Source organism: Paraburkholderia sp. RL18-085-BIA-A (assembly GCF_046027075.1).
GTDB lineage: Bacteria > Pseudomonadota > Gammaproteobacteria > Burkholderiales > Burkholderiaceae > Paraburkholderia.
In genome coordinates this window covers 1-43,157 of the sequence record NZ_JARESU010000074.1, presented here as the reverse complement: position 1 = coordinate 43,157, position 43,157 = coordinate 1, and the positions used below count along the sequence as shown (strand labels likewise).

The window sequence follows — 43,157 nt, the reverse complement described above, 5'->3', positions numbered from 1 at the left end:
CCCGTAAAAATTCGTATAGCGGTACGTCATTTCAGGACGCCCATCAATCCGGATACCGACAGCTTCGACGGAATGCTCACCAAAAATGCACATGGTCCGGCTGAACATTGAGTTCTACAACTTCGCAGCCCAGCCTCTGTGCCGACCGGACCTTGCAGCACACGGAACCGATACTTCGGCACCCACACAATGTGGTATTGAAAATGCCATATGACATGCGATGCTCTCTTGAACCTGCTCATGCATGTTTTCCTTTTTATGCGTTGTGGGGACAACACACAGAAAGGTACCTGCATGGGCAGGTGCTCTAACAGGCATAGCCACTTAGGCGATGACCACGCCCACGGGCGTGGACTTTGATTTGTCGTTAAATAACTTTGTCGGCTGCTGCAGTGACAGTCCAACCCGGCCATGTGGCGAAGCGTTCTTTGAGTGCGGCACGGTGACATGCCGCGCTCATCTGATGTCTGGGCAACTCGAAGTGCTGCCGGATCGGGCCGAAACATGAGAGAAACGCCTGCGTGGGACGCGCATCCCGAAAGCCGCACATCTGGCGTTCGCGCCTGCGGGTCGGCTGGTGACTGTTCTCCGCACGGTTGCTCACGCGTGCAGCCGCTTTGACAAAAACGTGCTTCGCATGAGCGAGCTCGGGAATGTCAGCCTTCGCCGTCGGATAGCTGCGCAGCTGGTCGGTAACGATCTTGCGCGGCACTGGGTTGAACCAAGCAGCCGCCGAAAGAAGCGCTTTCCCGCGGCCTTGTCGCGCCGCTTTTGCACCAGCACGTCGAGTTCGGCACCATGCTCGTCGACCGCTCGCCACAACAGATACGGCTCGCCGCGCGGCGTCACGAACATCTCATCCAAATGCCCTGTGCTGCCCGGCATGCGCCGCGCCGCTTTGGCGCACCGGCGCAAATCCAGCGCCGAACTTGTCGCACCAGCAACGGATCGTTTCGTACGTGATCACGACACAACGCTCGAGCAACAACTCCTCGACGTCGCGCAGGCTCAGGCTGAACCGGAAATACCAGCGAACCGCGCAGCTGAGCACGACGGCAGGGAAGCGGTGGCCGTGATAAAGCGATTTTGTCTTCTTCATCACTTCATTCTACCGTCGCCTCCCCATCAACCCGACAGAGCCCGTACCATTCCTGGCTGTCCAGATAACGCTTCTGCACCCTCGCTGCTCGCTCCGCCCGTTCTTCGCCTTCGGGCCGTCTGCCCACTCCAATGATGACCTGTACCGGAACTCCCCGGAACGTTCCATATGTGTATTACCACATTGACGTAATAGCCGTCCTTCGCCCCGCCAACTATGCTTGAACAGACTCGCGATGGAAAAGAACCGTTCACTCAATTGTTCAATGAATCAAGTCGATTGGCCGACGTCCCCTCGAATGGAGAACACGCATGATCACGCTTAAGCATGCCGTAAAAATCGCCGCACCCCGTGATGTCGTCTTTCGTGCGTTCACGGAAATTGCAGAACTCGCCAACTGGCATCTAGGTACGATCGACGGTGAGGTCGAGGCAGGCAAGACGTTCCACCTGGAGCGTCGTCCTGATTTGCGCTTCGGTTGGCGAACGGACCGGATTGACGCGGGCAACAAGATCGTTCAGACCTGCGTTGACGGCCCAGGCTTTTCGCGCGGCAAAACGCTCACCATCGATTTCTCGGACGAACCCGACGCGCGGACGTTGATACAACTGAACGACTCGGGATGGCATGAACAAGACAAACATCTTCCGCTTTGCAATACGCATTGGGGCGAAGCCTTGGGTCGTTTGCGTGATTACCTGGAAAGTAAAAGGTTCTAGCCGACTGGCAATCAAGGCGACGTTCCCCTGAACGCATTGTTCGATTAGGACCACGGGAAGTTGCCGACACAGGTTCGGCAAATCACGATTTTTACTCGAGGCATGGCACTGGGAGAGTTCAGGATGAATATTTCACCTCGACGTGTGATCGTCGGAATCAGCGGCGCAACAGGAATCATTTATGGAGTGCGGGCACTGGAAGTGCTTCGCAAGCTCGACATAGAAACCCATCTTGTCGTCTCCCGTGCGGCCGAGATGACGCGAGCGTACGAAACCGAGCTTACCCGCGAACAGTTGCATTCACTGGCCTACCGCGTTTATGGCATCAACGACATTGGCGCATCGATTTCGAGCGGATCTTTTCGAACGATGGGCATGCTTGTCGCGCCTTGCTCGGTCAAAACGCTCGCAGAAATAGCGAACGGAATGACGACAACGTTGCTGAGCCGGGCGGCGGACGTTGTTCTGAAGGAGCGCAGGCGTCTTGTGCTAATGGTTCGGGAGGCCCCGCTTCATGCGGGGCATATCAGGAACATGCTGACTGCGACTGAATTAGGCGCAACGATTCATCCGCCGGTTACCGCTTTCTACACAAAGCCCGAATCCATAGACGATATTGTGAACCATACAGTCGGTCGTGCGCTTGATGCTCTGGGTCTGGAGATGCCGGGCTTGCCTCGATGGAAGGAGCCGATGACTTAAGCAGCCTGCGTCTACCCGACGTAAAGATCAAGCGTCAGTCTGCGCAATATCGGAATAGCCAATTTTCTATTATTGAGGTAAAGAAATCATGGTATGCAAAGATCTTCGCAGCTTTCTCGAGCTACTTGAAAGCGAGAATCAGTTACTGAGAATTAGCGAGCCTGTGTTGCCAGAGCCCGATATCGGTGCCGCCGCGTCTGCCGTGAACAGGGGGTTTGGGGATACTGCGCCAGCCCTTTTGTTCGAGAACATCAAGGGGTTCGAGTCGGCGAAGCTGGCTCTCAATGTGCACGGGTCATGGTGCAATATGGCGCTAATGATGGGGCTGCCGAAGGATACGCCGCTGAAAGCGCTATTCCAAGAGTTTTGCCGGAGGTACCAGAATTTCTCAAAAGGTACGATTGAAGAAAAGAAAACTGCCCCGTGGCAAGAAGTGACGATTACGGAGAACATCAATCTGTTCGAATTGATGCCGCATTTCCGGCTGAATCCGGGCGACGGGGGACTTTATATCAACAAGGCATCGGTCGTCTCGCGTCACCCCGACCATCCGGACAGCTTCGACCAACAGAACGTCGGAATGTATCGCCTGCAAGTCAAGGGCCCCGCGCAACTTAGCGGTCAATTCGTCCCGGAACACGACATCGCCTTGCATTTTCAGGCCGCCGAACGTGAAAACAAGCCGTTGCCGATTGCGATTGCGGTTGGAAACGATCCGATGCTCAGTATCGTGGCATCCATGCCGCTGCTCTACGATCAGGACGAGTACCAGATGGCCAGCGCATTGAACGAGGAACCTTATCCCGTGGTGACTCTGGAAAATGGCCTGCAGGTTCCGTGGGGGGCTGAGTTCATCCTTGAAGGGCATGTGCTCCCCGGTGTGCGGGAGCCGGATGGGCCCTATGGAGAATTTACCGGTCACTTGTCCGGCCTTCGAAACATGGTTTCGATTGAAATCACTAAAGTGTCTCATCGCAAGAATCCGGTGTACGAGTACACCGCGATCGGTATGCCCTGGACCGAAATCGATTACATGTTCCTGAACACGTGTCCGCCGCTGTATGTGCAGCTAAAGGATAAATTCCCCGAGATTGAGGCCGTCAACGCTCTTTACACCCATGGGCTGGTGGTGATCGTCTCGACCAGGATACGGGTCGGCGGTTTCGGCAAGGCTGTCGGTATGTCCGTATTGACCACTCCGCACGGCCTTGGCTACGCAAAGGTTGTGATTGTCGTGGACGATTTCGTCGATCCGTTCAATCTTCCCCAGGTCATGTGGGCAATATCCACAAAGGTCAATCCGAAATACGACGTCGTCGTTATACCGGAGTTGTCGGTGCTTCCACTGGATCCCGGATCCGAGCCGCCTGGCATGACGCATAAGATGATCATCGATGCGAGTACGCCCGCTCGTCCTGAGAAGCATGGTGAATATTCGATGCAGGTCATGGATCCTCCGGAGGCAAAAGACTGGTTGCCGAAACTGCAGGCGCTCATGCAGCAGCACTGAACCCGATCAATTTATTTAAAGGAAATGCTATGGACACCAGTACGGCTCCTATCTGCCCTCGCTGTGAATCCAGCTCGACGTTGGTTCGATTCGAATCTCCGGTCGCGGGCGTATGGACACTGTTCGGCTGTAACGCATGTCTGTTCACATGGCGTTCGACGGAACCGGCGACAATAACCGACCCTAAACTTTATCCCGCGCGGTTCAAGGTGAAGCTTGAGCATCTGAAAGACATTCCTGTCATGCCGGCTATCGTAAGTCCCGGCAGCTAAGGCAGCGGAAGGGCGGGTTTTCAGGCACCCCCCGCGGCCATTGGCTCGCACACTTCACCAGGGCGGCAAGCGTATTCTCCCGATCCCCACGCGATTGCGCATGCACTGCCTTTTTATTGAACTGCCCTCGCCGCATAACCGTCGGCATCACGGGCGCAACCGGAATAGTGTCAGGAATCGTGAAGATCACATCTATTGAGGCCATTCCTTATACTCTGCCAACCGTTCGTCCTCACAAACTTGCGATGGCGACCATCACCGATCACACGCTCGTTCTGGTGCGTATCCGTGATGATGAGGGACGGGAGGGTCTCGGCGAGGCAGCGATCATCCCGCACTATGGTGCGGAAACACAGCACGGCATCTGCCAGGTGATCAGGGAGAACCTTGCTCCAAATCTCGTTGGACAGGATCCGATGGCGCTCGGGGCACTGCTGAAGCGTATGGACCAGTTAATCAAACGCAATTCCTACGCAAAGGGTGCCATCGAGATGGCGTGCGTGGATTTGGCGGCGAAGGCGGCCGGTCTTCCCGCCGACGCCTTATTCGGTGGCCGCGCGCGTGATCGAATCCCGGTGCTCTGGGTGCTCGGGACGGGTGACGCTCGCAAGGACACTGAGGAGGCGGAGCAGAAGCTGGCTCAAGGCCGGCATAACCTCTTCCTCGTCAAGATCGGCCACGGTGATCCTCTGGAAGACGTAGCCCGTGCGGTCGCAGTTAAGCGGGCGCTCGGCGACAAGGCGAGCATAAGGGTCGATGTCAACCAAGCATGGGACGAAACAACAGCCGCACGTGCGATCGCCGGACTCGAGGCTGGCGGTATCGACGCGGTTGAGCAGCCGTTGCCCGCTGCGAATATTGAAGGCATGCGGCGACTCACGGAGCGTTTCACCGTAACCATCATGGCCGACGAACCCATCGAGACGATTGAAGACGCGTTCGCTTTCGCGCGCATCGGCGCCGCCGACGCTTTCTCGCTCAAGGTCAGCAAGCATGGTGGTCTGACCAACACGCGGAAGGTGGCAGCGATCGCAGAAGCCGCCGGCCTTTCGCTTTTCGGCGGCACCATGTTGGAAAGCGGGATCGGGACGGCGGCCTCAGCCCAGCTCTTCTCCACGCTCCCGACCCTACGCTGGGGTTGTCAGCTGTTTGGACCGCTGTTGTTCAAGGACGATATCGCCGCGAACAGCCCTGAGTATCGCGACTTCGATCTCGTCGTCCCGAATGGGCCCGGGTTCGGCGTCGTGCTCGACGAGGACAAGCTCGCTTTTTATCGGCGGGACGCTGCGCGTCGGGAACGCAGATTCTGACTCCCGGTAACCAAATCCGTATTATGAAACAGGTTAACGTCATGCCCTATCTCATCGTCACATACGACAAACGATCACGCCGTGCCGTTCCTCTTCGTCACGCGATTTTCCGTGGAGCCAACTATGTATAGCCCACGACAAAAACAGATCCTGGCAGAAGTCACGCAAGGGCTGGGACTGCCCGAACTGGCGACGGACGCGGTTCAAGTCGAGCAGTCTCCAGGTTACATCGATTCCGTCGTCGAAACGGCGGATGTTGCAGTCACCCTGATGGGGGCTATTGGCAGCGCGGTGGCGTTGATCGGCGAGCGTCGCGGCCTTGGCCCGCAGCAGGTGCGGGTGGACCGCCGCCATGCCGCGCTGCTGTTCAACGAGGTCGCGTACTTCTTCCAAAGCGGCTGGCAGGTCGACCTCAGCGCCGTGTTCACGCCGGTGAACGGTTTCTTTCATACCCGCGATGACCGGGAGATTGTCTTCAACGGCGCCTACCAACACTTGCGCGACGGCATCCTCCGCTACCTGGATTGCCCAAGTGACCATAACGCCATCGCCAAACGCGTGGCGCAGCACGATGCCCAAGCACTAGAGGAGGAACTCTCCGGGCTCGGCCTCTGCGCCGCCGTCAAGCGCAGCACCAAGGAATGGCTTGCGCACCCCCAAGGCCAAGCGCTGGCGGGCGTGCCGCCGATCGAACTCGACAGGCTCGCCGACGGTGCGCCTGTCCCGTTTGAGCCCGCGGCGTTTCGGCCATTGGAAGGGCTTCGCGTCCTCGATTTTACGCATGTCATCGCCGGACCGACGATCAGCAGGCTGCTGGCTGAACATGGCGCCGACGTCATTCACTGCCGCTATCCGTATCAGGACCACATTCTCGGTTTCGACATCGACACGTCTTTTGGCAAGAAGAACACGTATATGGACCTGCGCTCTGACGTCGACCGGACGCGCACGCTTGAGCTGGTGCGTGAATGCGACGTGTTCGTGGCGGGGTATCGCTGGGGCTCCTTCGCCCGGCGCGGCTTCGGTCCTGAAGAGCTGCGGAAGATCAATCCGCGTCTGATCTATGTCGAAGCCAATGCCTATGGCTTCCAGGGTCCCTGGGCCGAGCGCAGAGGCTGGGAGCAGCTCGCACAAGCCACGACCGGGCTCGCGGAATTGCACAGCGCCGGGCGGGAGGCATCGGCCCTGGTCCCGGCCTATTTCAACGACTACGGTTCCGGCTGCCTTGGCGCGCTTGGTGTCCTGGCGGCGCTGCTGCGACGCGCCGAGGAAGGCGGCAGTTGGCTGGTGCGCGTGGCGTTGGCGAAGACCGCCATGCTTGGAACGCGGTTTGCCGACAACCGCGAACCGGCCGTACCGATCGTCGATAGTGAACTGGATCACTATCTGGTCGATCAGGACTCGCCGCTCGGCTTGCTGACGCGGGTCGGACCTGCGGTCGGATTGAATATCTCGCCAGCTTATGTTGACCATGCCGGCAGCTTCCCGGGCTCCTCGACGCTCGACATCGGTTGGGCCCCTCATTTGCTGGTGCCCCACCCTGTGCCGCATCGGCCGACCTCGATCTTCCGTCTCGGCCTCGCCCGGCGGCGCGGCTCGCAGACACTTTGAACCGCTTGGCCGGCGACATCTTGATAGCGAAGTTCTCACGCCTCGACTTCACGGCTTGCACGACGCAACTCTGAGTCTAGCTATCGGCGGGACGCTGAGCATCGGGACCGCAGATCCTGACTCCTGGTAACCGCATCCGGCTTTCAACAAAGGAAAACGTCATGCCCTATCTCATCGTCACATACGACAAACCAGATCATGGCCGTCTGCGACAGCAAACGCGACCGGAACATCTGACGTTTCTGGAATCGAACAAGGCCAGGCTACTCGCTTGCGGCGCCAAACTCGACGACCTCGGCGCGTCTGCAAGTGGCGGCATATATATTCTCGATTCTGAAGATCGTCATGAAGCGGAGAGCTTTATCGCCGATGACCCATTCACCAAGGCGGGCCTGTTCGAGCGCGTCGAGATCTCGCGTTGGCGTAAGGCCTATTTCAATTTCGTCAACTGTCTTCCCCGCCGCAAAGACGGCACCGTAATATAACTCGAGAGCTAGGTTGAGTGTCTGATATGGAAACAAATATGTTCGACCACAATGACGCGGCTACTATTCCCGCAAGCGGCCTGATCTACGCCTTGCAAACCAAGCCACCGTCGCTCCTCGAGCTCGCCCCAGATGGCACTCATGTGAAAACCCTGATCGCCAATCTTGGGGGGAGACCTGATAGCGTACAGGTCGATGCAACGCGCGGCCTGATCTACTTTTCGATGATGGGCAAGCCCCGTCTACTTGACTCAAGAGAAGATTTTTCGGCGGCTGACGGGTCCATCGCGTGCTGCAATCTTGACGGATCTAACCGCCGGCTGCTAGTGGGGAATGGCGATATTGTCACAGCAAAGCAGGTGGTGCTCGATGCCGAGGGCGGTTTGCTCTACTGGTGTGATCGTGAAGGCATGCGGGTGATGCGTTCTCGAACGGATGGTGAAGAAGTCACGACGCTGGTCCGGACCGGTCTGATACCGGAAGATCAGAAAGATGAAACCTTGCATTGTGTCGGTGTCGCGATCGATCGTGAAAGCGGCTACATCTACTGGACGCAGAAGGGGCCTAGTGACGGCGGCAGAGGTCGCATCTTCCGTGCCGATCTGGAGCTACCTGCTGGGGCTTCCCCGGATGATCGAAGCGACATTGAGCTTCTTATGGACAATCTGCCTGAGCCGATCGATCTCGATATCGATCATGGTGCGCAGATACTCTATTGGACGGATCGCGGAAATCTGACTGATGGAAACACGCTGAACCGGGCGTGCATCCGGGATTCGGGGCTCAGCGAGCCCCGCGTTGTCGCACGCGGACTGCAAGAGGGAATTGGCCTCTCTCTCGATCTAAAGGCGCGGCGCGCCTTCGTCAGCGATCTCGGCGGGACCGTTCGTGTCATCGATCTGGATGAAGGTGGACATGACGAGATCCTATTTCATCGAGGTCGTCTGACCGGAATTACGTTTGTGAGACCTGAATCCGCTTAACCTGCCATACCTTGACCTAACGTGGCGGCGCGGTCCACAAATTATGGACTCCGTATAAACTCGTGAAACTGACTCTTCGAATTGATTTCGAATCCTTCAATTGCCAACTTCTAGATAGCGCGACCGACCACGGCTTCGTGACCCGAATATCTGCAGGGCCGAGTGAGGCTTAGAACGAGGACGCTTGCCGCGTTGTCGGCTAGATCGGAACTTTCATAGTGGAGGTGGACCCCAAATGTTCCTGAACATCAACGACCTGACTGTGCATCTTCAACTTGATGGCCCCATCGATGCACCACCTCTTCTGTTGGTGCACTCGTTGGGCACATCAAATGCCGTTTGGGACGCGCAGGTGGCAGCTCTGCGGCGGTCCTTCTATGTCATTCGCTTCGACCTACGCGGCCATGGCCTGACTACCACCACGCCCGGTCCCTACGATATCGCCATGCTCGCGCGTGACGCGCTTGCCGTGCTGGACTCGCTTGGCATTGCGAGCGCCCATGTGGCTGGCATTTCCATCGGCGGCCTCATCGCCCAGAGCCTCACCGTCCAGGCACCAGCGCGTGTCCGTTCGCTTATCCTCGTCGACACCGCGCTAGTTTTCCAGCCGCTTGAAAACTATCGAGATCGCGCGGCCCGCGCGCGCGCCGATGGCATCGCCCCGCTTGCCGACGGCGTCATCGCTCGCTGGGTTACTCCAGCTTTTCTCGAGGCGCCGGAAACGACAGGGCTGCGCACGATGCTGCTACGCACCCCGCCCGAAGGTTACGCGGCCTGTGCCGAAGCGATCGGCGCCGCTGACTTCACCGAAACAAGCCGCTCAATTCGCGCCCGCACCCTGGTGATCGTCGGTGCCGAGGACGAGGCAACGCCGCCCTCCAGCGCCGAGGCCTTGCGCGACGCTATCCCGGGCGCCGACCTGGTTGTGCTGCCGAACGCTGCACACATACCAACCGTGGAGCAGCCGGTGGCGGTGCTGGCGGCGATGACCCGCTTCCTCGCTGCGACGCTGCCCCGCCTGTGAGACCCTTCACTGATTGACTAGGAGAATACGATGCTGTTCCAAGTGACGATGACGGTGCACATTCCCGCCGATGCCAACCCGACCGAGATCACTAAGCTCAAGGCGACCGAGAAAGCCCGTTGTCACGAACTCATGAGTGACGGGCGATGGCGTCACATCTGGCGTGTGGTCGGGCAATACAAGAATGTCAGCATCTTCGACGTTGCTGACCACGATACGCTCCACGACATCCTGACGGGGCTGCCGCTGTACCCCTTCATGGAAATCGAGGTGGTACCGTTGTGCCGCCATCCGTCGTCGATCCGGGAGAACGACTCTTGAAGCCCCCCCGCTTCCAGGCTGTGTAGCTCCTCCAGGCTGCGTCAGGCCGATCCGGCACGGTTGTAGGCCTGTGGCGAATATCCAGGAGGAGCCGCCCCATGCCTGACCATAACCATGGCAGAACCGGCGACGGCAGGCGTCCCTCAGAGCCGCGCGAGGGTCTCGGCCGGGTACCGAGGTGCGATGGCCCTGTCGCATGAATGCAATGCAAAGGGCTGGTCATCGCACCTCGGGGATCACTTTGCCGAGGCCAACGCATTCATCTCCGCGTGTTTGAGCTTGCCGCCCTGGATGATCGCGACCATCGGTATGCCGATCCTCAGACCACCACGCTCGTCGACACCGTTCACATTCTGCGGATTGTTGTCGCGCGGCAGGGCCTTGACACCCTTGTCATACGCCGCGCGAATCGCCGTCGCGTCGGTGGTCGTGCCCACGGCCTTCATCGCGAGCGCGGTCGCATAGACCGCGGTGTAATTCAGCGAGACTTCCTGGCTCGGATCGCGTCCGTTATGGGTCTTGCGAAAACGCGCGACAAAGGACTTCGCACCCGGCGACTCGACGTCGACGAGCGGCAGGACACCAATCGCCCCGTCGAGCGCGGCATAGCCGTTGGCACACACGCCCCGGATAATCGCAATCGGCAACGGCTTGTTTTGATGTTCAACGGCCTGAAAATGCAACGCGATGTCGTGTTCCGGGAGGAATTGCCCGCTAAGTCGCGCGAGAAGTTCGTCGGCGGCGTTCGTGACGAACTCGCAGAGGACGGCGAACCTTACGATGAGGTCCACGGATCGGGCTATACACCAGCCGATCGTGCGCTCTTAGGCAACCGAACCATTCAAGCGATACTATCCAGCAGGTCCAGCAACGTATCCCCGTCGACAGGCTTTCTGAAGAAACCTCGCGCTCCTCTCTGCAGAGAGTAGTCTTCCGTATGCTCGCCGGGTTTGCCCGTGAGAATGATGACGGGCGTCGTTGCACCAGAATGAACCGTTCTTTCGAACACTAGATTGCCGTCAATGGCACGCATTCCCAGGTCGGTGATAACGCATACCAGACCCGAGTAGCCGTCGGAAAAAAATCTGATGCAGACTCGTAGGTTCTCGTTTCATACCCGCCAGAGGCAAGCAGGTTCGCAATAGACGCCTGAACGCGTCGATCATCGTCAATTACGGCAACGGCCTGAACCGTAGGCGTGGTCAATATTTTCACCGGGTCATCGAGTCAAACAAGGAATTAGCGTTAGCGTGAGGCACCGAAGATGGTCGTCGACGGTGTTTTGAGCTGAAGCTTGCTCGCCAGCTTCACAAGTGTGGCAAATGAATCCGCTTGCATTTTTCTCATGATGTGGCCGCGATATAGGTGCACGGTGTATTCGGTGATGCCACGGACTGCCGCCGCCTGCTTGTTGAGCAGCCCGCTTGCGAGTAACGGCAAAAGCTCCTGCTCACGAGGCGTCAGCGTCTGATAGAGTGTGAATCCTGTCGATGTTTCATCGGGAGGAATGCGAACGGTTTCCCCGCGCGGCATTGAGCACGAGTTTAACAATGCAGCAGGAGTACTACGACCGGCGAAAAGATTTATTAAGAGGGCGCGATCAATTTTGAAGTGCAACACCTTGCTCGTGTAAGGTGTGCGAATGCAAAAAAGAACTTACCAACAACTGCAGCCCGAAGAACGCGTGACGATTGCAAGCATGAAGCAGCTGGGATCGAGTGTTCGGGCCATGGCCCGAACACTCGGGCGCTCGGCATCGACCGTGAGCCGCGAGCTGGCCAGAAACACCTGTTCTGCCGTGGGCTATGCGTCTGCACCGGCGCACGCGCTTAGCACGAGCCGACGCGAGGCCGCGCGCCCGTGTCCCAAGCTGCACCCTCAAAGCGTATCGTGGCGTGTAGTACTCACCCTCCTTCTGGAATGGCAGATCTCGGGTACCCTACCTTGACGGTCAGATTGTTGGCAACCGACTTGGCCTGAGACACCGTTTGAGCGGCGTCCTGGGCAAGCTGGATCTGAGACGCATCCGGTACGGTTCCGTCCAGCGTCACCTTCCCGCTTCGAGCGACGATCACGATAGCAGTTGAATCAAGACCTTTCGTGTGCGAAAGCGCTTTACGCACCGCCTGTTCGGTCTGGCGGTTCCGCGCTCTCAACGCTTTCTTCGTCGATACGGCGGGGGCCCCGGCAGACGCCGCGGGCGCGTCGGTTTGCGCGTACGCGGCTGAAATCAGCAGCACCGACAGAATTGCGGCGCTAATGAGCTTGCGTTGCATATTTCACTCCTGCGTTGTAGGGACAAAAACATTCATGGAAATAGACGGGTCCTTGAGATTCCCTGTATTAAAGGACGGCGCACAATCGCACACCGAACTGCGACCGCGCAATCGTTTCGCTTAACATCTTTCGATTTCGTTATTTGTTGCCGAAGCATTCGGAATCGTTCAGATTCTCGCGGCGTGCACGAGATTTGTTGGTCTGCTTCCAGGCCATTCATGCCCGGCATTCTCAAATCCAGAATCAGACATGAAACGACATTCCGATGCGGTGTGTCCAAAAACTCGCCACCGGAGCTGAATGCCTCGACATTCCTTCCGTTTGCACGCAGCAGCCCAGAGAGTGCTTCTCGCACCCGGCTGTCGTCGTCCATCACATAGACCAGTTCGTTTGCGGATTCCATAGAAGCCCCTCTGTTGTCAGGTGAGAACTTCCCTAACGTCAGTCTAGGCGTAAGCACGTGATGAACCGTTTTTCGGCCCCCGACGTAGCGCTGCTCGTGCATGGACCGCCGAAGGCAATCCACTACGCGAGCCAGCTCGAGGCGATCGAAGACCCGTTGCATCTCGGCAAGACGCTGACGCTAGGCTGTGCGATCTTTGCGGAGGTCGTGTGTCCGGCACCATACCAATCGAGGTTAACCTACTCACCTACGACGGCCCGGAGGCCGGTTTCTGGCCCGTCGGTGTCTACGAGTTCGTGAACGACGGTGGAACGGCACGCCTACAGATCAACACGCAGAACTACGTCCACAGCAAGACCTGCGACACTAAGAACTCGATACAAAACACCGTATGGGTGCAGCCCGAAGGCAGTGGGGCCCTAACTATGAAAGCATGCGAGTCCAATACGTCTACAAAAGCTCACGATTACAGGATAAGATGAGAAGTGGGATCTCGGAGAGTACGACGCACCATTCGTCTCACAAGTAGCCCTTGGTCCATGGCAGAAGAGAGTCCGAAACTGCGTCCGGTTGTTCCGGAAACAAAGCGTGTGCCGCGTCCGATACTACGCGGGTAGTGACTCGATCTCCTAATTGCTCATGGAGATCTTTCCATGACTCTTTGGGTTTGAACGGGTCATATTCAGCGATGATTTCAAGAATTGGCACGGAACCGCACGCCCAATAGGTGTTCTGGCTAGTAGCTTGTGCAGCTATGTGCTGCATCCTTAGAGTCTCTGGATACCACCCACTAAGCCAGATGTGAGGGTCATGATCGGGTGCAAAGAAGGCTCTACGGAGCGCTTTAAGGCGCGTCGCTTCCGGAGCGCTCGTATCTCCCGCGATAAACGGTGTCGCCGCTACGTCGGGCGCCACCCTTGAGGCCTGTGCTGCTGCAAGGACTGCGGCCTTTACAAGTTCCGGGTGGTCAGTCGCCAGCACGCGGGTCACGAGGTTTCCGTACGCGTGTCCGAGCACTACCGCTGGACCGCGCCCTAACGAACGGAGAACAAGTGCGACATCATCCGCTAGGTCATGCAGAGTCACTCCAGCCATCGCCCCAGATGATTTTCCGATACCGCGAGGTTGTGGTCGAACGACCATCCATCCAGCCGTTACAAGTCGTTTGCTAATATCGTCAAAATCCTTGCCTGCGTCTCGACCATAGGAAGGAAGAATAACAAATGGAGAACCATCTCCGTCGATTTGGGCTTCTATCTCAACGCTGCCGGACTGGAATATTCGACTCACTCGGACGCTTTCAGAAACATTCTGCTTTCCGATTCCATCCTCTTCGATGGTTGCACTGATCTGATGCGGCTGAATCTCTTCCCGAGCATCGGCCCGTTGCTCCCGCACCGTAATCGCCGCCGCTGCTAACGCCGGGATGACGCGGAGAACTCTTCGTCTTCTAGCCCAAATCACACGGTCTTTCGTCAATTTCAACACAGCATTTTCCTTTCGCGCTAGTGCGCTTAGACGGACTCGTCCAGGAACGAGTGATGGGAGCTATCCTAGACTCGCTCATAACGTTAGTTAAATATTGCTAAGCATCGCGTAGTAGGTTGACGTCCGAGTCGACCTTAGCCTTCAGCTACCGCGCGGCATGGGCAGCACACGCGATCGCCCTGAATCGTGATCACCGTTCTGTTTTCAGGCACGACTGCCGCCCTGCTGCGGGCGATCGGCGGCCGCGTCGACGGACGTCCCTTCTTTCTGGGCCTGGCGCTGTTCGTGTTGGGCGTGGCAGGCCTTGGTTTCAGCATTTTCCCGGACATCGTGCCATTCCGTCTCACGCTTTGGGCTGCGGCATCGTCGACCCTCAGCCACGTCTTCCTGCTGATCGGCGCGCTAATCGTCACGCCGGTTGTGCTCGCTTATTCCACATATCACCCGGAAATCCATAGAGGGTTGTCCAGCCGGCGAGCACCTTGCGTTTGAGCTCCTCTGGATAAAGCGTTGCGAAATCGGCGCGAACAGGCACCTGGTCAGCTGCCCAATCGTCACGAGGAAGCCCGTTGAGCACGGCCTTTGTGGTGAACATGGCCGCTTTTTCGTTGCCCCGCATAAAGGCATTCAAAGGATTGGCGGACAAGGTGGGGAACATGATCTCACCGTCGCCAGGATGAACGCGTGTCGCCATAGCCCATAGCACCTCGGCCGGATTACTCGGATCCACGTCGTCCAGTACGACGAAAATGCGCGGCACCACTTGCCCGCCTCGGAGTGAAAACACGAAATCGCCCAATGCACGCGCAAAATCGGCGGCGTTCGGGTGGGCGGTACGCCGCTTCCAGTCCCGCGACACAGTTACGACAAGTAGGTGGCATGCTGCCTCGAACGGGACAAAGCAGGCGGTCACCGGCCAGCCAGTCTTGCGCAACTCGGCCAGCACGGTTGCCGCGATGCCGATGCCCCAGCAGGTGTGATTCTCCTCCGGCGGGTGTCCGGCCGCGACAATTGGCAGAATGGGATCGTCCCGGTATGTCATCGCCGAAACGCGATACAACGGCCGAAATTGACGCGAGCTTGGTACGATGTAGCCTGGGTACTCGGCCATCGGACCTTCCGCATCCATCTCGTCGAGGGTGAGATGACCCTCGATAACGATCTCAGAGGATGCCGGAACGTCTAGGTCGACGGTTTCGCAGCGAACAACCTCGATCGGCTCACCCACATAACCACCGATCACTGGCCCCTCAGAGATGCCGTCACGCAGCGGCATCCCAGCGAAGAACGGCACCACTGGATCCTGCCCGAGTGAGAGCGCGAAGGGCATGGGCTTGCCAATCGCCTTCCACATGGCGTGCACGCGGCCGACATGTTTCTGCGGCGAGACGATGCCAACCATCGTGTTGCGGTCTCGTAACATGATCCGAGCGATCGACCAGTTGGTCCAAGCGCCGTCCGGCGAACGTGCGACAATCGTTCCCCAAGTGTTGATGTAGCGTCCGCCATCGCCGTCATGGATGAGCGGCGTCGGCAGACGCATCAGGTCCACCGCGTCGCCTGTGAATACATTTCGCTTGCAGGGTGCGTCCTCGACGACGCGAGGCGGGATAGGCGGATTGTCTTCAGCGCGGGACAGCGCTTCCACGATCTCAAGCGCTGTTGCTCCCGGCGGCAGCCCGACCGAAACGGCGATGCGAGCGAAGCGTTGGCCCGGACGAGCGCTAAGACCTGCGGGAGCGCCTAACACGCGAAACCCGGGTTCGGTACCCTTGACGCGGCCGAACAGAGGAGCGGGGGCGCCGGTCTCGTAGCAGCGGCGGGTCACCGCGCCAATTTCAAGATTCCAGTCGACCTCGTGTGCGATCTCTTGGAGTTCGCCGAGATCACGCAGGGCGTCGAGGTATTGTCGCAGGCTGGAGAGATGACGGGAGGAACGGAATCCCTGCAAAGGCGGGACGGCTACGTTCGTAGCAACAGGATTCTGTTCGATAGGGCACGTAGGTAATTTCTTAGCGGTCATTTTGAACCTCTCTGTTTGGCAGCGCTGGCAACCATGTCGATTATTTTTTCCATCCACTGTTGAGTTCCAGCCAGGCTGGATCGGCCTCTGTTTTGGACTCTATGCTCCACCCGATCGTCGCTTGAAAGCAGCTTCAGCAATATCCGGTGAACAATCGTGCCGCCGGCTCCTGTGTACGCTAGCGTGATGTTGTGTTTGTCCGGCATACAGTTTCTCCTAGAGACTGCTATGTTGGTAGCTGCCGATATCAGTAAGGAGTGGTTGGTGCCAATCACGCGTTCAAAAGCGAGGATATCCTCGACTTTATGGAGTAAAAGATATGTGACTTAGCACCCTTGGTCCATTACATATTTATGTCAAGCATGATGTTGAGCTGAAGCGGAGATTTGCGGCTCCAGAAAGCGACGGCACCCTCGACCTTATTAGCATAAAATGCGAGGATGCCGTTGACCTGCTCCCCGTGAATAGTATGGCGTTGATGTAGAGTCCGTTCCAAGGAAGGGGAACGGAAGTGAAGAAGCGATTCAGCGAAGAGCAAATCATTGGGGTGTTGAAAGAAGGCGAGGCAGGCCTCAAGCCGGCCGAGTTGTGTCGCAAGTACGGCATCTCGGAAGCGACGTACTACAACTGGAAAGCGAAGTTTGGCGGCATGACCGTGTCGGACGCGCAGCGCCTGAAGGAACTGGAGCAGGAAAACAACAGGCTGAAGCGTCTGCTGGCCGATTCGATGCTGGACAATGCCGCCCTGAAGGACCTGCTTGCCCGAAAGTAGCAAGCCCGCAGGCGAAGCGCGAGGCGGTCCAGATATTGATGACCGAACGCGCGAGGGGCGTGACCCGCGCCTGCGGGCTGGTTGGGATATTGTGTTTGTTGTTCCGCTACGAATCCCGGCGGACCGACGACGTTGAATTGACGCACAGGATGGTGGCCATTGCGGCGCAAAAGCGGCGCTATGGCTATCGACGCATTCACGTGCTGTTGCGTCGGGAGGGCTGGCTGGCGAACCATAAACGCATCTGGCGGCTGTACAGTCAGGCGAGTCTGAGCGTGCGCAGACGAAAGCGCAAGCGCATTGCTGCCGTCGAGCGGATGCCACGGCCGCTGCCAACGGCGCTGAACCAGAGCTGGTCGATGGACTTCGTCTCGGATGGACTCGCGCACGGCCGGCGATTTCGATGTCTGAATGTGGTCGACGATTACACGAGGGAGTGCCTGGCCATCGAGGTTGATACGTCGCTACCCGTTTTGCGCGTGAAGCAGGTACTGGAACGTCTTCGGGAGATGCGCGGACTGCCTTCGTCCATCACCGTAGACAACGGGCCGGAATTCGCGGGCAAGGTGCTGGACGCGTGGGCGTACGACGCCGGTGTCACGCTATCGTTCATCCGGCCTGGCAAGCCAGTAGAGAATGCGTACATCGAAAGCTTCAATGGACGCTTCCGTGACGAATGCCTGAATGAACATTGGTTCGTCTCGCTGCGTCACGCCCGACGCTTGGTTGAAGAGTGGCGTCTCGAGTACAACACCGAACGGCCTCACAGCTCGCTCGGTTATCTGACGCCCGGGCAGTTCGCCCAGGCGCATGAGGTACAACGGTTTTTAACTGCGGAGTCTAAAAGTGCTTCGGACTAAACCCGGGGGCAGGTCACCGTCGACTGTGTCAAATTCTGCCCGAGTGGAGCCGCAGCAGGAGCGTGCAACACGGCGGCTTGCGAATTTTCTGGATGTTGCAGCGGTGCTCTTCGCAGAGATTGGCTATGAGGCCACAACGATGACTGCTATCGCCGAGCGTAGCGGTTCCGGGATTGGCACGCTTTATCACTATTTCCCCGACAAGCAATCCATGGCCTTCGCTCTTGTGAACCAATACGCACAGAAGGTCGAGGCTTATTGGAAGCCTTTGATTGAACAGGCGGAGACACTGTCCCACGCCGCATTTGCGGAGACGTTCCTGGAACGCGTCATCCAATTCCTAAGGGAACGTCCCGCCTATCTGCAGTTACTGGCCGCGCCGATCAGTTTTTCTCGGGATCCGGCTGCGCGCAGGGCTTTACGCGTTGCTATCGCGAACGCCTTTAGAGCGAAGGACCCATCGCTCTCCAGCGAAAAGGCCATATTGGCCGCAAACATCGCTCTCCAGATGGTCAAAGGTATGAGAACGCTCTACGCGGAAGCAGGTCCGAGGGAGAAGCCTCTGATCGTCGCAGAATATAAGAAGGCACTGACGCTGTACCTGGGAAGCGTTTTGTCCGATGACGAGCGGTCTTCAAAAGAGAGGCAACGGTAAGGCAGGCCGTTTCTCGACACCGCACTGTGAGCGTTGAGATGCTTGCGGTTGGGGGGAAACTCGGAAGTTGGCACATGGACGTAAAGTCGCCCTTACGGACAAGTGACCCTTGGCTCAACTGTTGACTTCAGGCCAAATCACTCGTTGAGTCGAATCACTTGTTTGGGCAGAGATCCATACGGCAGAGGTCGCGGGCACAATAACGATTACCAGTCGTGCCTCAAAGCGCCAAAAGGAGCCATCCATTGCGCTTATTTTCTATAAGTTACGGCTTTCCTGTGCCCTGTCACGGCAGAGGTCGCGGGTTCGAGCCCCGTCGTCCCGCCATACATTCCAAAAGACTTACGGGACGGTCCTGCTAGGCGGATTGATGCTGCGATATCCCGTGGCCGCGCAGGAAGTCGCGCGCAGCACTAGCGCTGCTGGAGTCACGCCTACTTCGCGAACGGGCACACGCCTACCTCGTTTCCGCGTTCGGCGTTCGCGGCGGCTCGGGAATCAGGCGCGAGCCGCGCTGGCCGGTGAAATACGACCAGAGCCACTGACATTGCACGCGCAGGCGGTTCTGAAGCTGCGGCAGGGAGAGTATGTGAACGAACGCCCACACAAGCCACGTGAGGAAGCCACTCGTGCGCAGCCAGCCCCGCTCCAGCACCGCGTAGTTCTTGCCAACGACGGCCATGTTGCCCTGGTTGAAATAGCGGAACGGACGCTTGACCTTCCGCCCCTTCAAGTCGTCGGCGATCAGCCGTCCGACGTATCGCCCTTCCTGAATCGCCGCTTGCGCCACACCTGGCACCGGATGTTCGTTTTGCGTCACTGACGCCGTATCGCCGACGACGAACACTGCGGGCACATCCACGACATTCAGAAAGGAATCTACGAGAGCCCGTCCCGCGCGGTCAGTCTTGCCGCCAAGCATTTTGACAACCGGCGACGCCGCGACACCCGCAGTCCACAGCACCGTGGCGCTCGGGATCCTCGTTCCGCCGGCGATAACGCCGTGCTCGTCGATGGTCTCGACCTTGACTCCCGTCATGACCTTCACGCCGAGCTTCGTGAGCCGCTGTGTAACTCCACGGGACAGCGTCTCGGCAAAAGTCGGCAGGACGCGGCTGGCCGCGTCGAGCAGAATGATGACGCTCTTCGACGGATCAATGCGGCGGAAGTTTCCGCTCAGGGTGACCCTCACCATTTGCGCCAAGGACGCCGCGAGTTCCACGCCGGTGGGACCCGCGCCGACCAGCACGAAGGTCATATGGCGCGCGCGTTCGTCCTCGTCATCGGTCGTTTCAGCCAGTTCGAACGCACCCAGGATTTTGGCCCGGATCATCTCGGCATCGCTGAGGCTTTTGAGCCCCGGCGCATATTGCGCGAACTCATCGTGTCCGAAGTAGCTCGGGTGCATGCCAGTTGCAACCACCAGATAATCGAACGCGATCTTGCGCACGCTCATGCCTGGGGAGGACGCCTCGATTGTGCGGGAAGCAACGTCGACACCGGTGATCTCCGCCAGGATTACGCTGAGGTTTTGCTGCTTCATCTCGATCCGACGGATTGGTGCGGCGATGTCGGCGGCAGAGAGGAGCGACGTCGCCACCTGATACAGCAGCGGCTGAAATATGTGGTGATTGCGGCGGTCGACCAGGACGACTTCGGCATCGGCCTGCCGCAGCGCATGCGCCGCCGCGAGTCCGGCAAAACCGCCGCCGACGATCACGACACGCTTGCGCTCTGACGGCGGCGCGTCCACCACTGCTATTGCTTCCTCAGACCGATTGTCCGTCGGCATCGCGCTCATGGATTACCTCGCTCGTGCTCGTTGTCATTCATCGCTTCAGTAACTCCCTTTCGGGAAGGGTTCTCGGAACGCGCCCGCCATTCGGGTTTGCTCGATCCGCGTCGCCAAACCCGGCAGGCAGTCGGCATCTGCTTGGTTGTTGCAACTGCTGGAACGCAAGCCGCGCAAACTCGCGGCGGTGGCTCTGGCCAACAAGATGGCCCGGATATCTGGGCCATGATGGCGCGTGGCGAGGCATATCGGCGGCAGCCGGTTACTGCTGCCTAACGCGCGCCAGTGCCGACGGTTCAAGGACATAGCAAGAGATAGTGATCGGTCGAACCGACGAACGACAAAATCCGGGTTGGCCCGTGGTATATAGGCTTGATGTTGGACATGTTGGTTCTCGTTCGATCGGATGTCAGATTTCTGCGTAGGCGATGCCGGTGAGATTGCCCTGATGGTCCAGCAGGACCTTTACGTTCGCACCGTCGAGATCGGCGCTGTAGACCGAGCCGGCAAGATCCGTCACAAACATACGCCGGCCCTTGAGATCCAACGCTAAACCAATCCCCTCCATGAGGTGGGAGAAGAGGATGTCGGGCTGCCTGCCCGGGCTCGGATCCATCGGAGCACAATTCACGGTGTTACCACGAGGTGGATCTCCCCGGTCCGTCCAATACATCAATCGATTGGTCAGATCGAGATCCAGATCGATGGGCTCGGGCAGATCGCTATAAAGCAACTCGATATCGTTGCGGTTCGCGGGTGTCTGACCCGCTGGGATCTCCAGATTTGCGCGTAGGATGCTGCCCTCGCCGGCGTTATCACCGCCTTTCTGGCTCCAGTAGATCTTTCCACCTTGAGCATCGACCGCGATGCCCACGCACCACTTCCTTGGGTCCGGCCCCGGACGCGGGTCCCCGTGACTCGTATCCACCAGCGTTTCAATCCGCGAGCCATCCAGGTTAGCTCGCATCACGCGCATGCCTTCCCGGTCCGACCAGTACAGCTTCCTGTTCTGTGTATCGAGCTGCAGCTGCTTGGGCGTAAATGTGCCGCCCGGAGGCACGATCGTCATGATGTTCCGGCCATCGAGGTCTGAGCGCAGAATCGAACCGTCATTCGCCTTGCGATCGTTCATGTTGGTCCAGTACAGGTGACCTGCGGCGGCGTCCACCGTCAGTCCGTCCGGGAACTTACGGCCTTCGCTCACTATCGTTTGCAAATCGGACCCGTCGGGATTTGCCGAAAGAACCCGGCCGCCACCCGCATCCAGAAAATAGATGCATCCCGAGGTCGTTTTCTTGTGCGCCGGCCGCGCGCCGGCAGAGGAAGTGTTCAGGGTCATGTTGAGGGTCTCCTTGTCTGAATGCACCTGAGGGAAAGTCAGATTCCGACCTTTGCGCGCAGTGCAAGGAGTCCCACCAGGACCTCGTTTTCCTTGGCTGCAAGCTGCTCGATGGAGCGCTCCCCCCCTTCTTCCAGCACGCCACTGACCACGGTCTGCCGCAGCTCTGAATTCAAATCGGGCGTGCCCATTGCCTTCATCAAACCCTCCAGAGGTCCCATCAAATGCTCCATGTAGTGACGGATGCCCCCGGACCCTCCGCCAAGATGCCTCTGCAGGCTCGGTCCCATGACACCCCAGCGGAGCCCTGGCCCATAACAGACCGCGGCATCAGCATCCGCGACGCTGAGGACTCCCTGCTGAACGAGGTAAAGGAGTTCCTTGTAAAGCGCGGCCTGGAGGCGGTTCGCCACGTGACCGGGTAGCGCTTTCATGAGGCGGATCGGCTTCTTGCCAAGAGACGCGTAGAACGTCATGGCGCGTTCGATCACCGCTTCGGATGTCTTCGCCCCGCCGACGACTTCGACCAAAGGAATGATGTGGGGAGGATTGAAGGGGTGCCCGATCACGCAGCGTTCGGGGTGCTGGCAGCCCGACTGAACGACGTCCATGGTAATTCCGGACGAGCTCGAAGCCAGGATCGCGTTCGGAGGAGCGACTTCGTCCATCTGGGCGAAAAGCTTGATCTTGAAGTCGGGCCGTTCCGGGGCGTTTTCCTGAACGAAGTCGGCCTTCGACACCGCCTCGGGCATGTTGACAGTGAAGGACAATCGGTCGCGACTGGCGCCCGAGGCAAGGCCGACAATCTCGAGTGCCTTCCAGGCCTCGTCGACGTAATTGCGTAGACGGGCCTCAGCATCTGGCCCGGGGTCCGTCGCGATGACATCAAGACCGTTGGCCAGGTACTGCGCAGCCCAGCTTGCGCCAATGACGCCGGTTCCGACAATGGCAACGCGGCGAATAGGTTTGTTGGTCGACATGATTGGTTCTCCTTTTGATGCGATTTCGGATTTAAGCGTCCGCACGGTTCGATTCCGGTTACGCCGCAGGTCGCGGCATGTTCTCCTGACGGAGAATCTCGCGCCGACGACTTGGGCGGATCATCGAGCTCATGCCTCGAGCCATTCGGGCTTGCTCGAGCCGCGCGGCACGAGGACGGTGCGGAATGACCCTGGTGTGCGCGACATGACCACCTGGTCCGTCATCCCCTGATAGGTCCCGCACGGCGTTTCCGCGGTGAACACATCCGGAGCGACCTTGAGGTGCTCATCCGAGGAGCCAGCGGTGGCCTGCGCATAGGACTTATCGAAGACGCCGAGCGAGAGCAGCCACAGCACGGTCCGCGTCAGCGAAACGACGACCCGATAGCTGCCTCCCTCGACGGCTCGGCGGCGCAGCGCGGCAAGGGTTCCGGTCGTGGCCAACCAGCCGACCACGTTGTCGGCAACAGGGATAATTGGCGGATTCTTCGGCCGTGTTGGCGTTCCCTCGAGAGCGTACACACCCGCCACGGCGGCGCCGATGCGGTCGAAGCCGGGCCGATTCGACCATGGCCCCTTGTCACCGTGGAGAACGATAGTTGTGTGGATCAGCCCAGGTTTCTGCTCACAAAGCGCTTCGGCATCGAGGTCGCGCTGCCTCAAGTAGCCTGGTCGCTTGTTGGCAAAGAAGACATCGGCATCCTGGAGCAGCCGATGGAACTGGGCCCGATCTTCCTGCGAATCGTCCAGGACTGTCGAACGCATGCCAACCTGAACGTCCCACGCGAACGCCTCAAGCTCCGAAGCGTGCGGGCTCCAGATGTTCAGGACGTCTGCGCCGTACAGGCCGAGGTCCCTCCCGATTGTGGCTCCCGCGATCACGTGACCCATTCCGAAGGCGCGGATGCCTGCGAGAGGAAGACCGCCGCTCGGCTTGAGCGGAACGGGATCGCTCTCACCGATCTTCTCGACCGTGACCAGAGGCATTCTTGACAGCACCTCGGTGTACTGAAGTTCGCGGCGGAGTTCCTCGTTCGTGCGTACCATGGCGATGACGAGCCCTTTTTCCGCCGCCGCCTCTTCCAGTTCCAGCGCTTGCCACTTCAGTATGGCGTTATTGATGGACTCGGTACTTTCGCTGCACCGGAGGAAATCGAGGGCGCGGATGCGGCTCTGGGGATAAAAGTCGAGCGCGACCACGTGGCGCCCATCCCGTGTCTCACGGAAGAACGGTGGCTTTCGGAATGGGCTAAGCGCCAACGGGCCCGGCGAAGGCCCTCGACCATTGATCGTTTCCCATTTTTCTTCTTCGAATCCGCAGAAACGGCGGAGCGCTTTTCTCACGTCCACCGAGATATCCTGCCCTTCACCGGTCGCCTGTCTCCAGAGTGCGGCGAGCGCTACGCTCCTTGCAGCCAGACCGATCGCGGCCATCGTGCCGAAGCGAAGCCGGCTTGGGAGAATCGGATCTAGTCCGTAGAAAGTGAGTTTGCCGCCGCTGTCCGTGGTCGACATCCCGACGTCTTTTAGTACGTGATTGACGCCGCTGTGCAGGTCGAAATTCGAGCTGCACTCCGGATTCCTGAGCTTCGATTGAAGTGTCTCGGTGAGCAGATCCGGCTGGGGCTTTTCTGTCCACAGGGTAGTCGCATCATTCATTTGCAAATTCCTTTTCGGATAGAGCTCTTGTAAGTAAGTGGGACCAGCGCGCCGACCGCCATGCCTTTTTCCTCAGACATGGCCAGAATTCTTCCGCGCTATTCTAGTGATGACGTTGAGATGGCCATGCACCTTGCTCCTCTTGATGCTGCATGGAGTAGCGGATCTGCTTCCGACGATCTTGTACGTTCCTGATCCATTTGGACGGTTGCTGTGTTGGTGCCAATCACGAGTTCAAAAGCGAGGACATCCTCGACTTTATGAAGTAAAAGATATGTGACTTGGCACCCTTGGTCCATTACATATTCATGTCAAGCATGATGTTGAGCTGAAGCGGAGATTCGCGGCTCCAGAAAGCGACGGCACCCTCGACTTTATTAGCACAAAATGCGAGGATGCCGTTGACCTGCTCCGCACGATTAGTGCGGTAATGGTGTAGAGTCCGAACGCTCGATGACCGGACGATCGTGGTTAAGGTGGGGTGCTATGGAACACGGGCCTACGAATCTCCACTGTTTTTTCCGACGGCTACCCGTCAGAGGCCAACCAGGTTCGCCAGAGACGTCAAAACGCGTCGGTCATCATCAATCACAACAACGGTTCGAACCGGAGGCGTGGGCATTTGTTTCTCCGATCATCGGGTCCGACAAAGAATTTGGCGTTAGCGTCAAACATCGAACGCGGTCGTCGACGAAGTTTCGAGTTGCAGTTTGCTCGCCAGCCTGACCAGAGTGGCAAATGAATCCGCCTGCATTTTTCTCATGATGTGGCTGCGATGTACCTGCACGGTGTATTCGGTGATACCAAGGACTGCCGCCACCTGCCTGTTGTGCCGGCCGCTTGCGAGTAACGGCAAAAGCTCCTGCTCGCGAGGTGTCAGCGATTGGAAGAGCGCCTGCAGCGCCGCTGTCTCTTCCGCTTCCTTGCGAAGAACGTGCGCCCTGGCGAGTGCCGCATCAACCGCGCGCATCAACGCATCTTCATCGAGGGGCTTTGTGAGGAAGTCGACAGCCCCGCCCTTCATGGCCAGGACCGTGGAAAACACATCGCCCCTTCCAGTCATAAAAATGATGGGAATCGGAGATTCCATGGCGACAAGCTTCTGGACTTCCAGACCATTCATGCCTGGCATGTTCAAATCCAGAATCAGACATCCAACGACCTTTTGACGCGGTGTGTCCAGAAACTCTCTGCCGGAGTTGAATGCGTGGACGACTCTTCCGTTTGCACGCAGCAGCGCAGAGACTGCTTCTCGCACCCGTCTGTCATCGTCGACCAAATACACCCGTTCGCTTGCGGATTCCATGAGCCCCTCTGTTGTTAGGTGAAAGCCTTCCCTAACGACCTTTCTTGTTTCAAGTTCTGCCATCTTGATCTCGGTCGTCCCTGTATCGTTCCAGATGCCCGTATAGGGATGAACCATGCGTTGGCATGAGGCCATTTATCAGCACAGCGATACGGCAAAGAGAAAGGAGACTTCTATCGAAGTGAAGAGACCAGCACTTTTTGACCGAATTGGTCCGCTGGAAGAGCGAGTCGCTCCGGTTCTTTGCGATAGAAGCGGGACTCCGGCAACTACTTTCCGGTCCGACATCGGCACCGGAAGATGTCACTAATGCTGGTATGCATCTCGTGGGTTCGGTATCGCAGGTAACTTGAAATCCAGTCGATCGACGGGAACCGCCACATCGTGACGAGGTATTCCAATGAATCCCTGTGCGTCGATGATGGCATACGAAACCGACTTGTCCGGCGCAACGACGATATCGTAGGCCGTGCCTACCTTCTCGCCATCCTCGTTGAATACAGGCTTGCGGAGGATCGAACGCTTGATGCTCCACCCGGAAACGATAGCATCCGGTTCCACAATCGTTGTTCCGATCGGCTGATCGCGCACCACCTGTGCGGATGCTGCCTGCGCGGTAGTTGCGGTACAAGCGGCAAGCAAACAGACATTAGCGCTTTTGAAACCATGCCATCTCTCCAGTCGAGTTGCTGAATTGATTGCCGGGAATTGCCGGGCCGGGACGTTCATCAGGCCCGCGGTCCCATCGAGGTCCGCGTGTAATCACCACGCCGTAGTGACTGAATTAAACGTTTTGTCACGCCATGTTCCTGATGATAGTTGTCAGTTCAACGGATGGCCACTACATGAATCTGGAATCAGTCCAGCGAGGCTATTGGCGCTCGACACTTGTTGAGCAACGCCGCCATGCACTACATAAACATGCAATGTCTCAGCTGAGCACAACGCTATATCTTCTCTGTGTCGACGCTTATTGTGCCCTTGCGGCACGGTGAAACTCACCACGAGTCGTGCGGGGAAGCCGTTCGCATCCGCCTTGCCGAAGCAACGTCGACTGGACTCATTCTTGCCAAACGGAGCTACTCATGGCCCATGAACTGTTGACCCCCGACACCTGCGCACTCGCGCTTATCGACCATCAGCCGCAGATGTTCTTCGGCACGCAGTCGCACGAGCGCACGACCATCCTGCACAACGTCCAGATCGTCGCGAAGAGCGCAAAGCTCTTCAAGGTGCCGACCGTTCTGACGACGGTCGCCGCCGACACTTTTAGCGGCCATCTGCTGCCGGAAGTGCAGTCGGTGTTTCCGCAGACGAAGCCGATCGATCGCACCTCGATGAATGCATGGGAAGACAAGGGTTTTCGCGACGCGATCAAGGCGACGGGCCGCAAGAAGATTGTGATCGCGGGCCTGTGGACGGAGGTGTGCGTGGCCTTCCCGACCGTGCAGATGCTGGCCGAAGGCTTCGAAATCTACGTGCCGACGGACGCCTGCGGCGACATCACCGAAGAAGCCCATGAGCGTGCCGTGCAACGCGTCGCGCAGGCGGGCGCGGTGCCGATGACGTCGGTGCAGTTCCTGTGCGAACTGCAACGCGACTGGGCGCGCGGCGAAACGTACGACAGCTGCATGGAGATCTTCAAGGCGCACACCTCGTATGGCATCGGCGTGCGCTACGCGAAGCAGATTTTCGGCAAGCACGCGAGCTAATGCGGGCTGATCGCCACGCATTCCCATGCCCTGCGTCACGCGCGACGACTGCTGCCGTCGCGCGTGGACGCGCCTGACCAGCAACACCAGGGAGGGCGACGATGACCGCACCCATTCAACCCGCCCGCATTGCGGACCTGGTGATCTTTAACGGCAAGATTGCGACGCAGGACGACAGGCGTTCGTTCGTGACGGCGCTCGCCATCGCGAAAGGCGAGATCGTCGCGAGCGGCGGCGATCACGACATGATGCATTGGGCGAACGAGTCCACGCGCCGCATCGATTTGAAGGGACGCACGGTCGTTCCCGGTCTCAACGATTCGCATCTTCACGTGATTCGGGGCGGTTTGAATTTCAATCTCGAACTGCGCTGGGATGGCGTGCCGTCGCTGCGTGACGCACTCGGCATGCTGCGCGCGCAGGTCGCGCGCACCCCCGCGCCGCAATGGGTGCGCGTCGTCGGCGGATGGAGCGAATTCCAGTTCGCGGAGAAGCGGGGGCCGACGCTTGAAGAGATCAACGCGATCGCGCCGGATACGCCTGCGCGCCACCGCGAGTCGACTGGGTGTAATCAAGACTGCATTCCAACGTCGCCGCGCGGTGGTACACCGGCCTGCGCTGCAGGCAGTTCATGGCCGGCAAGCTTACTGGTGAGATACAGTCGGTTCATCAGACGCAGTTCGGCAGGGCCGCCAGGGCTCGTTGGGACAGATCCCTCCAACGTCATGGCCACCATCGTTTTCATGTTGTTGAGCAAAACGACCGCCATGTCTTTGGCGGTTTCCTCCGGCAACGTCGGCGCCCTGAGCAGCAGCGTGCCGACGATCCGCTCAAGCGCCTTCTTGCGATACTCCATGCGCTTGCCAGACCACTCCGAGCGGGCGTCCAGCAGCGCGACAAGCGCTTTGGTTTCGTCGTGAATCTCCACGATGGAGTTGACAAACAGATCGGCCAACTCGTCGGTCGAGATGATGCGGGCACGAGCATCGATTTCATCGCATTGCACGTCACGCAGCTCGCTGTAGCGCTGCATCAATGCGTCGGCCAGCACTTCCTTGTTCGGAAAGAAACGATAGAGCGAACCGATTTTTGTGTCGGCGCGCGCCGCTATCTCAGCCATGGTTGCAGCGTCAAAACCGCGCTCCTGAATGACCTTCGACGCAGCAGCCATCAACGTGGCGACGCGCTCGCGCCCGACACTGCGCTGGGGCGCAAGCGCCGCCCGTTCGCGGTTGGGCCGCGGAGCAGCGGATCGGGCGTTGTTTTTGGAGGGAGGCGAAGACATATTGCAAGTTTGCCAGCTACGGCGATCCTCGGCCACATAACTCTATTTGAGTTAATGCTCAAATAGAGTTATGCTCAGGCATTGCTTCCCTTCCCCATTGCACCGCAAGGCGCCCCTCATGCTCGCTCTACCCGCTACTACAACAGCACTCATTCTGGTCGATCAACAGCAAGGCATCGTGCCGATGCCCACGCTTGCGCCGCGCTCAGGTAGCGAAGTTGCAGCAACGAGTGGTCGGCTCGCGGAGCGCTTCCGCGTTCACAAGACACAGGTCGTCCTCGTCAATGTTGCCTTCGCGACGGACTCCGGCGATGCGCTAAAACAACCGGTGGACCGGGCATTTGCGCACCCGGACGGCGGCTTCCCGGCAAATTTCAGCCACCTGGTCGACGGTCTCGCTCATGCGTCCGACATCCTCATAACGAAGCACCAATGGGGCGCCTTCTACGGCACAGATCTCGATGTGCAGTTGCGTCGCCGGAATGTGAAGACCGTGGTGCTCGCAGGCATTGCCACCAACATGGGTGTCGAATCCACCGCGCGCCAGGCCTGCGAACGCGGCTACGAGGTCGTGATTGCCGAGGATGCGACCACAGGCCTGTCACATGCCATGCATGCATTTGCAATCGAAAACATCTTCCCTCTATTGGCACGCGTGGTGAAAGCCGATGACATCGACCTGATGCACTGAGCCTCGCAAATGCAAAAGACGCAAACCTCGCAAACGACGCCGACGGGCAATCGGCCGACACCCGGCGGCGATCCTGTTCAGTCGGCGGGACACGACGCTCACTTCGGCTTTCGTTTCGTTGCGCCACTAGCGCTCGGCTCAATATTGAATCCGATCAATTCGACCATGATCTCGACCGCCCTGGTACCGATCGCGACCGACTTCCACGCCAGCGTCGCCGAGGCCGGATGGCTGATTGCCGGGCTATACCTCGCAAGCGCCGTGGCCCAGCCCACCATCGGTCGCCTCGCAGATCTGTTCGGTCCGCGCCGGATCTACCTGATCTCTCTTTTTATCGTTGCGATATCGGCGCTGGTCGGCTGGTTCGCCCCATCGCTGAGCGTGCTGATCGCGGTGCGCGTAGCACTGGGGATCGGTACCGCGGGCGCTTATCCGTCAGCCATGCGCATCTTTCGCGTCGAGGCGGATCGGATCGGCTCAGCCCCGCCACGCGTCGCGATGAGCGTCCTGTCGTTGGCGGGGGTCTCCACCTTGGCCATCGGCCCCCTGCTGGGGGGCGTGTTGACCGGCGCTTTCGGCTGGCACTCGATCTTTGCAGTCAACACGCCCCTCGCACTGCTCGCCGCGCTGCTGGTCTTTCTGTGGGTGCCAAAGGATCAGCCACGCGACGGCAGCTTTGCACGTCTGATGGCGGAACTCGACGTAGTGGGCATCTTACTGTTCACCGGCTTCCTGCTTGGGCTGATGTTTTTTCTGATGAATCTCGATCATCCGATCTGGACGATGTTGCCGATCGCCACCGTGTTGGGCATCGCGCTTGTCGCCCACTCGATGCGGCACGAGCAACCGTTCATCGACGTGAGGATGCTGGCGCACAACCGGCCGTTGACAGTGACCTACCTACGTGCCGGCACGGTCCTCATGCTCGTCTACTGCATCCTCTACGGATTTTCCCAGTGGCTCGAAAGCGGTGCCGGCTTCTCCAGCAGCGAAGCGGGTCTCATCACATTACCGATGTCGCTGCTCGCCGCGGCGTCTTCTGTAACAGGCGGCCGCACAAAAGGAATTCGAGCGCCTTTTATCCTTAGCATCGGCGCTGCGCTAGCCGGATGTATCTGCCTGTTCTTTATCGACAGTAGAAGGTCTGCATGGATCATCGCTGCAGCGATTGTGCTCTTCGGCGTGCCGCAGGGCATGTTTTCCACCGCCACCCAGACCGCCGTATATCTTCAGGCACCGGCTAACCAGATTGGCACTGCCGCAGGGCTTCAGCGCACCGCAGGATATATCGGTGCGATCGTGGCGACAGCCCTCCTTGGCGCCGTATACGGCACGACTGCGAGCGATCACGGCCTGCACAGCCTGGCCATCGTCATGGGTGTCTTGAGCGCCTTCTTGCTTATCGCCACGATATTCGATCGCACGATTCCGCGAACCGCTGCGGTCTGAACGGCAACGGGCCGAGCGTCTAACCGTCACACCTGCAGCTGCCGCGACTACTTTGACCTCTGCCTATGGTGACGCACCAAAACACCTGCTAATGATCGCCTTTCTGGGACACCATTCGCTCTAAATCTGGAAGTCTGAATGGGCACATTTCTTCTCAGGCAGCGGCAATTCGAGTTGGAAGACGATCAGCTTAGTTATCGCGCGGTGCCTCGACCGAATGGAGATGTACAGATCTATCCTGTCTGGCAACGTCTTAAATGACAGCCACTCCGAACTCCACCGGTTCCAATGCGGGCAACCAAAACTGGCTCGATCCTAGTGACGCAAATAGCCCTAACCGCCGCCCGTCCGCTGATTGTCAACAATTCCGTGGGCTGACTCGAAGGGCCGAAAATGGCGTGCGCCGTGCAAAGGCGGCGCTTTTCCCAGTGGGTGTAAGCACCACCCGGCAACCGCTCCAGCCGGAAGCAACCGGAGCAGCTATGGAGGTAACGAAATGGCTAAAGCCTTCGGTGAACGGCGTCCTCATGAAGGCGTCGTAGGCCGGCCGCTCACAATTCGGGCAAGCACCAGAATGGACCGGCAGATCGGACCGGATGTGGAACGCGCTCCGTGGCTCCCCACGCGCGACCAGGCAATCCTTGTTCCCGAAGATTCCGGCTACCAGCCCCTCGACGGTCTCCTCGATGCACCGATGGACTCCGCGACCTTCCTGCGCCTCGCTATCGGCATCGCGTCGGCGCTGGCCACAGTCCACCGGAGTGGGCTCGTGCACAAGGACATCAAGCCGGCCAACATCCTGGTGAATCCCGATAGTGGTGAAGTCAGGCTAACGGGTTTTGGGCTCGCGTCGCGGCTAACGCGAGAGCGTCAGCGGCCCGAGCCGCCCGAGTCCATCGCCGGTACGCTCGCCTATATGGCCCCGGAGCAGACCGGGCGGATGAATCGTTCGGTCGACTCCCGCAGCGATCTCTACGCGTTCGGTGTGACGCTCTACCAGATACTCACGGGAAGTCTCCCATTCACCGCTGTCGATCCGATGGAATGGGTGCACTGCCACATTGCGAGAAAGGCGATGCCGCCGCACGAGCGTGTGGCCGACCTGGCGCCGGTCCTTTCCACGATCGTGATGAAGCTGCTCGCCAAGACGGCGGAGGAGCGCTATCAGACCGCGGCAGGCGTTGAAGCGGACCTGCAACGCTGCCTGGCGCTTTGGGAAACCGAACGACGCATTGGCGAATTCCCGCTCGCCGAGCGCGACACGCCGGACCAGCTGATGATCCCCGAGAAACTGTACGGGCGGTCGCGCGAGGTCGAGACATTGCTTGGCGCCTTCAGCCGCGTCCTCGAAAGAGGGACGCCAGAACTGGTGCTGGTCTCAGGATATTCCGGCATTGGCAAGTCGTCCGTCGTCAACGAACTGCATCGGGTGCTGGTGCCTTCGCGCGCGCTTTTTGCCTCCGGTAAATTCGATCAGTACAAACGCGACATTCCCTACTCGACGCTGGCGCCAGCCTTTCGGAGTCTGTTACGGCCGCTGCTTGGCAAAAGCGAGGCGGAGCTTGCAGTCTGGCGTGACGCCCTTCGGGAAGCGCTCGGGCCGAACGCCGGACTCGTTGTGGATCTGGTTCCTGAAGTGGCGCACATCATCGGACAGCCCGCGCCAGTCCCCGAGTTGTCTCCACAAGACGCGCAGCGCCGGTTCCAGCTCATGTTCCGGCGGTTCATTGAAGTGTTCGCCCGGCCGGAGCATCCGCTGGTGCTCTTTTTCGACGATTTGCAATGGCTCGATGCGGCGACGCTCGACCTGATGGAGGACCTGTTGACCCGGTCCCATCCGCGGAACCTCATGCTGATCGGCGCCTATCGCGACAACGAAGTCACTGCCGGGCATCCTCTGATGCGCAAGCTGGACGCCATCAAGGCTGCCGGCGGGAAGGTGGAGGAGATCACACTCGCGCCGCTTGCCCGGGAGCGTCTCGAACAGTTGATCGCGGACGCTCTTCGTTGCGATCCGGAAGGGGCCGCACCGCTAGCGGGGCTGGTGCATGACAAGACCGCCGGAAATCCGTTCTTCGCGATTCAGTTCATTTCTTCACTGATAGAAGAGGCGATGCTTGTCTTCGATCATGATGCGGCGCGCTGGTCGTGGGACCTCGATCGCATCCACACGAAGGGTTATACCGACAATGTGGTGGAGCTCATGGTTGGCAAGCTGACCCGCCTGTCAGCCGAAACGCAGCAAGATCTGCAACTGCTTGCGTGCATGGGGAGCAGCGCCGAGCTTGCGCTGCTGGAAAGCGTGTCCCAGCGCCCGGGAGACGATCTCCGTGGCGGGCTTTGCGAAGCGGTTCGAGCAGGTCTCATCGCCTGCACGGAGCATTCCTGCAGCTTCGTACACGACCGGATTCAGGAGGCAGCGTACTCACTGATCCCGGAGGAGGCGCGCGCGCAGATCCATCTCCGGATAGGCAGGGTGCTCGCCGCCTGCATCCCGCCGGAAAAGCTGCGGGAGATGATCTTCGAGATCGTCAACCAGCTCAACCGTGGTACACACCTCATCACGTTACAGGACGAGCGCGAGAAGCTCGCCGAACTGAACCTGATCGCCGGCAAGCGTGCGAAGGCCTCGTCCGCCTACGCCTCTGCGCTGACGTATCTCGGCGCCGGCACGGCGCTGATGCGGGAGGATGCGTGGGAGCGCCGGCAGGAGCTTGCCTTCGCCCTGGAACTGCATCGGGCGGACTGCGAGCTCTGGATGGGCGCACTGCCGTCCGTGGAGGAACGTCTTGCGGCGCTTGCGACGCGTGCTGCCGACACGGTCCAACGAGCGGCTGTCGCCAGCCGGCGCGTGGATCTTTACACGATGCTCGGGGCTAGCGATCGTGCAGTCGCGGTGGGTTTGGAATATCTCCGGCATGTGGAGATCGATTGGGCAGCCCATCCCACCCCACAGGAAGCGCATCGCGAGTACGAACGGATCTGGTCCCAGCTCGGAGGTCGTCAGATCGAGGAAATCATCGACCTGCCGCTAATGAACGATTCAGAGTCTCTTGCTACGCTCGACGTGCTCACCACCCTTGGAGCGCCGACGTTATACACCGACGAGAATCTGTACGCGCTCACCACCTGCAGGGCGGTGAATCTCAGCCTGGAGCGTGGCAACAGCGACGCCGCACCTGCGCATTACGTCTCGGTCGGGCTTATCGCCGGCAACCGCTTCGGCCATTACGACGCAGGATATCGACTCGGAAAGATGGCCTGCGATCTGACCGAACGCCGCGGATTGAAACGCCTGGGAGGAAAGACCTATCTGGTCTTCGCGCTCGTGGTACCGTGGACACGACCGCTCCGGGAAAGTGTCGAACCGGTTCGACGTGCCTTCCAGATGGCGAACGAACAAGGCGATCCGACGTTTGCTGCATATGCCTGCCGCTATATCAGTTCCAATCTTCTCGCTTCGGGCGATCCACTCGATCAGGTTGAGCGTGAAGCCGGGCACGGATTGGAGTTTGCACGCACGGTGCGTTTTGGATTCGCTGCGGACATGATCTCGGCCCCGCTCGCGCTCGTCCGCACGCTGCGTGGCGAAACCGCGAAATTCGGCTCGCTCGACGATGGCTCGTTCGCGGAGCGCTCGTTCGAGGCGCGCCTTACCGGTCACCCGGCTCAGGCCATGCCTGAATGCTTCTACTGGGTCAGAAAGCTGCAGGCGAGATTCTTCGCTGGCGACTACGCATCGGCCGTCGATGCCGCGGAAAAGGCGGAAAAATGGTTTTCGACATCAGCGTCACTTTCGGTCATGCTGCTGGAGAGAGCGGAATACCACTTCTATGCCGCTCTTTCTCTCGCCGCATGCTGCGAGCCCATGAGCCCCGATCCGTATGCAAAGCATCGGGAGGCGCTGTCGGCACATAACCGACAACTCCGGGCATGGGCGGAAAACTGCCCGCAGAACTTCGAGGATCGTGCGGCGTTGGTCGGCGCGGAGATCGCACGCATTGAGGGCCGCTTGCCCGACGCAATGGATCTGTACGAGCGAGCCATTCGCTGCGCGCGTTCGAATGGCTTTATCCAGAACGAGGCGCTGTCGTACGAACTGGCTGCCCGCTGCTACGCGGCGCGCGGCCTTGAGGAGTTTGCGCATCTCTACCTGGGATACGCACGGCGTGCCTATCTGCGGTGGGGAGCCTTGGGGAAGGTACGACAACTCGATCAGCTCTATCCCGCGTTGAAGCAGGACAATCGTGCCCCGGGCTCCGCAGGCATGATCGACGCGCCGGTCGAACATCTGGACCTGGCCACTGTCATCAAGGTGTCTCAGGCGGTGTCGGGCGAGATCGTCCCGGAAAAGCTCATCGAATCGCTGTTGCGTACGGCCATCGAGCATGCCGGCGCGGACCGTGGGCTGCTGATCCTGCCGCGTGACGGCGAATTCCTGATCCAGGCGGAGGCGCAGACTTGCGGCAGCTCCGTTTCGGTCAGCCTGCGCGAGACCCCAGTGGCCGCGAACGAGCTTCCCGAGACGATGGTCCGCTATGTCGCGCGTACCCGGGAGATCGTGATGCTCGACGATACAGCAGTCCCGAGTCCGCAATCCACCGATCCGTACATCGGCGCGCAGGGCGTGCGCCTGGCCCTCTGCCTGCCGTTGATCAAGCAGGGTGCGCTGGTTGCGCTGCTGTACCTGGAAAACAGGCTGACTCCAGGCGTTTTTACGCCAGGCAGGATTTCTGTCCTGAAGGTACTGGCTTCCCAGGCGGCGATTTCGCTCGAAAACAGCCGTCTGTACCGTGAAATCCGGGAACGGGAAGCGCAGATCCGCCGGTTGATCGACGCCAACATCGTCGGGATTATCTTTGGGGACCAGGGTGGTCAGATATTCGAGGCCAATGACGCGTTTCTTCGCATGGTCGGATACGAGCGCGAGGATCTCGTCGAGGGTCGCTTAAGGTGGACCGACCTGACACCTCGCGAATGGCTCGACCGCCAGCAAGAACAAAACTTGCAGCAGTTCAGGCGAACCGGCAGTGTGCCCGCCTATGAGAAGGAATATTTCCACAAAGATGGCAGCCGGGTGCCGGTGCTGATCGGCGTGGCCGCTTTCGACGAGGAATGCGAGCGCGGTGTGGCCTTCGTCGTCGACATGACCGAGCGCAAGCGCGCGGAGGGCGAACTGCGGCGCAGCCGCCAGTACCTCGCGGAGGCGCAGAAGATCAGTCACACCGGAAGCTGGGCATGGAGTCCCATTTCAAATGCCATTCTCTATTGGTCGGACGAGTGCTATCGCGTCCACGGCCACGCCCCTGCGAAGGGCCTGCCTTCGTTCGAGCAATTAGTGGATGACGTTTTTCCGGATGACCGCGCACGAACCGTTGAATGCTTCACGAAGGCCGTGCGCGAAGGTTCCGAGTGGGAAGTCCAGTACCGACTCAGGAACTTTGATACCGGAGTGAGAACCCTCCGTTCCGTGGGCCATCCGGTTCTGGACCGCTCAGGCCAGGTGATCGAGTACATCGGCACCGTGATCGATGTCACGGAGCAGAAGCGTGCAGAGCAGGAGCGAGAGGAACATCTATGGTTCCTCGAGTGCATGGACCGCATCAACCGCGCGATGCAGCGAACGAACGAGGTCGAGGGCATGATGCGCGGCGTGCTTGAGGAGGCGCTGGCGATCTTCAATTGCGATCGGGCCTGGCTGGTATATCCCTGCGATTCCGATGCGCCGACGTGTCGCGCGGTGATGGAGCATACGCATCCGGACTATCCGGGCGTCTTCGCGCTCGGCCAGGAGCTGACGGTGGACGCCCGGATGGCGCAATCCCTGCGCGACATGCTGCACGTCCCAGCGGCGGTGGTGGATCCCGGCATCTCCTCAGAGGTTCGTGAGCGGTTCAACATCCTGTCGACGATCGCGATCGCGGTCCGTCCCAGGGGCGACAGGCCGTACCTGTTCGGGCTGCATCAGTGCTCGCATATGCGCTCCTGGACCACCGTGGAGCGGCGGCTCTTCGAGGAGATTGGCCGACGCCTGGAAGATGCGTTGACGAGCGCGCTCGCGCACCGCAACCTGCTCGCCAGCGAGGAGGCGCTGCGCACGAGCGAGGAACGCTTCCGAACCCTGGTCGACCACGCGACGGATGCCATTTTCCTGTACGACGAGGAAGATATCGTGATCGACGTGAACCGTCAGGCCTGCGAGGCGCTGGGTTATACGCGCGAAGAGCTCATTGGCATGCGCACCTGTCAGTTCGACCGCGACATCACGCCGGAAAAGACCGAATGGCTCAAGCAGCGGATGCGCGAGGACGGAAGTGTGACGTTCACCGGCCGCCGCCGGCGAAAGGACGGAAGTCTCTTTCCCGTCGAGGTGCGTGCGCGGACGTTCAACCGCGGTGGGCGCCTGTTCGCCATTGCACTCGCCAGCGATATCACCGATCGCAGGCGCCGCGAGCAACGGCTGTTCGCGCAATTGAGCGTCACGCGGACGCTGTCGGAAGCGGGCTCGCTCGAAGAGGCGGCACCGCGCATTCTGCGCGAAATGTGTGAGGCACTCGAGTGGGATCGTGCCGCATTCTGGCGCGTCGATCCGGAAGCAGGCGTGCTGGTGCGCGTGCAAACATGGCCGTCGGCGACCCTCGCGCAGGGCGGCTCCGGCCTGGTATCCGGAACGGGCGGCTTCGGCACGGGGCTCGCCGGGCGAGTAGGGTCGAGCGGCGCACCCGTCTGGATTCCCGACGTGGCGCTCGATCGGGACTTCCACCGGGAAGAATCGGCCGCGAAGGAAGGTCTCCGTGCAGCCTTTGCCTTCCCGATCATGCTGAAGAGCGGCGTACTGGGCGTGATTGAATTCTTCAGCCGCGAGGCCCGCGACACCGACCCTGAACTCGTGCAGATGATGACCTCCGTCGGCAGCCAGGTCGGCCAGTTCATCGAGCGCACGCGAGCGGAAGACGCGCTGCGATATGCGCGGGAAAAGCTTGCGCAGGCGTCACGGATGGCGACTGTAGCCGAGCTGTCCGCGTCCATCGCCCACGAAATCAACCAGCCGCTGCAGGCCGTTGTGGCCAATGGGCAGGCCTGCCCGCGCTGGCTCGCTGCAACGCCGCCCGACATCGACAAAGCCCGACTCAGCGCCGAAGCCGTCGTCCATGACGGAAAAGCCACGGCGGACGTGATAAGCCGTATTCGCGCGCTGTTCAAACGCACGGCTCCTGAAAAGGTCGATCTTGACATCAACAAGCTGATCCTTCAGGTCTGCACGCTGATGGCTGACGATATTCACGGGAATGTGATCTCGCTCGAGACCCAGCTAGCCCAGGACGTGCCGATGATCAGAGCCGACGCAGTGCAGATTCAGCAGGTGATCGTCAACCTTGTGCGCAACGCCATCGAGGCCTTGTCAGCAACGGTGGAAATGCCGAAGCCGCTATTGATCCGCTCCCGGCGCGACGGGGACAACGTGGTGGTCGACGTTCAGGATGAAGGCATGGGGCCGGCGAATCTGGAGACGATTTTTGAGCCGTTCACCACCACAAAGGAAACGGGCATGGGTATGGGATTGGCGATCTGTCGGTCGATCGTCGAAGCACACGCCGGCCGTATCTGGGTCGTGCGCAATGAGATCCGTGGCGTGACGTTCAGCTTCAGCCTTCCGACCGAGCCGTCGGATGCGACGTGAAACCAGTGACCATACTGCTTCATGTCCTCGATCGATTGGACTCAAGCTCGCCGAATCGCTTTGTGATTTCGGTGTCAATGCATTCCCGGACGCCACCTTCTTTTGTAAGTCAAGCCGATAGTCGCCAAAACGATTGATGTGTTCGCGCCGATAGGGTGCCAGCACCTTGAGGACATCCGCGTCGATGGGATGCCCCTTAGCCTCGAGTTCCTTAAGCTTGCGCGACATCGACAATGCCGCGTGAGGCGTGCCGGCCATTTTTCTTTTCACAGCGCTGCTCGACATTTGCCGGCGGGTCTTATCAGGCCTCGTGTCGAAATTTAAAAAACCCCGGCGTCTACGCGCCCAGAGGCGACCGGTCCCACAGCGCGAGTGTCGCTGGTCGACCCCAGAAGGGACACCCACCAATACCGGAAGCAGTCTTTGATACTCGACACCTTGGCCCCACCATTTGGTTTGCGTGTCAACTGCCCCCCGGTCGGATCGTCAGCGTGAATTTAATCGGCGTGTTTCCGTTCTCATCGGCCGGCATCGGGTCCGAATGTAGGACGGCGTCGCGTCAAATGATTGAGGTGACTCGAACCACTGCTACAGCTTTATGTAATAGCCACCCTGTGTCGCGCTCACTACTATCAAAGCATAGTGACTAACGCTGATGGTGACGCTGCGGTCAGAGGAGAGCGAGATGGATTCCGGCGAGAAGTGCTTGCGAACGCTGGTCGACAAGTGGTTTGGACCTTCTGCGGTGGTGACAATACGCGTGATGGAGTTCAGTCGCACACCAACGGATCGAACGCGCTACGTGCGCGTCGGCGCGGCGCACACGGACGGAAGTTTGACCATCGTTTTCTTCCGGCACGCTGACGGTTCGTGGAACGTGTACCCGGCAAAGGCGAGCAGGCCGGCGATGCGCGCGTACCCGCTTGCGGCGTGAGCGACGGGTCGATAGTCGGGCCGATCCGAGGAGAACGCAATGAACATCGTATTACCGCCTGAACGCCCTCGTCGCGAAACTGCCACCACTGCGCGAACGCAAGGACCTCGCCGCCGTGATCCAGAAGATGCTGCAATGCGCGTCATCCGCGCCGGCGCCTCAGTCCCCGAGCGTCGCAGCCGACGTGATGACGCTTTTCGAACAATGCGCATGGCCGGGCAATTTCCGCCCGCTCGGCAACCTTCTGAAGACCGCTGCGGCAATGATCGATGTCGACGATGCGATCAGACGCGAGCACCTGCCCGACGATTTCTTCGACGATCTGCGTACCGTCGCCGGCCAGCCACCTCGCACGCTAGAGACGTTGCCATTGCATGCATCGCGGCTGGAAGACGGCGCCGCTTCAGCGATCGCCGCTGCGCTGGCCCGGCATGGCGGCAACGTGTCCGCAGCAGCCCGCGCGTTGGGCGTTTCCCGCAACCCGATCTATCGCAAGCTACCGGCAACGGCCATACCCGGCGATGCGGTAGACGCCGACTGACAGACGGCGCGTGCGCCCGCGCGCCGCTGGTTGCGCCGAGGTGTATCGCGGGTGTTCCATGTTGCAACAGGGGCGTACTCCAATTGAACAACGCCCTCTTCCCCTTGCGATGTCGATCGCTCAACTTCTGCGCAATGAATCAGAAGAGCACAGCTAAGGGGCCATTCATCCGGGAACGATCCAGCCGGTCGCCGGTGAGCGCGCTGAATGCATGTGGCAGCAAGATCGGCACAGACCGTGCGAACGAGTAACCCGACCGCTTCTGAGATGCGGTTTTCCTAACACATGTCATATCCAAGGAGACAGCCATGCAGTGGCCCCCCGTCTACACAGATCTGCGCTTCGGTTTCGAAATCACGATGTATATCGCCAATCGTTGACGCAACGCTGATCGTCGGCTTCGGCTGGACCGGTGCGATTCTAGCGAAGGAACTCACGGAAGCAGGCTTGAAGGTCGTTGCGCCTGAGCGCGGCGAATATCGCGACACCTATCCCGCCAGCGTGAAGTAGTAGCCGTTCGGAAACAGTGGATTGAACGTTTCGACGCGTCCATCGCCGGGATGCCTGTCGCCCGATGCGCCATCCACCTTCAAGCCGAGACGCGGCGAGCCCGCCACCGACGCGAACGTAGAACCACCCAGCAACCCGAACGCCCACGCGCCGATGGTGTCGTTGCCGACGTGTCCCGTCTGGACCATCGTTTCGGCGTCCCAGTCGAACGGCGCGACCTTGCCCGCGTAACGTACATCGAACACATCGCGATGCTCGGTGCCCGTCGCATCGAGAAAGTGCGCGTTGTCGCGGTTGTAGCGCGACCAGTACGCGGACAGATCGCCCGGCCCCGTGTTCGCGCGTTCGACGCGCAGGCCGCTGAACGTGAGATGCCGTTTCGACACATCGTCGAAGGCCGTGGCGTCGCGATACTGCACGGGCTGCGTCATATAGCCGATGAAGCGCCACTTGTCGATTCCATAGTCAGCCCACAGCGCGTCGTATGCCTGGCGCACGTTGGGACCGTCGCGCACCGACACGAACCGCTGCAAGTCGAAAGCCATCTCCTCGCGGCCGACGCGCGCCTTGAACGTGCCGCCGCCTACGCCGTAGACGAACGCAACGACCGCCTGCTCGATATCGAGCTGATTCTTATCGACAGGCGATACGGAATCCTTGCCGAAGGGCCGCGCGTCCTCGAGTTGGACTGTCCGGTCGCCCACGCGGAGCGTCGGGCTGGGCGTCCTCGCCGCCGGCGCGCGCCGGAGCATCCTCATGCTGGTATCGCACGTCATGTTTACGCCGTTAGGAATGTGTCTTTATACCGTCGACTGTCTGGGCAAATGCGCCGTTTTCATGCTCGCGCTTCAGATTGGGCCGAGGCGTTGCAAAGGACGTTTTAATCAGAAAATGGATACCCGTTGAATGGCCCCTTCGGGCATCGGAGGCGCTTTATCAGCGCAAAGATATTTCGCACTGCATCATCCGGGACATCCAGGACGCGTCGCGGGCGCCATTCGCGGCGAATCAGGCGAGCGGCGAGTTTGCGATGATCAGGTACGCCGTGGCTACCGATGCGATCGACGAACGGCGTGCACTCATACCCGCGGACGCCGATCTCATCCGCACCTACGTTGCGATGGATACTGCGCGAGACGGGATTTGATCGCGCTGCGCGCGTCGATCAACCGGCCGAGCCGCTGCCGCCTTCATGTTGGCGGCGAACGACCGGAATATCCATCATAGAGCGTAGTCAATTGCCGCCTTGCCCCACGGTCAGATTGTTGGCGACAGACTTGGTCTGATGGCAACTTGGACTGTTCGCGATGCGACGCCGCCGTCGTTTGAAGCTTGCGATGTTGACGTCCTGGGCATTGAAAACTAGCGCGGAGCTGCGACAGTATTGCGAAGCACGCCAAGCTTGTCGATTTCGACTTCACAAACGTCGCCAGGTCGCATCCACAACTGCGGCTTGCACGCCATCCCCACGCCAGCGGGCGTCCCAGTGACAATCAGATCCCCGGCCTCAAGCGTGAAGACTTCGCTTAGCAAGGACACCAACGTTTGCACATCGAATATCATCTCGGAGATCGACGCGTTCTGCACGACTTTGCCGTTGAGCCGCGTCTGAAGCCGCAAACCGCGGCAGCCAGGCGGCAACTCGTTTTCCGGCCCGAAATACGGCCCTAGTCCGTTGAACCGGATAAATTGCACCGGATGCGTCGAGTTGGATCGGAATACTTCCATTTCAACGGGGCAGCCTGCTTGTTGTATTGCCGGATGTAGCGCATGAGCTTTTTGTCGAGGTCTGTGGTGCTGGTGAATACGCCGCGCGTGATGACGTCGCGCTGGATGCGGGCAAACCAGTTCTCGACCTGGTTCAACCATGACGAATACGTGGGGGCGTAATGTATCGAGACGTTCGTATAGTCAGCCAGAAAGGTTTGAACGGCGTCGGTTTTGTGGCTGCTCACGTTGTCGCAGATCACATGAATTTCCTTTCTGGCTGGCTGTGCCGATACCACCTCGGTGAGGAACGCGACGAACTGCGCACTGGTATGGCGTGGCGCAGTCTTGCCCAGCACTTCGCCGGCGGCGACATTCAGCGCTGCAAACAGGCTCAGGGTACCGTTGCGTTTGTATTCGAAGCCGTGACTTTCGGCGCGCCCGGGCGAGAGCGGCAACATCCGGTCTTTGCGATCAAGCGCCTGAATGGCCGTTTTCTCATCCACGCAGAACACCGCCGCATGCAACGGTGGGTTCAGGTAAGGGCCGATCACATCGGCAGCCTTGGCCTCAAAGTCGGGATCGTTCGACACCATGTGGGTATCGACACGATGCGGCCGAACGTCGTGCTTGCGCCAGATACGTTGAACCGTCATGAAGGGCACGCCCAACTGCGCGGCCAATTTGCGGCTGCTCCAATGCGTCGAGCCGTCGGCCGGTTTGCGCCTGAGCGTGTAGTCGAGCACTCTCGCCTCAAGACGCGCCAGGTCGCGGCGCGGCGCACGACCTGGGTGCCTGCCAGACAGGCCCGCCAGACGCTCACTGGCGAAGCGGGTTTGCCAGGTGGTGATGAAACGCGAATCGCATCGCAATTCGCTCATGATCGCTCCGCGCGAGGCCCCTTCGTCAAGCAGCAGGATCAACCGCGCTCGCCTTACCTGGCCAACGGCCATCGTTCGGCTGCGCTGCATCGACAGCAGTTCTTCGCGCTCGGCTTCACTCAGATTCATTTTGCCCATGCACCTTTAGATCGGTGCAATTTCATTGGTTCAATGAC

The 43,157-nt window shown here is 59.5% G+C and carries 38 protein-coding genes and 9 pseudogenes; 26 read left to right on the top strand and 21 right to left on the bottom strand.

The annotated features are described in order from the left end of the window. Positions 1-29: 29 nt before the first annotated feature. Both tnpA and P0D89_RS34055 read right to left on the bottom strand, forming a co-directional pair. A pseudogene (gene tnpA / locus P0D89_RS34060) lies at positions 30-242 on the bottom strand (IS200/IS605 family transposase); the annotation flags it as partial. A gap of 125 nt (positions 243-367) precedes the next feature. Further along, a pseudogene (locus P0D89_RS34055) lies at positions 368-1,099 on the bottom strand (IS6 family transposase). A gap of 311 nt (positions 1,100-1,410) precedes the next feature. On the opposite strand from P0D89_RS34055, the gene P0D89_RS34050 reads away from it, so the two are divergent. From P0D89_RS34050 to catC, 10 genes are all read left to right on the top strand, one after another. Beyond that, a complete protein-coding gene (locus P0D89_RS34050) occupies positions 1,411-1,818 on the top strand; it encodes an SRPBCC family protein (RefSeq protein WP_408363913.1) in 408 nt (135 codons plus the stop codon). Between the two features lie 123 nt (positions 1,819-1,941). Further along, the gene (locus P0D89_RS34045; RefSeq protein ID WP_408363915.1) at positions 1,942-2,520 is read left to right on the top strand and encodes a UbiX family flavin prenyltransferase; all 579 of its coding nucleotides are present in this window, start codon (positions 1,942-1,944) and stop codon (positions 2,518-2,520) included. Between the two features lie 88 nt (positions 2,521-2,608). Further along, positions 2,609-4,030 (top strand): non-oxidative hydroxyarylic acid decarboxylases subunit C, encoded by a 1,422-nt coding sequence (locus P0D89_RS34040; RefSeq protein WP_408363917.1) that lies wholly within the window; start codon positions 2,609-2,611, stop codon positions 4,028-4,030. Between the two features lie 29 nt (positions 4,031-4,059). Continuing rightward, positions 4,060-4,302: a non-oxidative hydroxyarylic acid decarboxylases subunit D gene (locus P0D89_RS34035; protein ID WP_408363919.1), complete on the top strand. Its 243-nt coding sequence runs from the start codon at positions 4,060-4,062 to the stop codon at positions 4,300-4,302. A gap of 176 nt (positions 4,303-4,478) precedes the next feature. Continuing rightward, entirely contained in the window at positions 4,479-5,612 is a 1,134-nt protein-coding gene (locus P0D89_RS34030; RefSeq protein WP_408363927.1) for a muconate/chloromuconate family cycloisomerase, read from the top strand. Between the two features lie 123 nt (positions 5,613-5,735). Further along, positions 5,736-7,223 (top strand): CoA transferase, encoded by a 1,488-nt coding sequence (locus tag P0D89_RS34025; RefSeq protein ID WP_408363921.1) that lies wholly within the window; start codon positions 5,736-5,738, stop codon positions 7,221-7,223. A 161-nt stretch (positions 7,224-7,384) separates the two neighbouring features. Next, positions 7,385-7,708: a YciI family protein gene (locus P0D89_RS34020; RefSeq protein WP_408363923.1), complete on the top strand. Its 324-nt coding sequence runs from the start codon at positions 7,385-7,387 to the stop codon at positions 7,706-7,708. Positions 7,709-7,746: 38 nt separating this feature from the next. Beyond that, positions 7,747-8,691, top strand: coding sequence for an SMP-30/gluconolactonase/LRE family protein (locus P0D89_RS34015; protein ID WP_408377813.1), 945 nt, complete (start codon positions 7,747-7,749; stop codon positions 8,689-8,691). Between the two features lie 235 nt (positions 8,692-8,926). Next, complete coding sequence (gene pcaD, locus P0D89_RS34010; RefSeq protein ID WP_408365865.1) at positions 8,927-9,715, top strand: 3-oxoadipate enol-lactonase; 789 nt, start codon at positions 8,927-8,929, stop codon at positions 9,713-9,715. Positions 9,716-9,745: 30 nt separating this feature from the next. After that, positions 9,746-10,036 carry a muconolactone Delta-isomerase gene (catC, locus tag P0D89_RS34005; RefSeq protein WP_408365863.1) on the top strand — a complete coding sequence of 97 codons (291 nt, stop codon included), beginning with the start codon at positions 9,746-9,748 and terminating at the stop codon, positions 10,034-10,036. Between the two features lie 236 nt (positions 10,037-10,272). Here catC and P0D89_RS34000 read toward each other — a convergent pair whose 3' ends face one another. From P0D89_RS34000 to P0D89_RS33990, 3 genes are all read right to left on the bottom strand, one after another. After that, positions 10,273-10,827, bottom strand: a complete 555-nt coding sequence (locus P0D89_RS34000; RefSeq protein WP_408365861.1) for a type 1 periplasmic-binding domain-containing protein — start codon at positions 10,825-10,827, stop codon at positions 10,273-10,275. Positions 10,828-10,877: 50 nt separating this feature from the next. Beyond that, positions 10,878-11,069 (bottom strand): response regulator, encoded by a 192-nt coding sequence (locus tag P0D89_RS33995; protein WP_408365859.1) that lies wholly within the window; start codon positions 11,067-11,069, stop codon positions 10,878-10,880. A gap of 212 nt (positions 11,070-11,281) precedes the next feature. Next, positions 11,282-11,653: a LuxR C-terminal-related transcriptional regulator gene (locus tag P0D89_RS33990; protein ID WP_408365857.1), complete on the bottom strand. Its 372-nt coding sequence runs from the start codon at positions 11,651-11,653 to the stop codon at positions 11,282-11,284. Positions 11,654-11,678: 25 nt separating this feature from the next. Here P0D89_RS33990 and P0D89_RS33985 point away from each other — a divergent pair. Then, a pseudogene (locus tag P0D89_RS33985) lies at positions 11,679-11,978 on the top strand (transposase); the annotation flags it as partial. Here P0D89_RS33985 and P0D89_RS33980 read toward each other — a convergent pair. Then, entirely contained in the window at positions 11,941-12,312 is a 372-nt protein-coding gene (locus tag P0D89_RS33980) for a BON domain-containing protein (RefSeq protein WP_408365853.1), read from the bottom strand. The pseudogene P0D89_RS33985 and the gene P0D89_RS33980 sit on opposite strands and share 38 nt — an antisense overlap. 32 nt (positions 12,313-12,344) lie before the next feature. After that, entirely contained in the window at positions 12,345-12,686 is a 342-nt protein-coding gene (locus P0D89_RS33975; protein ID WP_408365871.1) for a response regulator, read from the bottom strand. Between the two features lie 90 nt (positions 12,687-12,776). On the opposite strand from P0D89_RS33975, the pseudogene P0D89_RS33970 reads away from it, so the two are divergent. Both P0D89_RS33970 and P0D89_RS33965 read left to right on the top strand, forming a co-directional pair. Continuing rightward, positions 12,777-12,932, top strand: a pseudogene (locus P0D89_RS33970) (LysR family transcriptional regulator); the annotation flags it as partial. After that, a complete protein-coding gene (locus tag P0D89_RS33965; protein ID WP_408365851.1) occupies positions 12,926-13,198 on the top strand; it encodes a 4Fe-4S dicluster domain-containing protein in 273 nt (90 codons plus the stop codon). The pseudogene P0D89_RS33970 and the gene P0D89_RS33965, both read left to right, overlap by 7 nt. Positions 13,199-13,235: 37 nt before the next feature. On the opposite strand, the gene P0D89_RS33960 is transcribed toward P0D89_RS33965, so the two are convergent. Beyond that, complete coding sequence (locus P0D89_RS33960) at positions 13,236-14,204, bottom strand: alpha/beta fold hydrolase (RefSeq protein WP_408377809.1); 969 nt, start codon at positions 14,202-14,204, stop codon at positions 13,236-13,238. Positions 14,205-14,390: 186 nt separating this feature from the next. On the opposite strand from P0D89_RS33960, the gene P0D89_RS33955 reads away from it, so the two are divergent. After that, positions 14,391-14,696: a cytochrome d ubiquinol oxidase subunit II gene (locus P0D89_RS33955; RefSeq protein ID WP_408365847.1), complete on the top strand. Its 306-nt coding sequence runs from the start codon at positions 14,391-14,393 to the stop codon at positions 14,694-14,696. Here P0D89_RS33955 and P0D89_RS33950 read toward each other — a convergent pair. Further along, positions 14,614-16,227 carry a UbiD family decarboxylase gene (locus tag P0D89_RS33950; protein WP_408365845.1) on the bottom strand — a complete coding sequence of 538 codons (1,614 nt, stop codon included), beginning with the start codon at positions 16,225-16,227 and terminating at the stop codon, positions 14,614-14,616. The two genes, P0D89_RS33955 and P0D89_RS33950, sit on opposite strands and share 83 nt — an antisense overlap. Further along, the gene (locus P0D89_RS33945) at positions 16,224-16,433 is read right to left on the bottom strand and encodes a hypothetical protein (protein WP_408365843.1); all 210 of its coding nucleotides are present in this window, start codon (positions 16,431-16,433) and stop codon (positions 16,224-16,226) included. Before P0D89_RS33945 ends, P0D89_RS33950 begins: the two co-directional genes overlap by 4 nt. Before the next feature lie 305 nt (positions 16,434-16,738). On the opposite strand from P0D89_RS33945, the gene P0D89_RS33940 reads away from it, so the two are divergent. Beyond that, positions 16,739-17,859, top strand: a protein-coding gene (locus P0D89_RS33940) for an IS3 family transposase (RefSeq protein ID WP_408365841.1) whose coding sequence is annotated in 2 segments (ribosomal slippage) — positions 16,739-16,979 and positions 16,979-17,859 — 1,122 coding nt in all. Because the reading frame shifts where the segments join, the coding sequence is not laid out codon by codon here. Between the two features lie 43 nt (positions 17,860-17,902). Further along, entirely contained in the window at positions 17,903-18,514 is a 612-nt protein-coding gene (locus P0D89_RS33935; RefSeq protein WP_408377807.1) for a TetR/AcrR family transcriptional regulator, read from the top strand. A 457-nt stretch (positions 18,515-18,971) separates the two neighbouring features. On the opposite strand, the gene P0D89_RS33930 is transcribed toward P0D89_RS33935, so the two are convergent. Further along, a complete protein-coding gene (locus P0D89_RS33930) occupies positions 18,972-20,315 on the bottom strand; it encodes an NAD(P)/FAD-dependent oxidoreductase (RefSeq protein WP_408365837.1) in 1,344 nt (447 codons plus the stop codon). Positions 20,316-20,439: 124 nt separating this feature from the next. On the opposite strand from P0D89_RS33930, the pseudogene P0D89_RS33925 reads away from it, so the two are divergent. After that, positions 20,440-20,582 (top strand): annotated as a pseudogene (locus P0D89_RS33925) (IS110 family transposase); the annotation flags it as partial. A gap of 133 nt (positions 20,583-20,715) precedes the next feature. Here P0D89_RS33925 and P0D89_RS33920 read toward each other — a convergent pair. The 5 genes from P0D89_RS33920 to P0D89_RS33900 all read right to left on the bottom strand — a co-directional run bounded on the left by P0D89_RS33920 (position 20,716) and on the right by P0D89_RS33900 (position 26,319). Further along, entirely contained in the window at positions 20,716-21,645 is a 930-nt protein-coding gene (locus tag P0D89_RS33920; RefSeq protein ID WP_408365835.1) for an NHL repeat-containing protein, read from the bottom strand. A 38-nt stretch (positions 21,646-21,683) separates the two neighbouring features. After that, positions 21,684-22,625 (bottom strand): 3-hydroxyacyl-CoA dehydrogenase NAD-binding domain-containing protein, encoded by a 942-nt coding sequence (locus tag P0D89_RS33915; protein ID WP_408365833.1) that lies wholly within the window; start codon positions 22,623-22,625, stop codon positions 21,684-21,686. A gap of 129 nt (positions 22,626-22,754) precedes the next feature. Beyond that, a complete protein-coding gene (locus P0D89_RS33910; protein ID WP_408365831.1) occupies positions 22,755-24,284 on the bottom strand; it encodes a CoA transferase in 1,530 nt (509 codons plus the stop codon). Positions 24,285-24,951: 667 nt separating this feature from the next. After that, on the bottom strand, positions 24,952-25,653 hold the full coding sequence (locus P0D89_RS33905; RefSeq protein ID WP_408365829.1) for a response regulator transcription factor: 702 nt from the start codon (positions 25,651-25,653) through the stop codon (positions 24,952-24,954). A 243-nt stretch (positions 25,654-25,896) separates the two neighbouring features. After that, positions 25,897-26,319, bottom strand: a complete 423-nt coding sequence (locus tag P0D89_RS33900) for a PRC-barrel domain-containing protein (RefSeq protein WP_408365827.1) — start codon at positions 26,317-26,319, stop codon at positions 25,897-25,899. Positions 26,320-26,675: 356 nt separating this feature from the next. Between P0D89_RS33900 and P0D89_RS33895 the strand changes: the two genes are divergently transcribed. Next, entirely contained in the window at positions 26,676-27,302 is a 627-nt protein-coding gene (locus P0D89_RS33895) for a hydrolase (RefSeq protein ID WP_408365825.1), read from the top strand. A 101-nt stretch (positions 27,303-27,403) separates the two neighbouring features. Further along, positions 27,404-27,844 (top strand): annotated as a pseudogene (locus P0D89_RS33890) (amidohydrolase family protein); the annotation flags it as partial. A gap of 29 nt (positions 27,845-27,873) precedes the next feature. Here P0D89_RS33890 and P0D89_RS33885 read toward each other — a convergent pair. Then, the gene (locus tag P0D89_RS33885) at positions 27,874-28,623 is read right to left on the bottom strand and encodes a TetR/AcrR family transcriptional regulator (protein WP_408365823.1); all 750 of its coding nucleotides are present in this window, start codon (positions 28,621-28,623) and stop codon (positions 27,874-27,876) included. Between the two features lie 82 nt (positions 28,624-28,705). On the opposite strand from P0D89_RS33885, the gene P0D89_RS33880 reads away from it, so the two are divergent. From P0D89_RS33880 to P0D89_RS33870, 3 genes are all read left to right on the top strand, one after another. Then, a complete protein-coding gene (locus P0D89_RS33880; RefSeq protein ID WP_408365821.1) occupies positions 28,706-29,278 on the top strand; it encodes a hydrolase in 573 nt (190 codons plus the stop codon). A 9-nt stretch (positions 29,279-29,287) separates the two neighbouring features. Then, positions 29,288-30,727, top strand: coding sequence for an MFS transporter (locus P0D89_RS33875; protein ID WP_408365819.1), 1,440 nt, complete (start codon positions 29,288-29,290; stop codon positions 30,725-30,727). A 496-nt stretch (positions 30,728-31,223) separates the two neighbouring features. Continuing rightward, the gene (locus P0D89_RS33870; protein WP_408377805.1) at positions 31,224-38,408 is read left to right on the top strand and encodes a PAS domain S-box protein; all 7,185 of its coding nucleotides are present in this window, start codon (positions 31,224-31,226) and stop codon (positions 38,406-38,408) included. Between the two features lie 93 nt (positions 38,409-38,501). On the opposite strand, the pseudogene P0D89_RS33865 reads toward P0D89_RS33870, so the two are convergent. Then, positions 38,502-38,636: pseudogene (locus tag P0D89_RS33865) on the bottom strand (Tn3 family transposase); the annotation flags it as partial. 457 nt (positions 38,637-39,093) lie between these two features. Between P0D89_RS33865 and P0D89_RS33860 the strand changes: the two are divergent. The 3 genes and pseudogenes from P0D89_RS33860 to pqqA all read left to right on the top strand — a co-directional run bounded on the left by P0D89_RS33860 (position 39,094) and on the right by pqqA (position 40,263). Beyond that, the gene (locus P0D89_RS33860) at positions 39,094-39,342 is read left to right on the top strand and encodes a hypothetical protein (RefSeq protein WP_408365815.1); all 249 of its coding nucleotides are present in this window, start codon (positions 39,094-39,096) and stop codon (positions 39,340-39,342) included. Between the two features lie 49 nt (positions 39,343-39,391). Then, positions 39,392-39,883: pseudogene (locus tag P0D89_RS33855) on the top strand (AAA-type ATPase lid domain-containing protein); the annotation flags it as partial. A 308-nt stretch (positions 39,884-40,191) separates the two neighbouring features. Further along, positions 40,192-40,263 carry a pyrroloquinoline quinone precursor peptide PqqA gene (gene pqqA / locus P0D89_RS33850; RefSeq protein WP_408365869.1) on the top strand — a complete coding sequence of 24 codons (72 nt, stop codon included), beginning with the start codon at positions 40,192-40,194 and terminating at the stop codon, positions 40,261-40,263. A gap of 111 nt (positions 40,264-40,374) precedes the next feature. Here the strand turns inward: pqqA and P0D89_RS33845 are convergent. Further along, a pseudogene (locus P0D89_RS33845) lies at positions 40,375-41,079 on the bottom strand (alginate export family protein); the annotation flags it as partial. 167 nt (positions 41,080-41,246) lie between these two features. On the opposite strand from P0D89_RS33845, the gene P0D89_RS33840 reads away from it, so the two are divergent. Next, positions 41,247-41,540 (top strand): porphobilinogen synthase, encoded by a 294-nt coding sequence (locus P0D89_RS33840; protein WP_408365813.1) that lies wholly within the window; start codon positions 41,247-41,249, stop codon positions 41,538-41,540. Between the two features lie 215 nt (positions 41,541-41,755). Here the strand turns inward: P0D89_RS33840 and P0D89_RS33835 are convergent, their stop codons facing one another. Then, positions 41,756-42,121 carry a fumarylacetoacetate hydrolase family protein gene (locus P0D89_RS33835; protein ID WP_408365811.1) on the bottom strand — a complete coding sequence of 122 codons (366 nt, stop codon included), beginning with the start codon at positions 42,119-42,121 and terminating at the stop codon, positions 41,756-41,758. Further along, the gene (locus tag P0D89_RS33830) at positions 42,061-43,119 is read right to left on the bottom strand and encodes an IS630 family transposase (protein WP_408365809.1); all 1,059 of its coding nucleotides are present in this window, start codon (positions 43,117-43,119) and stop codon (positions 42,061-42,063) included. The genes P0D89_RS33835 and P0D89_RS33830 overlap by 61 nt, the downstream gene beginning before the upstream one ends. Positions 43,120-43,157 lie beyond the last annotated feature (38 nt).

Excerpts from the sequence above, each read along its gene's own strand:
- P0D89_RS34050 (WP_408363913.1), top strand. The coding sequence starts at position 1,411 with ATGATCACGCTTAAGCATGCCGTAAAAATCGCCGCACCCCGTGATGTC.
- P0D89_RS34045 (WP_408363915.1), top strand. The coding sequence starts at position 1,942 with ATGAATATTTCACCTCGACGTGTGATCGTCGGAATCAGCGGCGCAACA.
- P0D89_RS34040 (WP_408363917.1), top strand. The coding sequence starts at position 2,609 with ATGGTATGCAAAGATCTTCGCAGCTTTCTCGAGCTACTTGAAAGCGAG.
- P0D89_RS34035 (WP_408363919.1), top strand. The coding sequence starts at position 4,060 with ATGGACACCAGTACGGCTCCTATCTGCCCTCGCTGTGAATCCAGCTCG.
- P0D89_RS34025 (WP_408363921.1), top strand. The coding sequence starts at position 5,736 with ATGTATAGCCCACGACAAAAACAGATCCTGGCAGAAGTCACGCAAGGG.
- P0D89_RS34020 (WP_408363923.1), top strand. The coding sequence starts at position 7,385 with ATGCCCTATCTCATCGTCACATACGACAAACCAGATCATGGCCGTCTG.
- P0D89_RS34015 (WP_408377813.1), top strand. The coding sequence starts at position 7,747 with ATGTTCGACCACAATGACGCGGCTACTATTCCCGCAAGCGGCCTGATC.
- pcaD (WP_408365865.1), top strand. The coding sequence starts at position 8,927 with ATGTTCCTGAACATCAACGACCTGACTGTGCATCTTCAACTTGATGGC.
- catC (WP_408365863.1), top strand. The coding sequence starts at position 9,746 with ATGCTGTTCCAAGTGACGATGACGGTGCACATTCCCGCCGATGCCAAC.
- P0D89_RS33995 (WP_408365859.1), bottom strand. The coding sequence starts at position 11,069 with ATGCGTGCCATTGACGGCAATCTAGTGTTCGAAAGAACGGTTCATTCT.
- P0D89_RS33980 (WP_408365853.1), bottom strand. The coding sequence starts at position 12,312 with ATGCAACGCAAGCTCATTAGCGCCGCAATTCTGTCGGTGCTGCTGATT.
- P0D89_RS33975 (WP_408365871.1), bottom strand. The coding sequence starts at position 12,686 with ATGGACGACGACAGCCGGGTGCGAGAAGCACTCTCTGGGCTGCTGCGT.
- P0D89_RS33950 (WP_408365845.1), bottom strand. The coding sequence starts at position 16,227 with ATGACCGCTAAGAAATTACCTACGTGCCCTATCGAACAGAATCCTGTT.
- P0D89_RS33945 (WP_408365843.1), bottom strand. The coding sequence starts at position 16,433 with ATGCCGGACAAACACAACATCACGCTAGCGTACACAGGAGCCGGCGGC.
- P0D89_RS33930 (WP_408365837.1), bottom strand. The coding sequence starts at position 20,315 with ATGAGCGCGATGCCGACGGACAATCGGTCTGAGGAAGCAATAGCAGTG.
- P0D89_RS33920 (WP_408365835.1), bottom strand. The coding sequence starts at position 21,645 with ATGACCCTGAACACTTCCTCTGCCGGCGCGCGGCCGGCGCACAAGAAA.
- P0D89_RS33915 (WP_408365833.1), bottom strand. The coding sequence starts at position 22,625 with ATGTCGACCAACAAACCTATTCGCCGCGTTGCCATTGTCGGAACCGGC.
- P0D89_RS33910 (WP_408365831.1), bottom strand. The coding sequence starts at position 24,284 with ATGAATGATGCGACTACCCTGTGGACAGAAAAGCCCCAGCCGGATCTG.
- P0D89_RS33905 (WP_408365829.1), bottom strand. The coding sequence starts at position 25,653 with ATGGCAGAACTTGAAACAAGAAAGGTCGTTAGGGAAGGCTTTCACCTA.
- P0D89_RS33900 (WP_408365827.1), bottom strand. The coding sequence starts at position 26,319 with ATGAACGTCCCGGCCCGGCAATTCCCGGCAATCAATTCAGCAACTCGA.
- P0D89_RS33895 (WP_408365825.1), top strand. The coding sequence starts at position 26,676 with ATGGCCCATGAACTGTTGACCCCCGACACCTGCGCACTCGCGCTTATC.
- P0D89_RS33880 (WP_408365821.1), top strand. The coding sequence starts at position 28,706 with ATGCTCGCTCTACCCGCTACTACAACAGCACTCATTCTGGTCGATCAA.
- P0D89_RS33875 (WP_408365819.1), top strand. The coding sequence starts at position 29,288 with ATGCAAAAGACGCAAACCTCGCAAACGACGCCGACGGGCAATCGGCCG.
- P0D89_RS33870 (WP_408377805.1), top strand. The coding sequence starts at position 31,224 with ATGGCTAAAGCCTTCGGTGAACGGCGTCCTCATGAAGGCGTCGTAGGC.
- P0D89_RS33860 (WP_408365815.1), top strand. The coding sequence starts at position 39,094 with ATGGATTCCGGCGAGAAGTGCTTGCGAACGCTGGTCGACAAGTGGTTT.
- P0D89_RS33835 (WP_408365811.1), bottom strand. The coding sequence starts at position 42,121 with ATGGAAGTATTCCGATCCAACTCGACGCATCCGGTGCAATTTATCCGG.
- P0D89_RS33830 (WP_408365809.1), bottom strand. The coding sequence starts at position 43,119 with ATGGGCAAAATGAATCTGAGTGAAGCCGAGCGCGAAGAACTGCTGTCG.